We start from the raw sequence: 57,671 nt of genomic DNA, 5'->3' as shown, positions 1-57,671 counted from the left end.
AAAAACAACTCCTGCAAGGAATAGCAGTAAACGATTAGAAAATTTCATTTCAATACCCCCTATATAGTATAGTTTTCTAATAAAACTATTATACTTATTTTTATAGAAAATGTCAATAAAATAAATAAACAATTTGGAAGTTTCAGTCTGACTTACAAAAAGAAAAGGAGTTTTCACTCCTTTTCACAGATTGAAGACAAAGTCCTTATAAAAGTGTCTTCTAAAGATTTTAACTTCAATTTGAAGCGAGGTTATCCTCGCTTTTTCTATTTATCAAACAATTCCTTATTTTCAATTAAGAGTTCTAGTGGAGATTTATCCCTTGCTTCAATAAAACCAGGTTCATATTGGTTATGAAGTGTTCTTTTCTGAGAAGTTGGATCAATATACAACTCATCTCCATCTTCTGTGTATAGTTGGTTGCCTCTTGTTAAGTAAAGTAAATCCTCTAAGTACTGTCCATCAGTTTCTAGAAAATCTTCGATGTATTTGACAGCTTTTAAAATCTCACTTACTTTATCAGAGTATTCATTAGATTCAAGAACACTCTTTTCTAACTCAATCTCTTTACTAGTTCCAAATAGTTGGGTTGGAGTTGCATTAAAATATTCTGCTATCTTATCCAAATTTGCAAAGGTAGGATAGCTTTTTTGTTTTTCGTAATCAGAGATGTCTGGAAAGATTGCTCATAAAAAAATGTGGGGCAAATGATGGGGCAAATCAGTTATAGACAAGCAAAAAAGCCTTATAAATCAAGGCTTTTTCCTGTTGATTTAGATGCCCCCTGCAGGGCTCGAACCTGCGACCCATAGATTAAGAGTCTACTGCTCTACCAACTGAGCTAAGGAGGCAAAAAAAAGCTGTATTGGTGCCGAAACTTCACGGTTTGTATTGAACCCGCGCAATTAAGCAGGTGGGCAACTTGCTCTAACTGAAGCTGCTTCCGCGTGATACGGCCTGCATGCTGTTAGAAGTCCTTTGTTTCCCTAATAATACAAAAAATAGTCGGTCAACACTTAAGTGTGAAGTCGTACACCACAGCGTTTCTATATGTATATGATACCATATTTCAAAAAAATTTCAAGGGAAAATCTCAATTTTTTGGAACCGATATCACCTTTTCTTGAGTTGATCAATCTTCTCTTTTGTCGCCCCTAGGGCTCGCTCGTATTTGCCATTTTCATTGGGAGTGAAATAAGAGACCCCCTTAAGCTTGTCTGGTAGGTAGTCCTGTTGGACCCAATTGCCAGGATAATTGTGAGGGTACTTGTAGTCTTGGGCATTTCCCAGTTCCTTGCTTCCAGCATAATGACCATCGCGGAGGTGGCGAGGGATAGGAAGATTGCCCGATTTCCGGAGATCAGACAAGGCCTTATCCATGGCGACGTAGGCCGAGTTGGACTTAGGCGAAAGTGCCAGGTCAATGACGATGTTGGCGATGAGGATGCGGGCTTCGGGAAAGCCGATGCGCTCCGCTGCCTGAAGGGCTGTCACCGTATGGATCTGTGCATCTGGATTGGCCAGGCCGATATCTTCGTAGGCAATGACCGTCAAGCGACGGGCTAAGCTAGGGAGATCGCCCGCTTCAATCAAGCGTGCGGCGTAGTGGAGACTAGCATCGACATCGGATCCGCGGATGGACTTTTGCAGAGCAGAGAGGACATCGTAGTGGCCGTCTCCATCCTTGTCCATGGTGATATAGCTGCGCTGGAGGCTGTTTTCCATGATGTCGAGACTGATGTGGCGAACGCCATCCTCCCCTTCCTTGGTAGAGAGAACAGCCAAATCGAGAGAATTATAGGCAGAACGCAGGTCTCCATTGGTCGAAGTGGCGATGAAATCCAAGGCTTCCTCATCGAGGGTAACAGGGAAGTCAAAGCCCCGCTCAGGGTCGCTCAGTGCCAACTGGATCGCCTCTTTGACCTGTTCATTGGTCAAGGGTTCCAGCTCAAAGATCTGCACCCTACTGCGAATGGCAGGCGTGACAGAAAAGAAAGGATTTTCAGTCGTCGCTCCAATCATAATGACCAGTCCACTTTCCAAGAGAGGCAAGAGGAAGTCTTGTTTCGTCTTGTCAAGACGATGAATCTCGTCTAGTAGCAGTACAAGGCCACCTGAGAATTTAGCTTCCTCAGCGATTTCTTGGAGGCGTTTTTTACTATCAACAGTTGCATTGAAGGTCCGAAAAGCATACTTGGTCGTTCCAGCGATGGCTGAAGCGATACTGGTTTTTCCGATGCCTGGAGGTCCGTAGAGTATCATAGAGGATAGGCGATTGGCTTCCACCATACGGCGGATAATCTTGCCTGGTCCAACCAGATGCTCCTGACCGATGACCTGGTCGATGGTTTTGGGGCGCATGCGAAGCGCGAGATTGTCTGGCATAGCAGTCCTTTCTAACATGGATTTTCTGATACGAATGTGGTAAGATGGTAGTATCTATTTTAGCATATTTCCGAGTATTCGGGGCGATTGAAGAGTCGTATAGAAAGAGGACAACATGGCAACATACGGATTTTTAGATGTTTTACAAGAAGAGTTGGACAAGAACTTTCCTTTTGACTATGAGATTAGCTGGGACAAACGCAATCATGCAGTTGAAGTGAGTTTTCTGCTAGAGGCGCAAAATCCTGCAGGAGTGGAGATGCTAGATGAAGACGGAGAGGTTTCGTCAGATGATATCCTTTTTGAAGAAGCGATGCTTTTTTATAACCCTGCCAAGTCAACAGTTAATGCAGAAGACTATCTCACAGTCATCCCTTATCTGCCGAAGAAAGGTTTTTCTCGTGAATTTTTAGCTTATTTTGCACTATTCCTCAAAGATACTGCAGAGGTTGGACTAGATGCCCTCATGGACTTTTTGGAAGACCCAGAAGCAGAAGAATTCGTCATGGAATGGAACCAAGAAGTCTTTGAAGAAGGGAAAGCAGGCTTGGAAGAGGGAGAATTTTATCCTTATCCGAGATATTAGGAGTCTAGCATGGAAATAGAACTTACTGATTTCCAAGGTTGCAAGATTGCTCTATTTTGCGGAGATAAGCTACTGACCATCTTGCGTGATGACAAGGAAAATATCCCTTGGCCCAATATGTGGGAGTTGCCGGGTGGTGGTCGTGAAGGGGACGAAAGCCCATTTGAATGCGCGGCGCGTGAAGTTTATGAGGAACTAGGCATTCACTTGACCGAAGATTGCCTGCTCTGGAGTAAGGTCTATCCCAGCATGCTCTATGAAGGCAGACAGTCAGTATTTATGGTCGGGCAACTAAGTCAAGAACAGTTTGACAGTATCACCTTTGGAGATGAAGGGCAGGGCTATAAATTGATGAACATTGAGGAATTTTTGACATCCAGTCAAGTAGTTCCGCAGTTGCAGGGTAGATTGAGGGATTATTTGGAGGAAGTAAGGTAGATGCCAAATCGTAGTAAGAATATCAATATGTTTCTCATGGATGGAGAAGTTACTGGGATAATTAAATGTACCTTGTCGAATTGGACAGGGGTGATTTATAAAATTCCTCGAATTCAATTGGCAGATTTAAAATCACGTGATGAAATGAAGCAAAGCGGCATTTATTTCCTATTTGGTCGTAATGAGGATAAGCAAAAGGATGTTACCTACATCGGGCAGGCGACGAATCGCAAAAATGGTGAAGGTGTCCTTTTACGTGTTCAGGAACATACTCGTGACAACCATGCAGATTATTTTAATGATGTGATCATTTTGACGACGCAAAATAATTCCTTTGGTCCTACAGAAATTAGTTACTTGGAAAATAAATTTACACAACTAGCAAAGGACGCGGGGCGCTTCATTGTAAAAAATGGGAATGAGCCCAATTCTGGGAATGTAACAGAAGAAAAGCAATCTGAGTTGGATGAGGTTGTAGAAAATACTTTGATGATTGTAGGAACCTTAGGGTACCGAGTGTTTGTTCCTATGACCAAGAAAACGGATCAGAATGTTTCTGATGAAAACTTAACTCATCTCCATTTGAAGCGAAAAACCAAGAAATCAAATCGAATGATTGAAGCCATCTGTGAACAGACTTCGGAAGGTTTTGTTGTTTTAGAAGGTAGTCAAGTGGATGTGGTCGATTCACCCGCAATACCTGCAAGTCTAAAAGAATTGCGTAAGGAATTAATCAAATCAAATGTGATTAAAGATGGTGTTTTACAAGAAAAACAACTGTTCTCCAGTCCATCTTATGCAGCTGCTTTTGTGCTAGGAATGAATACGAATGGACGAACGGATTGGAAAAATAAGGACGGCAAGACTTTAAAAGAATTAGAAGAAACAATGGATTGTTAAGGAGAACCAGATGGAAACATGGCAAGAGTTAAAAGTTACAGTGAAGCGTGAAGGCGAGGAGTTAGTTTCCAATCTCTTGATTGAGTTAGGTGCCCAAGGGGTAGCAATTGAAGATAGCATGGACTATGTGGGGAATGTGGACCGCTTTGGTGAGATTTTTCCTGATGTCGAGCAACAAGAAGAAATCGTGGTGACAGCCTACTATCCGGATACGCTTGATGTAGCAGAGGTTGAAGCGGACTTGCAGGCTCGCTTAGCAGAATTGACGGATTTTATGGATCTAGGAGAGGTCAAGATGGGCACGACTGCCTTGGCTGAGGAAGACTGGGCCGACAACTGGAAGAAATACTATGAACCAGCTCGTATCACTCATGACTTGACCATCGTGCCATCATGGACAGACTATGAGGCAACTGCTGGCGAGAAGATTATCAAGCTAGATCCTGGTATGGCCTTTGGAACTGGAACCCACCCTACGACCAAGATGAGTCTTTTTGCCTTGGAGCAGGTTCTTCGTGGTGGTGAGACAGTGCTAGATGTGGGGACAGGCTCAGGTGTCCTTTCTATTGCCAGCTCGCTTCTAGGTGCCAAGGAAATCTTTGCCTATGACCTAGATGATGTTGCGGTTCGCGTCGCTCAGGAAAATATTGAGCTCAACCCGGGTATGGAAAACATCCATGTAGCTCCAGGTGATTTGCTTAAGGGTGTGGAGATTGAGGCAGACGTCATCGTGGCCAATATTTTGGCGGATATCCTCATTCATCTGACAGACGATGCTTATCGCTTGGTCAAGGATGAAGGTTACCTGATCATGAGTGGCATTATCAGGGACAAGTGGGACATGGTCCGTGAGTCAGCAGAAGCAGCTGGATTTTTCCTTGAAACTCATATGATTCAAGGGGAATGGAATGCCTGTGTCTTCAAGAAAACCAAGGATATTTCTGGTGTGATTGGAGGCTAGCATGCAACAGTATTTTGTCAAGGGGAGTGCAATCTCTCCTGTCACCATTGAGGACAAGGAAACTAGCAAGCACATGTTTCAGGTCATGCGCCTGAAGGAAAATGATGAGGTTACTTTGGTCTTTGATGATGGTATTAAGTACTTGGCGCGCGTGATAAATGTAGAGGCGCGTCAATTGGAGTTGGTTAAAGAATTAGCTGACAATGTAGAACTACCAGTTCAAGTGACCATTGCATCTGGTTTTCCCAAGGGAGATAAGCTAGAGTTTATCACTCAAAAGGTGACGGAACTGGGTGCTAGTCAGATTTGGGGCTTCCCCGCGGACTGGTCAGTCGCCAAATGGGACGGCAAAAAATTGGGTAAAAAGGTTGAAAAACTAGAAAAAATCGCCCTTGGAGCGGCCGAGCAAAGCAAGCGGAATTTGGTACCGAGCATTACCCTTTTTGAAAAAAAGGCAGACTTTTTAGCTCAGTTCGACCAGTTTGATTGTATCGTGGTAGCTTACGAAGAGTCAGCTAAAGAAGGAGAATCAGCAGCACTTATACAAGCAGTTGCTGGACTAGAAAAAGGAGCTAAACTGCTCTTTATCTTTGGTCCAGAAGGTGGTCTTTCACCCGCAGAAATTGAGTCTTTTGAAGCTAAAGGAGCAGCCTTGGCAGGACTTGGACCTCGCATCCTACGAGCAGAAACAGCGCCACTTTACGCCTTATCTGCCATAAGTGTTTTGCTTGAATTGGAAAAATAAGAGACTATGAAAAAATCACCTAGAAAAGGTGATTTTTTATGCTCTTGAAATGGCGCGTGAAAGAGTCAATAAACGTATCCTTGGCGGCAATGGAAACTTTGATTTTTTGATGATTTCGCAGAAAAAATGGATATCCAAACTGTTCCTAATCTTGTGTTCTATTAAAACAGGGCAAATCACACTATTTAGAGCAGAGAGTATTCCTAGTCTTGATGAAAGATTAGTTTAACTAACACAAAATGACTCTGGAAATTGGAATCATAGAGATGATAAAAGAGGTTGGATTATTTTCCAACCTCTTTTTTTTTTTATCTTAATGGAATTGCATACCACCATCGACGATAATGGTTTGACCTGTAATGTAGTTTGAATCTGGTCCAGCAAGGAAGCTAACCGCTGCAGCGACATCTTCTGGCTCAGATAGGCGTTTCAATGTAATATCTTTTGCGAATGTTTGCATACCCCATTCGTCGTCTTTTCCTGCATTTTTTCCAACTTCGTGAGCGATATCATACATCATTGGTGTTTTAACGATACCTGGAGCATAAGCGTTAACAGTGATGCCTGAGTCAGCCAAATCACGCGCCAATGTTTGAGTAATGCCACGCACAGCGAATTTTGTACCGCCGTATACAGTCAAGTTTGGATTTCCGACAACACCTGCTTGAGAAGTAGCGTTGATGATTTTACCACCGTGACCAAGTGCTTTGAATTGAGCTTGAGCAGCTTGTGCTCCCCAAATCACACCACCGACGTTAATAGCAAATGTGCGAGCGAATTGTTCCTCTGTAATTGTATCCAGAGGTGTAGTCGGAGCGACACCAGCGTTGTTTACCACAACGTTCAAGTCTCCGAAATGGTCTACAACTTTTTGGAAAGCTGCAGCAACCTCTGCTTGTTTAGACACATCTGCTACAACAGCTAAAGCATTCTCTGCTGACAACTCAGCAACTGCTTTTTCAGCTGTTTCAGCATTGTAGTCTAATACTCCAACCTTAAAACCATCTTGGACCAAGCGTTTTGCGATTGCAAAACCGATTCCTTGACCTGCACCTGTAACAACAGCTACTTTAGACATATGATTCCTCCTTTGGTATCCGTGATACCATTCAAACGTTCATAAAAGAACAGCAAAGGGTTATAAGTGAGTTGTGATAGACTCTAAAAGAAGTCCTATCGCTTTTTAGTATACAACTTTGTGAAATTTGTGTCAAACAAAGACTGATTTTTTAGAAAAATGATTATTTTTCAAAACCAAAATGATTGAAAATTTTCCTTTGTGAGATTTAGAGTTAGAAAAATAAAACTATCGCGTAAAGGGGAAAAGCGCACAATATTTTCCAAGCACATTTCTTGAAACCCTTTCCTCCTTCTGATAGACTAATACATAGTTTGAAAAAAGGAGACTTAATATGAAAAAATTTGTTGCTGAATTGATCGGTACTTTTATGCTTGTGTTCATCGGAACAGGAGCTGTTGTTTTTGGAAATGGTGTTGAAGGTCTTGGACACCTTGGAATTGCTCTTGCCTTTGGTTTGGCAATCGTAGTTGCAGCTTTCTCAATCGGAACTGTTTCAGGTGCTCACTTGAACCCAGCTGTTTCTATTGCCATGTTTGTGAACAAACGTTTGTCATCTTCAGAACTTGTAAACTACATCCTTGGTCAAGTAGTTGGTGCTTTCCTTGCATCAGGATCTGTGTTCTTCCTCTTGGCAAATTCAGGAATGTCAACTGCAAGTCTTGGTGAAAATGCCTTGGCAAATGGTGTAACTGTCTTTGGTGGTTTCTTGTTTGAAACAATCGCAACTTTCTTGTTTGTTTTGGTGATTATGACTGTAACTTCAGCAAGCAAAGGAAATGGCGCAATCGCTGGTTTGGTGATCGGTTTATCATTGACAGCTTTGATTCTAGCTGGCTTGAACATCACTGGACTTTCAGTAAACCCAGCTCGTAGCTTGGCTCCTGCTGTATTGGTAGGTGGCGCAGCTCTTCAACAAGTTTGGATTTTCATCCTTGCACCAATCGTTGGTGGAGTTCTTGCAGCCCTTGTTGCTAAAAACTTCCTTGGAACTGAAGAATAATTGAAACTTAAAAAGCCTTGCTTCTCATCTTGAGGAACAGGGCTTTTTCGTATGATACTCTTCGAAAATCTCTTCAAACCACGTCAGCTCTATCTGCAACCTCAAAACAGTGTTTTGAGCTGACTTCGTCAGTCTTATCCACAACCTCAAAGCAGTGCTTTGAGCAACCTGCGGCTAGCTTCCTAGTATGCTCTTTGATTTTCATTGAGTATGAGTTTAACGGTTGTCAATTTTCTCTGGATAGAGGTCATGTTGGAAGAGGCGTTGTTCTGCCAATCCTTCATACTTGGTTCCAGGTCTACCGTAGTTGTAGTAGGGGTCGATTGAAATGCCACCGCGAGGTGTAAATTTTCCCCAGACTTCTAAATAGCGAGGGTCTAGCAAGTTGACCAAGTCTTTCCCGATAGTGTTGATACAGTTTTCGTGAAAATCTCCATGGTTTCGGTAGCTAAAGAGGTAGAGTTTGAGGGATTTTGACTCGACACAGAGCTTGTCAGGAATGTAGGAAATATAAATAGTTGCAAAGTCTGGCTGAGCAGTGATGGGACAAAGTGAGGTAAATTCAGGGCAGTTGAACTTGATGAAATAGTCATTTTCCACATGACGATTGTCAAAGGATTCGAGGACTTCGGGTTGATATTCGAAAATGTAGTTGGTTTCTTTGTTGCCGAGGAGGCTGAGGTTTTTCATTTCTTCTTGTTGTGACATGATTTTTTCTTTCTAATCTTAAACACCACGTTGGTTGTCGTAGAGGAGGGTATGAAGTTGAGGAAGGACGCGGACATTGCCCCAGCTATCGTCAGCAGCGACACGTTCCCAGAGTTCTTTGAGGCGGTCCAGTTGGTCTTGGACAATATTGCCTCTAGCCTTGGGCTCAGGATTTCCCGCCGATAAGAAGAGGACATCTGGTTGGTAGCGTTCTTGAATACCTTTGGCAAAGGCTAGATCTGCATCATCAAAGACAGGGATTTTAAAGGTTACTTTGTCTGGGTCTAGTTGGGAAACGATAAAGTCCAAGGTCTCAAAGTTGACTTCCATCTTGGAGGAAGGAGGCTTAGGACTCAGAGTGACTTGGTCGATATCTTTTAACCAATGTTGCCAGCGGGATCCCTGGGTCTCAACAGCCAGAGTGACCCCACGTTCCTTGAGCTTGGTGACAAGTTGAGCCATATTGGCTGCTAGGATAGCAGGATTCCCCCCAGATAGGGTGACATAGTCGTAGCTTCCTAGTTTGTCTAACTCAGCGATTACTTCATCAGCTGTCATACGAGTTGGTTTTTCAGAACCGTCCCAAGTAAAGGCGGAATCGCACCAGTCGCAGTGGTAGTCGCAACCAGCAGTGCGGACAAACATGGTTTTCTGGCCAATAGCACGACCTTCACCTTGAAAGGTAGGCCCAAAAATTTCTAGAACTGGTAGTTTGAGGACACGTTCCTTAGTCATCTAACCACTCCCGTCTAAACTCTGCAAAGGCAGTCGGAGTTTCATAGAGACGAACATATTCCAAACGGAGACCGCGCTCGTCTGGCAACTCTTGGCTCATGGTTTGGAAAATCCAGTAAACCATATTTTCAGCAGTTGTATTCATGTAGGGCAGGGTTTCATTGAGATAGCGATGATCCAAGTGGGGCTCTAAGTAGTCCTTGTAGATAGCTTTGATGTCTCCGAAATCGTAGGTCATACCTCTATCATCTAAAAATCCACTAACAGCGATTTGCAGATGATAGGTGTGACCGTGTAGGGATTTGCACTTTCCTTCATAGTGAAAGAGGTGGTGGGCAGCATCGAAGGTAAATTCTTTTGAGACTAAGGTTCTGTGAGGATTGTAGACAAGAGATTCCCCAGTTTCTTGTTTGATTTCTTTTGGGGCAAAAAACATCAGGCCTCTCCTTTCTGAGAGAGATAAACCTCTAAACCATGTTGGCGTAGATGGCAGGCAGGACAATCTCCACAACCAGTACCGATAATCCCATTGTAGCAGGTCAAGGTCTTCTCACGAACGTAGTCAAAGGCACCAAGTTGGTCAGCTAATTCCCAAGTTTCAGCCTTGTCTAGCCACATGAGAGGCGTTTGGATCACAAAGTCGTAATCCATAGCAAGGTTGAGCGTGACATTGAGTGATTTGACAAAGACATCCCGACAGTCAGGATAACCTGAGAAGTCTGTTTCGCACACTCCTGTCACGATATCCGTAATTCCACGCTGCTTGGCAAGGACTGCCGCAAAGGACAGAAAGAGATGATTGCGACCGTCAACGAAAGTATTAGGAACCTCTCCTTCTTTTTGCTCAATTTCTAAATCTGAAGTCAAGGCATTTTCAGTAATTTGTCCTAGCAGAGACATATCTAGGATATGATGACGAATTCCTTGTTCCTCAGCGATTTCTTTGGCCACTTGAATTTCTAAATGGTGGCGTTGACCGTAGGCAAAGGTAACGGCTTCGACCCTTTCATAGTGTTGCTTGGCCCAGAAAAGGCAGGTTGTTGAATCTTGACCGCCACTAAAGACGACCAAGGCTGATTGACGTTTCATAGTACTCCTTCCAAAATGGGAAATGTTCAGAGCACGCAAAAAGCTCCCCAGAGGGAGCTAAAAAATACCAAGTAGAGGTTTTTTTTAGCGATGGCATGTCCCAAACATCGTAATATTCTAGTTACAGTCTAGCATATTTTTTGAAAAATGGCAAAGGGCAAGAAAAAAGAGACCAAATGAATGCACTTGGTCTCTCCTTTGATTAGCTTAATTCAGCAACGATGGCTTTGATTTGTTCAGCTGTGTGGACACCTGCCACTTGTTTAACAACTTGTCCATCTTTCTTGAAGAGAAGAGTAGGGATAGACATGATGCCGAATGAACGAGCTGTATTCGGATTTTCATCAACGTCCATTTTAACGATCTTCAAGACATCTTCTGAAAGTTCTTCAGACAATTTATCCAAGATTGGACCTTGCATACGACATGGGCCACACCAAGTTGCCCAGAAGTCTACCAAGACCAATCCGTCTTTAGTTTCTTGTTCGAATGTTGCATCTGTAATTGCTTTTGCCATAGTATTTCTCCTTTTTAATTATATTGGCTTAAATCTTGTTTCATGAGATAGAAGAAAACATCTCCATAAGTCCCATGGTAGTCCAAATCATGCCCCTTGTAGGTTACTTTTTGGACAGGGTAGTAGTCTGCGACACCAATCAGGCAGGCATGTTGAGAACGTTCAAATTCTTCGTATGACTCGAAGGTCATGGTTCTCTCTTGCTTGCTGGCATCTAGATAAGTGATTTCAATCATAGGATTCTCCTTTGCTAAATTATGTTTTCATTTTACTCCTCAGAAAAAGGAATGTCAAGAAAATTGATTGCGCACGCAACTTTTTTTGAAAATCTGATTAAGAAATGAAATCAAGACTAGTTTCCAGTCTTTCTTCGACGGCTTTTTGCAGGTAAGCTAGGGTTGTTTGTCCCTCGTCAGTCAGGCAGATAAAACTAGCTCGCTTGTCTTGTTCGCAACATCTCCGACTAAGCAAACCACAGTTTTTAGCTTCTAGTCGTGCTACCATTCGAGAAACAGCGCTTGGACTCAGATGAAGTTTGTCCGGTAGGTCAATCTGTCTCAAAGATTTTTCTTGAGCCTGATTTAAAAAGTGCAAGAGATAGAATTCCTTGAGAGTCAGACTCTGTTGGCTCTGCTCAGCGATTGTTTGCTCTAAAATAGCTTCCAGCTCTACTTGTTGGCGGTTGAAGTCAAACCATTTTTCTAAGTAAGTCATGACAACCTCCTTTCTTATATGGTAGTTATAAATAGAATTGTACATCTAAGATGCTTGCGCACGCAATTAGTATACAACTTTTTCGATTCGATAGCAAGAAGTGTGTTTCTTGTGTATTTCCTTGAAATTTTCAGAAAAAAGAGTAAACTGGTATGCAGAAAATCTATTTTTGGAGTATACGATGAAGTTATATGTTCAGTTAATGATTCTCTTTGTGATTTCTCTAATCGGTGAAGGAATCTCCAGTTTTTTTCATTTGCCCATACCGGGAAGTATCATCGGCCTGATTATTCTTTTTCTAGCCTTGCAATTCAAGTGGTTACGTATCCGGCATGTCAACATGGTTGGGAATTTTCTCCTAGCGAATATGACTATCCTCTTTCTACCTCCTGCAGTTGGAATTATGGAGAAATTTGATGTGATTGCCCCCTATTTATTGCCTATTGTTTTAATTGTCTTTTTTGCAGCAGTTATCAATATTATCTTGATTGCGCTTGTAGTTCAGTTTATCAAAAAGCGTTATGAAGGTGATTACGAAGAAAGAGGTGCCAAATGAGCGAATTTGTATCCAATCCACTTTTTGGGATAGCCTTGTCCATTTTGGCTTATCTTGGAGGCATGATTATCTTTAGGCGGTATCCTCATCCTCTGACCACTCCCTTGCTGCTAGCAACTTTATTTATCATTGTTTTTCTAAAACTGACTGGTATTTCTTATGATGCCTATTATCAAGGTGGGGTCTACCTCAATAACTTGATCGTTCCCTCAACAGTGGCTCTAGGAATTCCTCTTTATAAGAGTTTTCACCTCATGAAACACCATGTTAGAAGTATTCTACTCAGTAGTTTCCTTGCTGTTGTTGTAAATACAGTTTTTACAGCTTTAGTTGCAAAATTTTTCGGCATGGATTTTTTCTTGGCGATTTCGCTTTTCCCAAAGTCTGTAACGACGGCCATGGCAGTTGGAATTACGGATAAGCTACAAGGGATAGCGACGATCACCTTGGTAGTTGTGGTAGCAACTGGCATTTTGACCAGCGTTATAGGACCAACACTGTTGAAATGGCTAAAAATAGACGACCCAGTAGCTGTTGGTCTTGCTCTTGGAGGAACTGGTCACGCAGTTGGGACTGGGACAGCTTTTCGCTATGGAGCTGTTGCGGGGGCTATGGGTGGCCTGGCTATCGGTGTCACCGGTATTCTCTACGTATTTGTCAGTCCCATCGTAGCAGGTTTGATATTGAGTTAAAAAATAAGAATGTTATATTTCTTTGTGTAAAAAGAAGCCCCTAGCTTTATTTGCTAGGGGCTTCATTCATTATTGTAAGTTTACTTTGTTCTTTAAAATATAGTAGGTTCCGAGATAGAAGCCGACGCTAAGGATTAAGTCCTTGAAAATTTCAAAGGATAATACCCAATTGTAGTCGAAATCGATGCGAAGATTTAGGGTGATAAAACCAAGGACTATTTGGATAGCGATGTAGGCGACAACCGCAAGAGCTGTACGGTATTCATTAAAGAGTTGGCCGATAGAGATAGACAAGTAGATACAAAGAATACCTGCAAGAGTGTTAAAAATATAGGAAATCAAGGCTAACCAGAAATTATCTGTATAATTTTTTAGCATATACTCGGCAAAACTAGATAGGAAGGCGTCTGGTTGAATCATGGAAATGATAATATAAAGGCTAAAAAGGAAGACCACTGTACTTGCCAAAGACCAAACAAAGGCACCAAGAAGTTTAGCGGAGAGGATCTGGTGTTCAGATACTGGCAGGGTGAGTGTTAGATAGCCACGACGATCATAAACACTTCCCTTAAATCGTTGAATAATCAAAATCAAGGTTGAGATACTCAAAGTAATAACCAGACCCCCAAAAACCAGAGATAGAAACACTAACATGACAACGCCCTTATCTTGATAATAGGTGCTTGAGAGGCTACTGCCCTGAATACCGATGATGACAGATAAGGATAGTACAGCTGCATAGAGGGCTAAAAACCATTTGTTGACATTTTTAAATTCATAACGAACTAAATTCCAAAACATAATAATCTCCTTTAACTAGGCTTTGAATTCGTGACGGAAGAGCTGGTCAATTGATTCACCCGACTCGTAACGAATATCATCCACATTCCCTTGACGGACGACTTTTCCGTCCTTGAGGAAAATAATCTCATCCAAGATAGGCTCGATATCCGAAATCAAGTGAGTTGAAATCAAGACAGTCGAAGTTGGAGAGTAGTTGTTGATGATGGTGTTCAAGATGTAGTCACGAGCTGCGGGATCGACACCACCGATTGGTTCGTCAAGGACGTATAGACGAGCGTCACGACTCATGACCAGGATCAACTGAACTTTTTCTTTGTTCCCTTTTGAGAGTTTCTTGAAACGGCTATTCTCGTCGATACCAAGGTCACGAAGAAGACCTTGAGCACGTTCCAGATTAAAATCTTTATAGAAGGTCTTGAAAAAGGTAAGAGCTTCTTTGACCTTCATCTGTTCGTTGAGATAGGTCGTATCAGGTAGATAAGAAACGATAGCCTTAGTTGCTGGGCTTGGTTCCATGCCATTGATGAGGATACGTCCTTGCTCTGGTTGGAGTAAACCGTTGATTAGTTTAATCAGGGTTGTTTTTCCGGAACCGTTTGGGCCAAGGAGACCCACAATCTTTCCTGCCGGGATTTCAAGGGAAACATTTTGAAGAGCAGGGCTTGCTCCATAGAATTTTGAAACATTTTCAAACGTTAACAAGGTCATAGTCTAAACTCCTTCAATATAATCTCTCAAAACAGTTGGTAGTTCTTCTTTTTCATAGCCAAATTCTACCATACCTGTTACAAACTGCTGCAGTTGTTCTTCAGATAGTTGCTTCCGGGATTGGAGGATTAGGTCCAAATCCTCGGTGACAAAACGTCCTGCAGTCCTCTTGGTGTATACGAAGCCTTCTCTTTCTAGGTCTGATAGGGCACGTTGGATGGTATTTGGATTGACGCCAGCCACACTAGCCAGTTCTCTGACAGTTGGCAGTTGTTGGTTGGGTTCTAGTTTATGAGAAACGATTTGCAGTTTAATCTTATCCATTATCTGCAAATAAATGGGTTTGTTGTTATCAAATGTCCAGGACATCACGGTCTCCTTTCAACAATTTCCTTTTGTGTCACTTAAATAATACAACTAAACAAAAAACTTGTCAAGCTAAAAGGAGAATTATTTTGGGAATTGCTTAAAAAATGGTATAATGAAAAGAAAACGACAAGGAGGGGAAGGCATGCGTTGTCCAAAATGTGGCGCTACAAAATCAAGTGTTATCGATAGCCGTCAGGCTGAAGAAGGAAATACGATTAGAAGAAGACGTGAGTGCGAAGAGTGTCAACATCGTTTCACAACCTATGAACGAGTTGAAGAGAGAACACTGGTAGTTGTCAAAAAAGATGGAACTCGAGAACAATTCTCAAGAGATAAAATCTTTAATGGAATTATTCGTTCAGCTCAAAAACGTCCGGTGTCTAGTGATGAGATTGGTATGGTGGTCAATCGTATCGAGCAAAAACTCCTCAGTCGCAATGATAATGAAATTCAAAGTGAAGATATTGGTTCTCTTGTTATGGAAGAGTTGGCTGAACTAGACGAAATCACCTACGTTCGTTTTGCTAGTGTTTATCGTAGCTTTAAAGATGTGAGCGAGCTCGAAAATCTTCTCAAACAAATTACGCAATCTTCAAAGAAGAAAAAGGAAAAATAAATGAAGCCTAATGATCGTTTTTCTTTTCTAAAGAATAATCGGGTGTCGCAAGATCCCACAACTTTGGTGCAGTGCTACCTCCCGATTATCGGTCAGGATGCGCTGAGTCTTTACCTTTATACCTTAGCTTTTTGGGATGGTGGACAAAAAGAACACCTGTTTGCAGCTATCCTCAATCATCTCAATTTTGGAATGGACAGGCTGTTAAAGGCTTTTAAAATCTTATCAGCCTTCAATTTGGTTACCCTCTATCAAAAGGGTGACTGCTATGAACTTGCTATTCATCCAACGCTTTCTAGCTCAGATTTCTTGCGTCATACGGTTTATCGTACCTTATTGGAGAAAAAAATCGGTGAGCCAGCAGTTTCTGATTTACGCCAAGAGCAGGCAGGCGGAGAGCCTTTGACTGTTTCTTTGAGTCAAGCCTTTCCAGAGATAGAAGAATTGGCTAGTCATGACGAGATGTCAGTAAAAGCTGATTTTAAAAATGATTTTGATTTGGAGCATTTTCGTCAGCTCATGGCGAGAGATAATCTCCGTTTCCAAGATGAACAGTCAGATGTTTTAGAGTTATTTAAAATTGCTGATGAGAAAAAATGGACCTGGTTTGAAACCTATCAATTGGCTAAGGTGACAGCAGTTTCACAAGTTATTTCTGTCAAGCGTATGCGTGAAAAATTAGCACAAGAGTCTGTTGCATCGGACTTTAGTCCCCAAGAAGCGACCATTATCCGAGAAGCTAAAAGTAAAACGGCCCTGCAATTTTTAGCGGGTATCAAACAAACCCGAAATGCTGGAATTATCCAAGCCGAACGCGATTTGCTAAAACAGATGGCGGATTTGGGACTGCTTGATGAAGTCATCAATGTCGTTATACTCTTGACCTTCAATAAGGTTGATTCGGCCAATCTCAATGAAAAATATGCCATGAAAGTGGCTAATGATTACTCTTATAACAAGATTCGTTCTGCTGAAGAAGCTGTGCTTCGAATCAGAGAGAAGAATCAAAAGGGGCAAGAACAAAAATCAGCGAAGCCAAGCCAAGCCAAAAGCAATGTCCCAAAATGGAGTAATCCAGAATATAAAAATGAAACCAGCAAAGAAACTCGCTTGGAGTTAGAACGTAAGAAAAAAGAAATGTTAGACCGATTAGGAAAAGGAGGAGACTAGATGGAAAGTGTAGGAGATGTGCTTAAAGATCATCCCAGCCGTTTTCAATACCAGGACCTGGTCCAGCAGATTGTAAAAGATCCGGATGTTGCGGCTTTTATCCAGAAGGAATCTCTCAGTCAAGAGGAATTGAATCGTAGTATCTCTAAGTTTAACCAATACATCACCGAGCGAGATAAGTTCCTTCGTGGAGATACCGACTATATCGCGCGTGGCTATAAGCCAATTCTAGTTATGAATCATGGTTACGCAGATGTATCCTATGAGGAAACTCCGGAACTGATTGCGGCTGAGAAAGAAGCAGCTATCAAGAACCGTCTCAAACTGATTAATCTTCCAGCCAGTCTTAAAAAAGCTAGTTTGGCTCAAGTTGATTTGGATGATTTGGGACGTTTGCCAGTTTTTGAAAAGCTCTTTACCTTTGTTGAGCAATATCCAGAAGTCCGTAAAGGTCTCTATCTCTATGGAGACTTTGGAGTTGGAAAGAGCTTTATGGTGGCTGCCCTAGCCCATGATTTGTCAGAAAAACGTGGGGTTTCATCAACTCTTCTTCACTATCCTAGCTTTGTCATTGATGTCAAAAATGCTATCGGTGATGGGAATGTTAAGAATTTGGTGGATGAAATCAAGCAAGCTGAAGTCTTGATTTTGGATGATATTGGTGCAGAGCAATCAACGCCTTGGGTGCGTGATGAAGTCTTGCAAGTCATTCTCCAATATCGTATGCAGGAAGATTTGCCAACCTTCTTTACCTCAAATTTCAATTTTGAAGATTTGGAAAAACATTTTGCTAAAGGCAAGAACGGAAACGATGAAACATGGGAAGCTAGACGCGTTATGGAGCGTATCCGTTATTTAGCAGAAGAAACACGACTAGAAGGAGAGAATCGCCGATGAGTGAAACAATCACCTTAATGAAATCTCATACCTCGGTTCGCAGATTTAAAGAAGAAGCGATCCCTCAAGAGGACTTGAATGAGATTTTATCAGCTGCCCAAATGGCTTCTTCTTGGAAAAATTTCCAATCTTATTCTGTGATTCTAGTCAGAAGTCAAGAAAAGAAAGATGCTCTTTTTGAGCTGGTTCCTCAGGAAGCGATTCGTCAGTCTGCCGCCTTCCTCCTCTTTGTAGGAGATTTAAACCGTGCAGAAAAAGGGGCTCGTCTCCATACCGATACTTTCCAACCTCAAGGGGTGGAAGGACTCCTCATTACTTCTGTAGACGCAGCCTTGGCTGGACAGAATACCTTGCTTGCGGCAGAAAGCCTTGGCTATGGTGGAGTAATCATCGGTTTGGTGCGTTACAAATCTGTTGAATTAGCAGAATTGTTCAAGCTTCCTGACTATACCTACCCAGTTTTTGGGATTGCACTTGGTGTGCCGAACCAAAAACATGATGTAAAACCAAGATTGCCACTAGAGAATGTTGTTTTTGAGGAAGAATATCAAGAACAAACAACTGAGGCTATTGAAGCCTATGACCGTGTGCAGACTGAATATGCCGGAGCTCGTGCGACTACCACTTGGAGTCAACGTCTTGCAGAGCAATTCGGTCAGCCTGAACCAAGCTCAACTAGAGAAAATCTTGAACAAAAGAACTTATTATAGAAAGTGAGAAAACATGGCCTTACCAACTGTTGCCATCGTAGGACGTCCCAATGTTGGGAAATCAACCCTGTTTAATCGTATTGCAGGGGAACGCATCTCAATCGTAGAAGATGTCGAAGGAGTGACACGGGACCGTATCTATGCTACTGGTGAATGGCTTAACCGTTCTTTCAGTATGATTGATACTGGAGGGATTGATGATGTTGATGCTCCATTTATGGAACAAATCAAGCACCAGGCAGAGATTGCTATGGAAGAAGCTGATGTCATCGTTTTTGTGGTTTCCGGTAAAGAAGGAATTACGGATGCAGATGAATACGTAGCCCGTAAACTCTATAAAACTCATAAACCTGTTATCCTCGCGGTCAACAAGGTTGATAATCCAGAGATGCGAAATGATATCTATGATTTCTATGCTCTTGGATTGGGAGAACCATTGCCAATTTCATCTGTGCACGGGATTGGTACAGGGGATGTACTAGATGCCATCGTCGAAAATCTTCCACATGAAGTCGAAGATGAAAATCCAGATGTCATTAAATTCAGCTTGATTGGTCGCCCGAATGTCGGAAAATCTAGCTTGATCAATGCCATTTTGGGAGAAGACCGCGTGATTGCCAGTCCTGTTGCTGGTACAACTCGTGATGCCATTGATACACATTTTACAGATGCGGATGGCCAAGAGTTTACCATGATTGATACGGCTGGTATGCGTAAGTCTGGTAAAGTCTATGAAAACACAGAGAAATACTCAGTCATGCGTGCCATGCGTGCTATTGACCGTTCAGATGTAGTCTTGATGGTCCTCAATGCTGAAGAAGGTATCCGTGAGTACGACAAGCGTATCGCTGGATTTGCCCACGAAGCTGGTAAAGGGATGATTATCGTGGTCAATAAGTGGGATACCCTTGAAAAAGATAACCACACCATGAAAAACTGGGAAGAGGATATCCGTGAGCAGTTCCAATACTTGCCTTACGCACCGATTATCTTTGTATCAGCTTTGACCAAGCAACGTCTCCATAAACTGCCAGAGATGATCAAACAAATTAGTGAAAGTCAAAACACTCGTATCCCATCGGCTGTCTTGAATGATGTCATTATGGACGCTATTGCCATCAATCCAACACCGACTGATAAAGGGAAACGCCTCAAGATCTTCTATGCGACACAAGTGGCAACCAAACCACCGACCTTTGTGATCTTTGTCAACGAAGAAGAACTTATGCACTTCTCTTACTTGCGTTTCTTGGAAAATCAAATCCGCAAAGCCTTTGTCTTTGAAGGGACACCAATCCATTTGATCGCAAGAAAACGGAAATAAAAAAATAAAAAGAAGAAGGTTCTCGGACCTTCTTTTTTGGGAACAACATCAAGAGACTAGAACTAAATTTGTCATCAAATTAACATCATTTTCCTGGTCCTTGTCATGGATTTGTAATGAAAACGTACTTTCTTTGTAAGGTTCAAAATGCTATAATGCTCTAAACAATTTTCCTTGCATAAGGAGGTTATTATGAAAAAAGATAGATTGTTAAAGAATCGATTCGTGGTGCATTTACTTGGATTGCTGATGGTATTTCTCTTCTTGTCAGCATTCACAGCACCTGAAAAACCAGACTATGGTATCTATGATCCAAATCATTATTTGACAGAGGAAGTAGTTACTCAGATTCGTGATTTGAATGAAGCCAATAGTCAAAAGGCAGAAAAGCTTCAAATAGGGGTCTATATCGTAGACAGTCTGGAAGGAGAAAGCATTGAAACGGTGGCTAATGAAACTGCCAGGGCTTGGAAGATTGGCTATTCAGGAGATAATTTTGGAAGTCTCATTGTAGTAGCCGTTCAAGACCGTAAATCAAGAATTGAAACCAGTAATAACACCGCCATTAGAATAACGGACTATCAAACCAAGCAGATCTTGGCAGCCAGTCGTACAGATTTTAAAACTGGTGACTATAGTAAAGGAATTCTAGCGATTGCCAAAGGCTTGGACAATCAGTTTTATAGAGGAAGTGGAACATTTCCATCTGATGATTCCTCTGAAATAAAACGTTATTCTGATAGCATCAGTGGGAAGAAATCGAGTCGCAATAGTAGCTCGTCTAGTCATCGTAAGAACAGTGACCCTATGGACAATGTGTTCGGAGTCGGGATAATCATTTATTTCATTGTCGTATTTATAGCCATTATTAGAGGAGGCGGCGGTGGCCGAGGAGGAGATTCCTCTGACGGAGGATGGTGGTTTAGTGACTCATCTGACTCAGGTTCATCTTGGTCCGACTCAGGATCAGACTCCTCTAGTAGCTGGGACGGTGGCGGCTTCGATGGCGGTGGTTCATCCGATGATTGGTAATGATCGTGTAAAAATTAAGGAATTAAGTAGGTTTAGATATGAAAAATAAAGGAATTATTTATGTGTTGAGCATTTTGCTGGCTATTATCTTGCTTGGCGGTTGCTCAGTAGTAGGCACTTATAACGGACTTGTCTCCGAACAAACCAAGGTAGAACAAGCGCAAGCAGATGTAGCAACAGCTCTTCAACGTCGTTCTGACTTGATTGGAAATTTGGTAGAGTCTGTAAAAGGTCAGATGAACCATGAGACAGAAGTCTTTACCCAAATTGCAGAAGCTCGTGCTAAAATTGGGAATGGCTCCGTAACTTCAAAAGAAAATCAAGAGGCTCAAGGAGAGTTGAGTTCCGCTATTTCACGATTGATCTCGCTAACAGAAAATTATCCAGAGCTCAAGAGCAATCAAAATGTGGAACAACTCATGACGGAGTTGGCTGGAAGTGAAAACCGTATTTTTGTAGCCCGTAAGGATTATAACCAAGCTGCAACAGAATACAATCAAAAATTAAGAAGCTTCCCAACAGTTCTTTTTGCTAACATGATGAACTTTAAAGAGGCAGAAACCTTTAAAGAAAGCGAAGAAGCCAAGACAGCTCCAAAGGTTGATTTTAGTACTTCTACAACTAAAGAATAGGCTTGAAATTTCTAAAAGAAAATCAATGATTAGCAATAGTTTGAACATTTACAAAAAAAGGCTCTAAATGAGCCTTTTTTAGCTTGTATAAACACGGATTCTTTCTTGAAAAAGCTGGGCAAATATGCTACAATAAAAAGAACATTCTAAAATATTCAGAATTTAAAGTAAGGAAAAAAATGGCAAATTTATTAAAAACAATCATCGAAAATGATAAAGGGGAACTTCGCCGCTTAGAAAAGATGGCTGATAAAGTCCTCAAATACGAAGATGAAATGGCTGCTTTGACAGACGAGCAGTTGCAAGCTAAGACAGAAGAATTTAAGCAACGTTATCAAAATGGTGAAACGCTTGATCAACTCTTGTACGAAGCCTTTGCGGTTGTACGTGAGGGAGCTAAGCGTGTTCTTGGACTTTTCCCATACAAGGTTCAGGTTATGGGTGGTATCGTTCTTCACCACGGTGACGTTCCAGAAATGCGTACAGGGGAAGGGAAAACCTTGACAGCGACAATGCCTGTTTACCTAAACGCTCTTTCAGGTAAAGGTGTACACGTAGTTACCGTCAACGAATACCTTACAGAACGTGACGCGACTGAGATGGGTGAGTTGTACTCATGGCTTGGTTTGTCAGTAGGGATCAACTTGGCTGCGAAATCTCCAATGGAGAAAAAAGAAGCTTATCTCTGTGATATTACTTACTCAACAAACTCAGAAATTGGTTTCGACTATCTTCGTGATAACATGGTGGTTCGTGCGGAGAACATGGTTCAACGCCCACTTAACTATGCCTTGGTCGATGAGGTTGACTCTATCTTGATCGACGAAGCTCGTACACCATTGATCGTTTCAGGAGCTAATGCAGTTGAAACAAGTCAACTCTACCACATGGCTGACCATTTTGTGAAGTCTTTGGATAAAGATGACTACATCATTGATATTCAGTCTAAGACAATCGGTTTGTCTGACTCAGGTATTGACAAGGCTGAAAGCTACTTCAAACTAGAAAACCTTTATGATATCGAAAATGTGGCTTTGACTCACTTTATCGACAACGCCCTTCGTGCCAACTACATCATGATTCTTGATATTGACTATGTGGTCAGCGAAGAACAAGAAATTTTGATTGTCGACCAATTTACAGGTCGTACTATGGAAGGTCGTCGATACTCTGACGGATTGCACCAAGCGATTGAAGCTAAAGAAGGTGTGCCAATCCAAGATGAAACTAAGACATCAGCATCGATTACCTACCAAAACCTTTTCCGTATGTATAAAAAATTGGCAGGTATGACAGGTACTGGTAAAACAGAAGAAGAAGAATTCCGCGAAATCTACAACATCCGTGTTATTCCAATTCCTACAAACCGTCCGATCCAACGTATCGACCATTCAGACCTTCTTTACGCTAGCCTCGATGCAAAATTCAAGGCTGTAGTAGAAGATGTTAAGGCTCGTTACCAAAAAGGTCAACCAGTCTTGGTAGGTACTGTTGCCGTTGAAACCAGTGATTTTCTTTCTAAGAAATTGGTTGAAGCAGGCGTGCCTCACGAAGTATTGAATGCTAAAAACCACTACAGAGAAGCACAAATCATTATGAATGCTGGTCAACGTGGTGCGGTGACTATCGCAACAAACATGGCCGGTCGTGGTACCGATATTAAACTTGGTGAAGGTGTTCGTGAGCTTGGTGGACTTTGTGTTATCGGTACAGAGCGTCATGAAAGCCGTCGTATAGATAACCAGCTTCGTGGACGTTCAGGCCGTCAAGGTGACCCAGGTGAGTCACAATTCTACTTGTCGCTCGAAGATGATTTGATGAAACGTTTTGGTTCAGAACGTTTGAAAGGTGTCTTTGAACGTCTTAATATGTCTGACGAAGCCATCGAATCTCGTATGTTGACACGTCAGGTCGAAGCAGCGCAAAAACGTGTTGAAGGAAATAACTACGATACTCGTAAACAAGTCCTCCAATATGATGACGTTATGCGTGAACAACGTGAGATTATCTACGCACAACGTTATGAAGTTATCACTGCAGAACGTGACTTGGCTCCTGAAATTCATGCTATGATTCGCCGTACGATTGGACGAATTGTCGATGGCCATGCTCGTTCTAAACAAGATGAAAAGCTTGAAGCAATCTTGAACTTTGCCAAGTACAATTTGCTTCCAGAAGATTCAATTTCACTTTCAGACCTAGAAGGTTTATCAGACCAAGCTATCAAGGATGAATTATACCAACGTGCATTGAAAGTCTACGATAGCCAAGTTGCTAAACTTCGTGACGAAGAAGCAGTGAAAGAATTCCAGAAAGTCTTGATTCTACGTGTTGTAGATAACAAGTGGACTGACCATATCGATGCCCTTGATCAGTTGAGAAATGCTGTTGGTCTTCGTGGTTATGCCCAAAACAACCCTGTCGTGGAATATCAAGCGGAAGGCTTCCGTATGTTTAATGATATGATTGGTTCGATTGAGTTTGATGTGACTCGCTTGATGATGAAAGCACAAATTCATGAACAAGAACGACCACAGACCGAACATCATATTAGTACGACAGCAACTCGAAATATTGCTGCTCAACAGACAAATCTTCCAGCTGATTTGGACCTCAGCCAAGTAAAACGTAATGACTTGTGCCCATGTGGATCTGGTAAGAAATTTAAAAACTGTCACGGTAAACGACGTTAAGAACGACTAATTTTCAGGCGGATGCCTAGTGAAAAGTGAATTTTCGCTTGGCGTCCGTTTGCTTTATAAGGAGATGAATAATGGTATTTACAGCAAAAAGCCCTAAAATTAATATTGATGAAGTTCGTAGTTTGTCTAAACTAGAAGGACAAGTACTTGCGAACAAACTCCAACGTGATCAAGAGCTTGAAGCGATTATTCGTGGGGAAGACCAACGCATCTTGTTGGTGATTGGTCCGTGTTCGTCTGATAATGAAGAGGCGGTTCTTGAGTATGCTAAGCGTTTGTCAAAACTGCAAGAAGAAGTCAAAGACCGCGTCTTTATGGTCATGCGTGTCTACACTGCTAAACCACGTACTAACGGTGACGGATATAAGGGATTGATTCACCAGCCAAATGCCAAAGAAGCGCCTAGCCTCATCAATGGGATCAAGGCGGTTCGTCATCTGCACTACCGTGTTATTTCTGAAACAGGAATGACAACAGCAGATGAAATGTTGTACCCAGAGAACCTTCCTTTAGTAGATGATTTGATTTCTTATATGGCAGTTGGAGCCCGTTCAGTCGAAGATCAACAACACCGTTTTGTAGCTAGTGGAGCAGATTTTGCGACAGGTTTTAAAAATCCAACCTCAGGAAATCTCAATGTCATGTTTAACGGTATTTATGCAGCTCAAAACAAGCAGAGTTTTCTTTTCCTAGGGAAAGAAGTCGAAACTACTGGAAATCCTCTATCGCATGCTATTCTCCGTGGAGCTCTTAACGAGTACGGGAAAAACATTCCTAACTACTACTACGATAATTTGATGGATACTATTGCTCAGTATGAAAAGATGGTACTTGAGAATCCATTCATCATTATTGATACCAACCATGATAACTCAGGGAAACAGTATATGGAGCAGATTCGTATCGTTCGCCAGACTTTAATTAACCGTGATTGGAATGAAAAGATTAAAAAATATGTCCGTGGTTTCATGATTGAGTCATATCTAGAAGATGGTCGTCAAAATGAACCAGAGGTCTTTGGAAAATCTATCACCGATCCATGTCTAGGATGGGAAAATACGGAAGCTCTTGTTCGCGAAATCTACCAAAGACTAGGAGAATAATATGGCATTTATCGAGAAAGGTCAAGAAATCGATATTGAAGCGATTAAGGCGGAAACACGGCTATCTGCAGAAACCTTGCAGCATAAGGAAAGCCGTGATCAAGAATTAGCAGATATCCTTTCAGGTAAGGATGATCGTATCCTTTTGGTCATTGGGCCTTGTTCGTCTGATAATGAAGAAGCAGTTCTAGAGTATGCCCGTCGTTTAGCAGACTTGCAGAAAAAAGTGGCGGATAAGATTTTCATGGTCATGCGTGTTTACACGGCCAAACCACGTACCAATGGAGATGGCTACAAGGGCTTGGTTCATCAGCCAGATACTTCTAAAGCTCCAAGCTTAATCAATGGTTTACAGGCTGTTCGTCAGCTTCATTATCGGGTGATTACAGAAACAGGATTGACTACAGCAGATGAAATGCTTTATCCAGCCAATCTCGTCTTGGTTGACGACTTGGTGAGTTATCATGCAGTGGGTGCGCGTTCAGTAGAAGACCAAGAACACCGTTTTGTAGCTTCAGGAATCGATGCACCAGTAGGGATGAAGAACCCAACATCTGGAAACCTATCTGTGATGTTTAATGCCATCTATGCTGCACAAAACAAACAAACCTTTCTCTTTCATGGTCAAGAAGTTGAAACTTCAGGAAATCCCTTGGCTCACGTCATCCTTCGTGGAGCTATGAATGAATATGGGAAAAATGAACCTAACTTCTACTATGAAACCCTCTTAAATGCCATCGGTCGTTATGAGTCTATGGGGCTCGAAAATCCCTTTATCATGATTGATACTAACCATGATAATTCAGGGAAACAGTATATGGAGCAAGTTCGCATTGTTCGCCAAACTCTTCTCAACCGTGACTGGAATGAAAAGATTAAGAAGACAATTCGAGGCTTCATGATCGAGTCTTACTTAGCAGATGGGCGCCAAAACCAGCCAGAAATCTTTGGACGTTCCATTACAGACCCATGTTTGGGCTGGGAAAATACAGTAGCTTTAGTAGAAGAAATCTATTCTACCTTAACAAAATAAGTGAAAAGGATGGAGTTGGGGGAATCTCAACTCCTTTTGATGAAAATGATAGTTGGACACGGAATCGATATTGAAGAATTAGCTTCTATACAAAATGCAGTTGAAAAAAGAGAAGGCTTTGCGCAGCGTGTCTTGACAGACAAGGAAATGGAGCGCTTTGCCAGTCTCAAAGGTCGCAGACAGATTGAGTATTTGGCTGGTCGTTGGTCAGCTAAAGAAGCTTTCTCAAAGGCTATGGGAACGGGAATTGGGAAGCTAGGCTTTCAGGATTTGGAAGTATTGAACGATGAAAAGGGAGCTCCCTACTTCAGCAAATCCCCATTTTCAGGAAATGTTTGGTTATCGATTAGCCATACAGAACAGTTTGTGACAGCTAGTGTTATTTTGGAGGAAAATCATGAAAACTAGTCCACATAGACCAACCAAGGCCCTTATTAATCTAGAAGCAATCCGCTACAATATCCAACAAATGGGAGCACACATTCCTAAAGGCACCCTCAAATGGGCGGTTGTGAAAGCCAATGCCTATGGACATGGAGCGATAGCTGTTGCAAGAGCTATCCAGGATGATGTAGATGGCTATTGTGTGTCAAATATTGATGAAGCCATCGAACTCCGTCAGGCAGGTATCGCTAAGAAAATTCTTATTTTAGGAGTATCTGAGGTCGAATCTTTTTCATTGGCTAAGGATTTTGATATTACCTTGACAGTGGCAGGATTGGAATGGATTAAGAATCTCCTTGATACTGAGTCAGACTTAGCTGGTTTAACCGTTCACCTTAAGATTGACTCAGGCATGGGACGAATTGGTTTTAGAAGTGCAAACGAGGTAGCAAAAGCTCAAGCTTTACTAAAGGGACATGGTGCTTCTGTCGAGGGAATCTTTACACACTTTGCTACTGCAGATGAAGAGTCGGATACCTACTTTAAGCAACAGCTAGAGTATTTCAAGGGAATCCTAGATGACTTGAAGGAAGTCCCAGAATTGGTTCATGCTAGTAACTCCGCAACTACTTTATGGCATGCGGAAACGATTTTTAATGCTGTTCGCATGGGGGATTCCATGTATGGTCTCAATCCAAGTGGACAAGTTTTGGAATTGCCTTATAAACTAAAACCAGCCTTAACCTTGGAGTCAGCCATCGTTCATGTCAAAAAAGTTCCAGCAGGGGCTTGTATGGGCTACGGAGCGACTTATCAGGCAGACAGTGAGCAAGTCATTGCCACTTTGCCAATCGGTTATGCAGATGGTTGGACACGAGACATGCAGAATTTCTCAGTTTTGGTTGATGGGCTATTGTGCCCCATCGTAGGGCGTGTATCCATGGACCAAATCACCATTCGCTTACCTAAGCTTTACCCATTGGGTACCAAGGTAACTTTGATTGGCTCAGACGGTGATAAAGAAATTACTGCAACAGATGTAGCAGTTTACCGTGGAACCATCAATTATGAGGTGGTTTGTCTCCTCAGTGATCGAGTTCCGAGAGAATATCATTAAAAGAAAGAACGAAGGAAAGGAGAGGAGCATGAATTTACATCAACCCTTGCATGTCTTGCCTGGCGTGGGACCAAAATCTGCAGAGAAATATACCAAACTAGGAATTGAAAACCTGCAAGATCTCTTGCTCTACTTTCCTTTCCGTTATGAAGATTTTAAGACCAAGCAGGTGCTAGAGCTAGAAGACGGTGAGAAGGCAGTCCTGTCTGGTCAGGTAGTGACACCAGCCAGTGTTCAGTATTATGGTTTTAAGCGCAATCGCCTACGTTTTAACCTCAAGCAGGGAGAGGTTGTGTTTGCGGTGAACTTCTTTAACCAACCCTACCTGGCAGACAAGATTGAACTAGGAGCAACCTTGGCTGTCTTTGGCAAGTGGGATCGTGCCAAGGCTAGTCTCACAGGAATGAAGGTTTTAGCCCAAGTCGAGGATGACCTCCAACCTGTCTATCGTCTCGCACAAGGTATCAGTCAAGCAGGACTTGTTAAGGTCATCAAGACCGCCTTTGATCAGGGACTGGACCTCTTGATAGAAGAAAACATCCCCCAGTCCCTGCTCGATAAATACAAACTCATGCCCCGTAGTCAGGCTGTTCGTTCCATGCATTTTCCCAAGGATTTGGCAGAATACAAACAGGCTCTCCGTCGAATCAAATTTGAGGAACTCTTCTATTTCCAAATGCAATTACAGACCCTCAAGTCTGAAAATAAGGTTGATGGAAGTGGTCTGGTCTTGAACTGGTCTCAGAAAAAATTAACTGCAGTAAAAGAAAAGTTACCCTTTGCTCTGACCCAAGCCCAAGAAAAAAGCCTGCAAGAAATCCTAACAGATATGAAGTCGGACCACCACATGAATCGACTCTTACAAGGGGATGTAGGAAGCGGGAAGACAGTGGTTGCAGGTCTTGCCATGTATGCTGCTGTAACGGCTGGTTACCAGGCCGCCCTCATGGTTCCAACAGAGATTCTTGCAGAGCAACATTTTGAAAGTCTAGAGAGTCTCTTTCCTGATTTGAAATTAGCTCTCTTGACAGGTTCATTGAAAGCTGCAGAAAAACGCAAGGTCTTGGAAAGCATTGCTAAGAGTCAAGTTGATGTAATCATTGGTACCCATGCTCTTATACAAGACGGCGTGGACTATGCTAAACTCGGCTTGATTATCATCGATGAGCAACACCGCTTTGGTGTAGGGCAAAGGCGTATTTTACGGGAAAAAGGTGAAAATCCAGATGTCCTCATGATGACGGCAACTCCCATACCACGGACCTTAGCCATTACTGCCTTTGGGGATATGGATGTTTCTATTATTGACCAGATGCCAGCAGGGCGTAAACCGATCGTAACTCGTTGGATCAAGCATGAGCAATTACCACAGGTCTTGATTTGGTTGGAGGGTGAGATTCAGAAAGGCTCCCAAGTCTATGTTATCTCTCCTTTGATTGAAGAATCTGAAGCCTTGGATCTTAAAAATGCTATTGCTCTATCAGAGGAGTTAACAACTCATTTTGAAGGAAAAGCAAAAGTTGCTCTCTTACATGGGAAGATGAAGAGTGATGAAAAAGACCAGATTATGCAGGATTTCAAAGAGAGAAAGACAGATATCCTGGTCTCTACAACGGTTATCGAGGTCGGTGTCAATGTGCCAAATGCGACAGTCATGATTATCATGGATGCTGACCGTTTCGGACTTAGTCAGCTCCATCAGCTCAGAGGTCGTGTCGGTCGTGGAGACAAGCAGTCCTATGCAGTTCTAGTGGCCAATCCAAAAACTGACTCTGGGAAAGACCGCATGCGTATCATGACGGAAACGACCAATGGTTTTGTCCTTGCAGAAGAAGATTTGAAAATGCGGGGTTCTGGTGAAATTTTTGGGACCAAACAGTCGGGTCTACCAGAGTTCCATGTAGCTGATATCATCGAAGACTTCCCAATCCTTGAGGAAGCTAGAAAGGTAGCTAGCTATATCAGCTCCCTCCCAAATTGGAGAGAGGATCCAGAGTGGCACATGATTGCCTTACATCTCGAGAAGAAAGAATATCTGGATTAAGCTTTTTATAAGATAATGTTAAGTTTGCTTTTAGGGTGAGTATCTATACTAGAGTCATCAAAAAGAAACGAGGACTCTCTCATGACTATTAAAGTAAATTACCAAAAGACATTTCAAAAGGAAACTCAACCTTCTCCTAAATACTAAGAAAAGAGCGAAATCGCTCTTTTTTATTTTTTTAAAACTACTTTCAGAGGGATTCTTGCTGGGGTCGGACATTAAATCCACTTTCCGTTTCCCTTTCTTTCTTGCATTGCTTCCTCATATGTGCTACAGTTATGATAACGGTTACAAAATAAAGGAGAGTTCTATGAGAAATCCAGCATTAGTAGAAGAAATGAAAACATATAAAGGAAGAGATGAAGTACCTCAGGATTTTGATGCTTTTTGGGATGGTGAGATTGACAAGGTTTCGGTCTTGCAAGACTACCAACTAGAGGAACGTGACTTTCATATTCCAAATGTTAAGTGCTATGAGTTAACCTTTAAAGGTACACGTGATGGACTTGTTTATGCACGTGTAGTCTTACCAAAATCAGAAGAGAAAGTACCAGTCATTTTCCATTTCCATGGTTATATGGGACGTTGCTGGGATTGGACAGATATGCTAGCCTTTACCGTCGCTGGTTATGGGGTTGTATCTATGGATGTTCGTGGGCAATCTGGTTACTCACAAGACGGCTTGCGTTCGCCTCTCGGAAATACAGTTAAGGGTCAAATCATCCGTGGTGCAGTAGAAGGAAAAGAGCAACTCTTCTATAAGGATGTTTATCTTGATATTTATCAATTGATTGAGATTGTAGCCAGTCTCCCTCAAGTAGATGAGGGGCAATTGGCTAGTTATGGAGCTTCGCAAGGAGGAGCCTTGGCTCTAGTGGCTGCTGGTCTCAATCCACGTATCAAGCGAACAGTGGCTATCTATCCATTCTTGTCAGACTTTAGACGAGTGCTAGAAATTGGGAATACCAGCGAAGCTTATGATGAGCTTTTTCGTTACTTTAAGTTTCATGATCCTTTCCATGAGACAGAAGAACAAATCATGGAGACGCTTGGTTATATCGATGTGAAAAACCTTGCCCATCGCATTAAAGGTGAGGTGAGAATGATTACAGGGCTTGATGACGATGTCTGCTATCCAATCACCCAGTTCGCTATTTACAATCGTTTGAATTGTGAAAAGAGCTATCGTCTCATGCCAGAATATGCACATGAAGCTATGAATGTCCATGTTAACGACCAGGTCTACAATTGGTTGTGTGGTAGTGAGATTCCCTTTACCTATGTAGGTCATTAAAAAATGAAAAAGAGCCCTGCTAAAACAGGGCTCTCTTTGTTGAGGAGTACAGAAAGTAGTTTCAAAAAACTTGAAACATAAAAATATATCTGAAAGTAAATTCTATTATAGTTTATTAAGGCTATTATTTAGAATATTTATTATATAATAGGTGTAACATCAAGTCGAAAGGAGTAAAATGGTTGCTTACTGGAAGGAAGTAAATAAAGGCAGCCACATTTCAGATGAAAAGAATGGGAAAAACCCATCAACAATACAGTTTCTTTCTTGCTCAAAGTCCTAGGGGCTAAAATTTTTAAGCAAAAAAGAAAGCGCTTTATTTTCGTGGATAATGGAAGGAAATATATGACACAGAGAGATTTTGAACGGAAACAACGTTTTGGAATTAGAAAGTTTACAGTAGGAGCTGCATCAGTAGTCATTGGGGCAGTTGTTTTTGGTGCGTCACCAGTTTTAGCTCAAGAAGCTCCAGCAACCAGTGGTGAAACAGCTGGACAAGCTTTGCCAGAATTGCCAAAAGAAGTAGAATCAGGAAATCTGGCTAACATAGATAAGGAACTTGCTGATAAGTTGGCAGCGGCGACGGACAAAGGAACAGAAGTTAACCGTGAGGAGCTACAAGCAAATCCAGGTTCTGAAAAACCAACAGAAACTGAAAAACCAACAGAAACTGAAACTCCAGTAGCTGAAACTGATAAGACAGAAGAAACTGAGAAACAAGAAGCTATCGCTCGTGATTATTACTCAAGAGAATTGGAAAATGTCAACACTGTCGTAGAAAAAAATGACGTTACAACCAATGCAGAAAATAATCAGAGAGATGATCTTACAAGTGACTTAGAGAAACTAAAGAAACTTCAAGATGCAACAGTGCATATGGAGTTCAAACCAGATGCATCGGCACCACGTTTTTACAATCTTTTCTCTGTATCAAGTGATACCAAGGAAAATGAGTACTTCACCATGTCAGTCTTTGATAATACAGCCCTTATCGAAGGTCGTGATGCAAATGGTGCGCAATTCTATGATAAATACACCGATGCGCCATTAAAGATTCGCCCAGGTCAGTGGAATTCAGTTACCTTTACTGTGGAAAAACCAACAACTGAAGTCCCTACTGGAAGAGTTCGTCTATATGTAAATGGTGTCTTGTCTAGAACAAGTCTAAAATCTGGGAAATTCATCAAAGATATGCCAGATGTTAACCACGTTCAAATCGGAGCAACCAAACGAGGAAGCAAGACAGTTTGGGGCTCAAATCTACAAGTTCGTAATCTAACAGTCTACGACCGTGCCTTAACACAAGATGAAGTTCGAACACGAAGTCAATTATTTGAAAGAGGAGACTTGAAGCAAGAACTTCCAGAAGGGGCTGAAATTTCTAAAAAAACAGATGTCTTTACAGCGGGTAAGAATGGGCAGTCAAATCCAGATGGTATTAATAGCTATCGTATTCCAGCCCTCCTTAAGACTGACAAGGGAACTTTGATTGCTGGTGCTGACGAACGTCGCTTACACCACTCTGACTGGGGTGATATCGGTATGGTCGTTAAACGAAGTGAAGACAAGGGCCAAACATGGGGCGATCGCATCACTCTTACGAATCTACGTGACAATCCAAAAGCCAAGGATCCAAACATTGGTTCACCAGTAAACATCGATATGGTTCTGGTCCAAGATACGGAAACTAAACGAATCTTCTCAGTTTACGATATGTTCCCAGAAGGTAAAGGAATCTTCGGAATGTCTTCTGAAAGAGAAGTTGCCTATAAGGAAATTGATGGAAAAACGTATCAAATTCTATACCGTGAAGGAGAAAATGGAGCCTATACGATTCGTGAAAATGGTGTTGTCTACACACCAGATGGTCAGGCAACGGATTACCGTGTTGTTGTAAATCCTGTCAAACCTGCTTATAGTGATAAAGGCGATCTTTATCAAGGTGAGCAGCTACTAGGAAATATCTACTTTACAAGCAATAAAACTTCTCCATTTAGAATTGCTAAAGACAGCTACTTATGGATGTCTTACAGTGATGATGATGGTAAGACTTGGTCTGCGCCACAAGATATTACTCCAATGGTTAAAGCTGATTGGATGAAATTCTTAGGTGTGGGACCTGGAGTGGGAATTACCCTCCAGAATGGACCTCATAAAGGTCGGATTGTTGTCCCTGTCTATACGACAAACAGAACTAACCACCTCAACGGTTCTCAATCATCTCGCATCATCTATTCAGATGACCATGGTAAGACTTGGCATATGGGTGGCGGTGTCAATGACAATCGTACACTTCATGATGGCACAGTAGTTGATTCAAGCAACATGAACAATTACTACGCTCAAAATACGGAAGCTTCTGTTGTTCAATTGAATAATGGTCAGTTAAAACTCTTTATGCGTGGTTTGACTGGTGATTTGCAAGTTGCGACAAGTAATGATGGTGGTATTACATGGGACAACTATGTAGCACGCTATGATGTACCCGATGTTTATGTTCAAATGGCGGCGACTCATACGGTTCAAGATGGTAAGGAGTATATCCTTCTAGCAAATGCTAATGGACCAGGTCGTAAGAATGGCCATATTCGAGTGGCTCGAGTAGAAGAAGATGGCGAGTTGACTTGGTTGCACCATCATTTGATTCAAGAAGGTGAGTACGCTTATAACTCACTTCAACAAATTGGACCAAAAGAATTTGGTCTCTTGTATGAACACCATGAAGCTGGTGGCAATCCATATACTCTATCCTTCAAGAAATTCAACTGGGATTATCTAACTAAAGAGAGACTTGCTTCTAAAGAAGTTAAAGTTACATCGGCTATGGAAAAATGGCCAGGCATTATTGCTATGGAATTTGATTCAGAAGTCTTGGTAAATCAAGCTCCAACTCTCAAACTAGCTAATGGTAAGACTGCAACCTTCATGACTCAGTATGATACTAAGACTCTCCTATTTACAATAGCTCCTGAAGATATCGGTCAAAAAGTTACAGCTATTGAAGCGGGTGCAATTGAAAGTATGCATAACTTGCCAGTATCTGTGGTAGGTACTAAACTTACGAATGGTTTTAATGGTGACGAACCAGCAATCCATGAAGTCCCAGAATTTACAGGTGGTGTCAATGGTGACGAAGCAGCTGTGGCTGAGCTCCCTGAGTACACTGAAGCTATTGGAACAGCAGGTGATGAACCAGCAATCCATGAAGTCCCAGAATTTAGAGGTGGTGTCAATGGTGACGAAGCAGCTGTAACAGAACTTCCTGAGTACACTGAACCTATTGGAACAGTAGGTGACGAAGCAGCACCAACAGTAGAAGTCCCAGAATTCGAAGGTGATGTAAATGGTGAAGCATCATCTGAATCTGAGCTTCCTGAACACTCTGTTCCTAGTGCAACAGTAGGTGATGAGGCGGCACCAACAGTAGAAGTCCCAGAATTCGAAGGTGGTGTCAATGCAGTCGAAGCTGCAGTTCATGAGCTTCCAGAATTCACAGGCGGAGTAAACGCAGTTGAAGCGCTCAAGAATGAGCTTCCAGAATTCACAGGCGGAGTAAACGCGGTTGAAGCTCTCAAGAATGAGCTTCCAGAATTCACAGGCGGAGTAAACGCAGTTGAAGCACTCAAGAATGAGCTTCCAGAATTCACAGGCGGAGTAAACGCAGTTGAAGCGCTCAAGAATGAGCTTCCAGAATTCACAGGCGGAGTAAATGCAGTCGAAGCAGCCAAAAACGAACTTTCGGAATATAAGGTTGAAGAAAAACCGCTTGTCACTTTAGTAGCACAGCAAGACAAGACATATCAAGCTCCAGCAGCTCAACCACAACAACCAACTCTCCCTGCAACAGGAAGTGAGGTTTCAACTCCTCTAGTATCTGTGGGAATGGTTGGAATGCTTCTCGGCTTGTTTGGAATGGCTAAGAAAAAAGAAGATTAATGGTAACATTGAATCTAAAAAGTCTCTATAAAAAAAGTTTAGACTTATATTAGAAGGGTCTGTAACGTTCATTCGTTACAGGCTCTTTATTTGTAGAAAGCGAAGATCCTAGTAGAAATAAGCGGACGGAAGGCGATTATAATTCGGGTTTTTCTCTCTGAAACTACTTTCAGGAGATTCTGTTTCATAAAATTGTTTTGAAACTTCAATCTATTCTAGTACAAGTTATTGAAAGCGCTTTAAAAATGATATATAATAGGCTCATAAGAAAAAAGAAAAGGAGGAAAGTGGATGCCACAGATCAGTAAAGAAGCTTTGATTGAGCAGATTAAAGATGGAATCATCGTTTCTTGTCAGGCACTTCCTCACGAACCGCTTTATACAGAAGCGGGAGGTGTAATGCCCTTGCTAGTCAAAGCGGCTGAGCAAGGTGGAGCAGTCGGTATCCGAGCAAATAGTGTTCGGGATATTAAGGAAATCAAAGAGGTCACAAATCTTCCGATTATCGGAATTATCAAACGTGATTATCCACCACAGGAACCATTCATCACAGCTACTATGAAAGAAGTTGATGAACTAGCAGCTCTAGATATTGAGGTAATCGCTCTAGATTGTACCAAGAGAGAACGCCATGATGGCCTAGAGATTCAAGAATTTATCCGTCAAGTCAAAGAAAAATATCCAAACCAACTCTTGATGGCTGACACAAGTACCTTTGAAGAAGGACTAACAGCAGTTGAGGCGGGAATCGACTTTGTCGGAACAACTTTGTCAGGCTACACATCTTATAGTCCAAAAGTGGATGGTCCAGATTTTGAACTCATCAAGAAACTATGCGATGCAGGTGTAGACGTCATCGCAGAAGGAAAAATTCATACACCAGAACAGGCTAAGCAAATCCTAGGTTACGGAGTGCGAGGCATCGTAGTTGGTGGCGCTATTACTAGACCAAAAGAGATCACGGAACGATTTGTTGCAGGTCTCAAATAAGATAATTAAAACACGAGGAGAGTGGTTGATTCGTAAAACAAAATGTAAACGTATACAAAGTTGTCAATACTCATTATCCGTTTCGGATACGCACATCATCATTTAGGAGAATACTAATGAAATTTAGAAAACTAGCTTGTACAGTACTTGCGGGTGCTGCTGTTCTATCTCTTGCTGCTTGTGGCAAATCAGACGCTAAAAAAGACGCTGCAAGTGATGCAGGAAAAACTGAAATCACTTGGTGGGCTTTCCCAGTCTTCACCCAAGAAAAATCTGGTGACGGTGTTGGAACTTATGAAAAATCTATCATCGAAGCTTTCGAAAAAGCAAACCCAGATATCAAAGTTAAACTAGAAACAATCGACTTCAAATCTGGTCCAGAAAAAATCACGACAGCTATTGAAGCTGGAACTGCTCCAGATGTACTTTTCGATGCACCAGGTCGTATCATTAATTACGGTAAAAATGGTAAATTAGCTGAGTTGAATGACCTCTTTACAGATGAATTTGTTAAAGATGTTAACAATGAAAACATCATTCAAGCAAGTAAAGCTGGCGATAAAGCATACATGTATCCAATCAGTTCTGCACCATTCTACATGGCTATGAACAAGAAAATGTTGGAAGATGCTGGTGTAGCTAACCTTGTTAAAGAAGGTTGGACAACAGATGATTTTGAAAAAGTCTTGAAAGCACTTAAAGACAAAGGATACACTCCAGGTTCATTGTTCAGTTCTGGTCAAGGGGGAGACCAAGGAACACGTGCCTTCATCGCTAACCTTTACGGCGGTTCTGTAACAGACAAAGAAGTTACTAAATACACAACTGACGATCCTAAGTTCGTCAAAGGTCTTGAAAAAGCAACTAGCTGGATTAAAGATGGTCTGTTGAACAACGGTTCACAATTTGACGGTGGAGCAGACATCCAAAACTTTGCAAACGGTCAAACATCATACACAATCCTTTGGGCACCAGCTCAAAACGGTATCCAAGCTAAACTCTTGGAAGCAAGTAAAGTTGAAGTGGTAGAAGTTCCATTCCCATCTGATTCAGGCAAACCAGCTCTTGAGTACCTTGTAAACGGATTTGCAGTATTTAACAACAAAGATGAAAAGAAAGTTGCTGCTGCTAAGAAATTCATCCAATTCATCGCTGATGATAAAGAATGGGGTCCTAAAGACGTAGTTCGTACAGGTGCCTTCCCAGTTCGTACTTCATTTGGAAAACTTTACGACGACAAACGTATGGAAACAATCAGTGGTTGGACTCAATACTACTCTCCATACTACAACACAATCGACGGATTTGCTGAAATGAGAACTCTATGGTTCCCAATGTTGCAATCAGTGTCTAACGGTGACGAACAACCTGCTGCAGCTTTGAAGACATTCACTGAAAAAGCGAATGAAACAATCAAAAAAGCAGCTAAACAATAAGCCCTAAATAAAAAGTAAAATCACCCCCTTTTCCCTGTGCACATCTGTGTACGAAAAGGGGGAGTTTTGTTTAAAAAATGTAAGGAACTGACAGGTCAAAATTAAAATGAAGTTCTTACATAGGCTTTTCTTGGAAAAAATTTCATTTTGATTTTACATCAATGTCAGACGACAATCAAAAAAACAAAAACTATTTGAAAGTGAGGTGCCAACTGTGAAAGTCAATAAAATTCGCATGAGAGAAACAATTGTTTCTTATGCTTTCTTAGCACCAGTATTAATCTTCTTTACCGTCTTTGTCCTAGCTCCAATGATCATGGGATTCATCACTAGTTTCTTTAACTACTCGATGACTAGCTTTGAGTTTGTGGGACTTGACAACTACATCCGCATGTTTAAAGACCCTGTCTTTACAAAATCTTTGATTAATACCGTAATCTTAGTTATCGGATCTGTACCAGTCGTTGTACTATTCTCACTATTTGTGGCATCACAAACTTACCAACAAAATGCAGTTGCTAGATCCTTCTATCGTTTCGTATTCTTCCTTCCTGTTGTAACAGGTAGTGTTGCCGTAACGGTTGTATGGAAATGGATTTATGATCCTCTATCAGGTATTTTGAATTTCGTGCTTAAGTCAAGCCATATCATTAGCCAAAACATTTCTTGGTTGGGTGACAAAAACTGGGCTTTGATGGCGATTATGATTATTCTTTTGACAACATCAGTTGGTCAACCAATCATCCTCTACATCGCTGCAATGGGTAATATTGACAACTCTCTTGTTGAAGCGGCACGTGTCGACGGAGCTACTGAGTTACAAGTTTTCTGGAAGATTAAATGGCCAAGCCTCCTTCCAACAACTCTTTATATCGCAATCATTACAACAATCAACTCATTCCAGTGTTTCGCTTTGATTCAGCTTTTGACTTCCGGTGGTCCAAACTACTCAACAAGTACACTCATGTACTACCTTTACGAAAAAGCCTTCCAATTGACTGAGTATGGTTATGCCAATACTATTGGTGTATTCTTGGCAGTTATGATCGCAATTGTCAGCTTTGTTCAATTTAAAGTACTTGGAAACGACGTAGAATATTAATAGAAAGGAGACAGCTATGCAATCTACACAAAAGAAACCTTTAACAGCCTTCACTGTTATTTCAACCATCTTCTTGCTTTTATTGACTGTACTCTTTATCTTTCCATTCTACTGGATTTTGACAGGTGCATTCAAATCACAACCAGATACCATTATGATTCCACCACAATGGTTCCCTAAAGCTCCAACAATGGAGAACTTCCAACAATTGATGGTGCAAAACCCAGCCTTGCAATGGATGTGGAACTCAGTCTTCATTTCATTGGTAACTATGTTCTTGGTTTGTGCAACTTCATCCCTAGCAGGTTATGTATTGGCTAAGAAACGCTTCTATGGACAACGCATTCTATTCGCTATCTTTATCGCTGCCATGGCTCTTCCAAAACAAGTTGTCCTTGTACCATTGGTACGTATCGTCAACTTCATGGGAATCCATGACACTCTTTGGGCGGTTATCTTGCCTTTGATCGGATGGCCATTTGGGGTCTTCCTCATGAAACAGTTCAGTGAAAACATTCCAACAGAATTGCTCGAATCTGCTAAAATCGATGGATGTGGTGAGATTCGTACTTTCTGGAGCGTAGCCTTCCCTATTGTGAAACCAGGATTTGCAGCTCTTGCAATCTTTACCTTCATCAATACATGGAATGACTACTTCATGCAGTTGGTTATGTTGACATCTCGTAACAACTTGACCATCTCACTAGGGGTTGCAACCATGCAGGCTGAAATGGCAACCAACTATGGATTAATCATGGCAGGGGCTGCTCTTGCAGCGGTGCCAATCGTAACAGTCTTCCTTGTCTTCCAAAAATCCTTCACTCAAGGGATTACTATGGGAGCCGTTAAAGGTTAATACTCTGCGAAAATTGAATATAGTACAATCTGTTTATCAGAATGCAGAAGTATAGTTGATAGACTAAGAGAATACAGGATATATAAGTGTCGACAAAATGGAGAGGAGTTGGTTACTTCATGAAGTTTTGTTAGACACTTATAAACTTACTGGCTAGACATTTTGTGTCTGAAGATAACAATCAGGTAAAGGAAATTACTATGATTTTTGATGATTTAAAAAACATTAGCTTTTACAAGGGAATTCACCCAAATCTCGATAAGGCCATCGATTATCTCTATGAGCATCGTAAAGATACTTTTGAATTAGGTAAATACGACATTGATGGAGATAAGGTCTTCTTAGTTGTACAAGAAAATGTTCTCAACAAAGAAGAAAATGATCGCTTTGAGCATCATAAAAACTATGCAGACTTGCATTTGTTAGTTGAAGGACATGAATATTCTAGCTACGGTTCTCGTATCAAAGATGAGGCTGTAGCCTTTGATGAAGCTAGCGATATTGGCTTTGTTCATTGTCACGAACAATACCCACTCTTGTTGGGATATCATAATTTTGCAGTTTTCTTCCCAGGAGAACCTCATCAGCCTAACGCTTATGCAGGTATGGAAGATAAAGTTCGCAAATATTTATTTAAAATTTTAATCGATTAGTCAGTTAGGAGGAGAAACAATGGCACATAAAGGATCTGGATTGATAAAAGCGGCATTCGATACGGATAACTTTCTGATGCGTTTTTGCGAGAAAGTTTTAGATATCGTGACGGTTAACCTACTCTTTGTTGTGTCTTGTTTGCCTATTGTGACTATTGGAGTAGCTAAAATCAGTCTTTATCAGACAATCTTTGAAGTGAAGCGCAGCCGTCGTATTCCTGTTTTCAAAATCTATATTAGAGCCTTCAAGCAAAATTTGAAATTAGGTTTTCAGTTAGGTTTGCTGGAATTAGGAATCTTTTTGATCAGTGTGGTTGACTTATCACTATTTTGGAGTCAAACTGGTGTTGCCTTTCAGCTCATTAAAGCTATTTGCTTGGGAATTCTGATATTTTTAACACTAGTTATGTTGGCTAGCTATCCAATTGCTGCACGCTATGAATTAACTTGGAAAGAAGTGCTCCAAAAGGGCTTACTTTTGGTAAGTTTTAATTTCGTTTGGTTCTTCTTGATGCTTGCAATTATTTTGTTAATCATGATGCTTCTCTATCTATCAGGCTTCACTCTAGTGCTTGGTGGTTCAGCATTTCTACTCTTTGGCTTCGGTCTTCTTGCCTTTTGCCAAGCTGGATTAATGGAAAAATTGTTTGCTAAATATCAGGCAGATTGAAAACGACATGAAACTACTTTCAAACAAGAAAAGCTATGGGAGATGAATAGAAATTAAAATCTAAGTGGCTGAGATGTATTGAAAGCGCTTTTTACAAGGTGTATACTAAAATAGTAAAAAATCATCTGCTCAAAGCAGAAAAAAGAAATCTTAGGAGAAATCTATGTCAGATTTAAAAAAATATGAAGGTGTCATTCCTGCCTTCTACGCATGTTATGATGATGCGGGTGAAGTTAGCCCAGAACGTACTCGTGCCTTGGTACAATACTTTATTGATAAAGGTGTTCAAGGACTTTACGTTAATGGTTCTTCAGGTGAGTGTATCTACCAAAGTGTAGAAGACCGTAAATTGATCTTAGAAGAAGTTATGGCAGTTGCCAAAGGTAAATTGACCATCATTGCTCACGTAGCTTGTAACAATACAAAAGATAGTATTGAACTGGCTCGTCATGCAGAAAGTTTGGGAGTAGATGCTATCGCAACAATCCCACCAATTTACTTCCGTTTGCCTGAGTACTCAGTAGCAAAATACTGGAACGATATCAGTGCTGCTGCACCAAATACAGACTATGTTATCTACAACATTCCTCAATTGGCTGGTGTTGCTTTGACTCCAAGTCTTTACACAGAAATGTTGAAAAACCCACGTGTTATCGGTGTTAAGAACTCTTCAATGCCAGTTCAAGATATCCAAACTTTTGTTAGCCTTGGTGGCGATGACCATATCGTCTTTAACGGACCAGACGAGCAGTTCCTAGGCGGACGTCTCATGGGAGCAAAAGCTGGTATCGGTGGTACTTATGGTGCTATGCCAGAACTCTTCTTGAAACTTAACCAATTGATTGCGGATAAGGACCTAGAAACAGCGCGTGAATTGCAATACGCTATCAACGCTATCATCGGTAAATTGACTGCAGCTCATGGGAATATGTACTGTGTGATCAAAGAAGTCTTGAAAATCAATGAAGGACTTAACATCGGATCAGTTCGTTCTCCGCTTACACCAGTGACCGAAGAAGATCGTCCAGTTGTAGAAGCTGCTGCGGCATTGATTCGTGAAACTAAGGAGCGTTTCCTCTAATCAATAGGAGGTTTTATGACTAATTACGTTGCAATTGATATTGGTGGAACTAATATCAAATATGGTTTGATTAATCAGGATGGACAGCTTGTAGAGTCTAACGAAGTAGCGACTGAGGCTCACAAGGGTGGTCCACACATCTTACAGAAAACAAAAGATATCGTAGCTAGCTATCTAGAAAAAGGACCAGTGTCAGGTGTAGCCATTTCCTCGGCGGGAATGGTTGATCCTGATAAGGGTGAGATTTTCTACGCTGGTCCACAGATTCCAAATTATGCCGGAACCCAATTTAAAAAGGAAATTGAAGAAAGCTTTAACATTCCTTGTGAAATTGAAAATGATGTTAACTGTGCAGGGCTTGCTGAAGCTGTCTCTGGTTCAGGAAAGGGTGCAAGTATTACCCTTTGCTTGACGATTGGGACTGGTATCGGTGGTTGCTTGATCATAGATGGACAAGTTTTCCATGGCTTTAGTAATTCTGCCTGTGAGGTTGGTTATCTGCATATGCAGGATGGAGCTTTCCAGGATTTAGCGTCTACGACAGCTCTTGTTAAGTATGTAGCAGATGCGCATGGAGATGAAGTGGAACAGTGGAACGGTCGCAGAATTTTCAAAGAAGCTACCGAAGGCAATAAACTCTGTATGGAGGGGATTGACCGCATGGTGGAATACCTTGGTAAGGGTCTCGCAAATATTTGTTATGTTGCCAATCCAGAAGTTGTCATCCTTGGTGGTGGTATCATGGGGCAAGAAGCAATTTTGAAACCAAAAATCCGTAAGGCTTTGAAAGATTCACTTGTTCCAAGCTTGGCAGACAAGACTCGACTTGAATTTGCCCACCATCAAAATACTGCTGGCATGCTCGGTGCTTATTATCATTTCAGAACCAAACAGTCCTAAATTGGCTTTGCCAATTTAGGTTTTTTTGGCAGGAAAAAAGTTAGGTAAAATTTTAATAAAACTTTGGAAGCCCTTGCATTTCTTGGGATAATATAGTATATTTATTATACTGAGAAATCTCGAAAAAGCGGTTGTAAAATCAAGTCATTTTTTTATTCAGAAAAAAATGTAAGCGATTTCTAAAAAATGAATTTAAACAGAAGATAAGAGTGGGAGGAAGAAGAGTTTTAAAGTAGCACTGAGAAATAAAATTGTCGCCAGCAGAAACTGGGCTCTTGCAGTAGCTGACTGCTTTTGTTCATTAGGAGAATTTGATGAAACAGTATTTTTTAGAAAAAAGTCGTATATTCAGTATTCGTAAACTAACGGTTGGTGTAGCCTCTGTGGCAGTTGGACTGGCTTTTTTTGCATCTGGAAATGTTGCCGCTAACGAAGTTGTGACAGAGCCAAAACTGGAAGTAGAAGGTCAAGCCAAAGAACTAATCGATGTCGATAAAGAAAAAGCTGAAGCAGTTAAGGAAACTAAAGAAGTAGTGAATCCTGTAAAAGAAGAAGTTGCTGAACAAGCAGCTCCTGCTACAGAAAAAGTAACAGAAGAAACTAAAACTACTGAAGAGGCTGGAGATTTACTTCCAGTAGAAATTCCTGACCGTGCCTATCCTGATACGCCAGTGAAAAAAATGGATACTTCAGCCATTGTTTCAGAGAAAGAAAGTCCACAAGTAGAGACTAAGAGCATTTTGAAACCTACAGAAGTGGCTCCGTCTGAAGGCGAAAAAGAAAATAGAGCCATTATCAATGGTGGCCAAGACCTTAAGCATATCAATTATGAGGGGCAACCAGCTACATCGGCTACCATGATTTACACAATCTACAGTTCACCTCTAGCAGACGGTGGAACTCAGCGTTACCTTAATTCAGGTTCAGGTATCTTTGTGGCTCCAAATATCATGCTGACAGTCGCTCACAATTTCTTGAAGAAGGATGCTGAAACCAATGCTGGTAATATCTTAGGTGGTGATACTGCTAAGTTCTACTACAATGTTGGTTCTAATACTCCAAAAGAAAGATCATTGCCAACTTCAGGAAAAACTGTTTTGTTCCAAGAAAGGGATATTCATTTCTGGAATAAAGAAAAGTTTGGTGAAGGGTACAAAAATGACCTAGCCTTGGTTGTGGCTCCAGTTCCAGTACAGATTGCAAGTCCCAATAAGGCTGCAACCTTTACTCCTTTAGCAGAGCATCGGGAATACAAAGCTGGAGAACCTGTTAGTACGATTGGTTATCCTACAGATTCAACTTCTCCAGAATTGAAGGAACCAATTGTGCCAGGTCAATTGTATAAGGCAGACGGTGTCGTTAGAGATACTGAAAAGTATGACGATAAGGGAACAGTAGGTGTTACCTATCGTTTGACTTCTGTTTCTGGTCTTTCTGGTGGTGGAATTATTAACGGTGATGGTAAGGTCATTGGAATCCACCAACGTGGTACTGTTGATAATGCGAACATTGCTGAAAAAGATCGCTTTGGAGGAGGTCTAGTCTTGTCTCCAGAACAATTAGCATGGGCTAAAGGAATCATTGATAAATACGGTGTTAAAGGCTGGTATCAAGGCGATAACGGTAGCCGTTATTATTTCACTCCAGAGGGAGAAATGTTAAGAAATAAGACAGCAGTTATCGGTGAAAACAAATATTCATTCGATGAGAGTGGTGTAGCAACTCTCCTTGAAGGCGTTGACTATGGCCGTGTAGTTATCGAGCATGTGGACCAAAATGATAACCCAGTCAAAGAAAACGATACCTTTGTAGATAAGGCAGAAGTTGGTGCTCAATTCAACTATAACTATAAAACAGAAATTGAAAAGACTGACTTCTTCAAGAAGAATAAAGAAAAATATGAGATTGTATCGATTGATGGCAAAGCTGTCAATAAACAGCTAAAAGATGCTTGGGAAGATGATTATAGTGTTGTGAGCAAGGCTCCTGCAGGAACTCGTGTCATTAAAGTAGTCTATAAAGTTAACAAAGGTTCCTTTGAGGTTCACTATCGCTTAAAAGACTCTGATAAAGAGTTGACAACTGCAGATGTGGATAATAACGAAGGTAAGGAATACGATGTTTCCTTTGTTCATAGATTCCAAGCTAAAGAAATTGCAGGTTATCGTGCAGTAAATGCAAGTCAAGAAGCGACTATCAAGCATAAAGGGGTGAATGAAGTTATTTTTGAATACGAAAAGATTGAAGATCCAAAACCAGCAACTCCTGTAACTCCAGTGGTTGATCCAAAAGATGAAGAAACAGAAATTGCTGCTTACGGTCCACTTCCAAGCAAGGCTCAATTGGACTACCACAAGGAAGAATTGGCTGCCTTCATCCACTATGGTATGAATACTTATACCAACTCTGAGTGGGGGAACGGTAGAGAAAATCCTCAGTACTTCAATCCAACTAACCTTGATACAGATCAGTGGATTAAGACTTTGAAGGATGCTGGATTCAAACGAACAATCATGGTTGTAAAACACCATGACGGATTTGTAATTTATCCATCTAAATATACAGACCATACGGTCGCTGCTAGTCCGTGGAAAGATGGTAAGGGAGACCTTCTCGAAGAGATCTCTAAATCAGCAACTAAGTATGACATGAATATGGGTGTTTACCTATCACCATGGGATGCCAACCATCCTAAATATCATGTTGCAACTGAGAAAGAGTACAACGAATACTACCTCAACCAACTCAAGGAAATCCTTGGCAATCCTAAATACGGAAACAAAGGTAAATTCATCGAAGTTTGGATGGACGGTGCGCGTGGTAGCGGAGCTCAAAAAGTAACGTATACCTTTGATGAGTGGTTCAAGTACATCAAGGAAGCTGAAGGAGATATCGCTATCTTCTCTGCTCAACCAACAAGTGTCCGTTGGATCGGTAATGAACGTGGTATCGCCGGAGATCCAGTTTGGCATAAGGTCAAGAAAGCTAAAATCACTGACGATGTGAAGAATGAATATCTCAACCATGGGGATCCAGAAGGAGATATGTACTCTGTCGGTGAAGCAGACGTTTCTATCCGTTCAGGTTGGTTCTACCATGACAATCAACAGCCAAAATCAATCAAAGATTTGATGGATATTTACTTCAAATCTGTTGGTCGTGGAACGCCACTTCTACTCAATATTCCACCAAATAAAGAAGGTAGATTCGCAGATGCAGATGTAGCTCGCTTGAAAGAATTCCGAGCAACCTTGGACCAAATGTATGCGACTGACTTCGCTAAGGGTGCAATAGTTACTGCAAGCTCTACTCGTAAGAATCACTTGTATCAAGCAAGCCACCTAACAGATGGTAAGGATGATACGAGCTGGGCACTCGCAAATGATGCTAAGACAGGTGAATTTACTGTCGATCTTGGACAAAAGAGACGCTTTGACGTAGTCGAACTCAAAGAAGATATCGCTAAGGGTCAACGTATCTCTGGCTTCAAGGTTGAAGTTGAACTTAATGGACGTTGGGTACCATACGGTGAAGGTTCGACTGTTGGCTATCGTCGTCTTATCCAAGGTCAACCAGTAGAGGCACAAAAGATTCGTGTAACCATTACTGGTGCACAAGCGACTCCAATTTTGACAAACTTCTCTGTTTATAAGACACCAAGCAGTATCGAGAAGACAGATGGTTACCCTCTAGGACTAGATTACCATTCAAATACAACTGCTGATAAAGAGAATACAACTTGGTATGATGAATCTGAAGGCGTCCGCGGAACATCTATGTGGACTAACCAAAAAGATGCTAGTGTAACCTACCGTTTCACTGGAACAAAAGCATATGTAGTGTCTACAGTTGATCCAAACCACGGTGAAATGTCCGTTTACGTGGATGGTCAAAAGGTTGCAGACGTACAAACCAAAAATGCAGCTCGCAAGCGTAGTCAGATGGTCTATGAAACAGATGACTTGGCTCCAGGTGAACATACTATCAAGCTTGTCAATAAGACTGGCGAGCCTATTGCAACGGAAGGTATCTACACGCTCAACAATGCTGGTAAAGGTATGTTTGAGATGAAAGAAACGACCTATGAAGTTCAAAAAGGTCAACCGGTTACTGTAACCATTAAACGTGTTGGTGGTAGCAAAGGAACAGCAACAGTCCATGTTGTAACAGAACCAGGAACAGGGGTTCATGGTAAAGTGTACAAGGACACAACTGCTGACCTGACTTTCCAAGATGGTGAAACTGAGAAAACAATCACGATTCCAACGATCGACTTTACAGAGCAAGCTGATTCAATCTTTGACTTCAAAGTGAAAATGACTAGCGTTTCTGACAATGCCCTTCTTGGTTTTGCTTCAGAAGCTACTATTCGAGTGATGAAGGCAGAATTGCTCATAAAAGACCAAACAAGCTATGACGATCAGGCAACTCAGCTTGACTATAGTCCAGGTTGGAACCATGAAACGAACTCAGCTGATAAATACCAAAATACAGAATCATGGGCGTCATTTGGACGTTTGACAGAAGAGCAGAAGAAAAATGCCAGCGTAACAGCCTACTTCTACGGAACAGGTCTTGAGATCAAAGGATATGTGGATCCAGGACATGGTATCTACAAGGTGACGTTAGACGGTAGAAAAGTCGAGTATCAAGATGGCCTAGGTAATGCTTCTGAGTACAACGGTAAGAAGTACTTCAGTGGTACAGCTACTACTCGTCAAGGTGGTCAGACTCTTGTTCGTTTGACTGGACTCGAAGAAGGTTGGCATGCTGTAACCTTGCAATTGGATCCAAAACGTAATGATACTACGAGAAATATTGGTATCCAAGTTGACCAGTTCATCACTCATGGTGAAGGTAGTGCTCTTTATACCAAAGCAGAGTTAATCCAAGCCATGAAGAACTGGAAGGATGAGTTGGTTAAGTTTGACCAGACAAGCTTGAAGAATACTCCAGAGGCACGTCAAGCCTTCAAGTCAAACTTGGATAAATTATCTGAGCAACTTTCAGCAAGTGAAGCCAATGCACAAGAAGTTCTGAAGACAGTAGCAGCTTTGCAAACGATCCTTGATAAGGAAGAAAATTATGGCACAGATGATACGCCAACACCAGAACAGCCAGAAGAACCAAACTATGACAAGGCTATGGCAAGTCTGACCGAAGCGATTGAAAGAAAAACAGCTGAACTTGGTGATGACAAGGAAGCTAAGAAGAAGTTAGTTGCATTAACAGAGCAAGCCTTGACAGCCATCCAAGAAGCCAAGACTCAGGATGCAGTAGATAAGGCCTTGCAAGCAGCTTTGGCATCTATCAACAGTCTTCAAGCAACTCCGAAAGAGGAGCCGGCTCCAGAAGAACCAAAACAGCCAGAAGAGCCTAACTATGACAAGGCTATGGCAAGTCTGACCGAAGCGATTGAAAGAAAAACAGCTGAGCTCGGTGATGACAAGGAAGCTAAGAAGAAGCTAGTTGCATTAACAGAGCAAGCCTTGACAGCTATCCAAGAATCTAAGACTCAGGATGCGGTAGATAAGGCCTTGCAAGCAGCTCTGGCATCTATCAACAGTCTTCAAGCAACTCCAAAAGAGGAACCATCAAAACCAGAAGAACCAGCACAGCCAGAGGAGCCAAGCAAACCAGTAGAGCCTAAGCTTGACTACGATAAAGCTATGGCAAGCTTGTCCGAAGCCATTAAAAGTAAAACAGCTGAGTTGGGTGATGACAAGGAAGCTAAGAAGAAACTAGTTGAACTAGCAGAACAAGCCTTAGCTGCTATTGAAGAAGCCAAAACTCAGGATGCAGTAGATAAGGCCTTGCAAGACGCTTTGACATCTATCAACAATCTTCAGGCGACACCAAAAGAGGAACCAGCTCCAGAAGAGCCAAGTAAACCAGAAGAGCCAAGCAAACCAGAAGAACCAGCACAGCCAGAGGAACCAAGTAAGCCAGAAGAGGAAGTGAAACATTCAAATCTTCCAGCTGAAGGTGTTAAAGAATTGAGTGTAACTCAACCAAGCCTTGAAGTAACGACAGAGCCGATTGCCTTCAATACGATTCGTCGTGAAAATTCTCTTCTACCTAAAGGTAAGGAACAAGTCGTTTCTGAAGGAAAAGACGGACAAATAAGGACCTATGTAGAAGTTGACGGTAGCGATCGTAAGGTTGTTAAGGTTGAACGTGAGGAAGCTCAAGACCGCATCGTTGAAGTCGGTACTCAAGAAGGAACTGCTATGCCGACAGAAGGCGTTATGAATTTGGACTTTAATCTACCAAATCTAAAAGTAGAGAAAGAACCAATCGCCTTCAAGACTGTTCGCCGTGAGAATGCTGATTTAGCTAAAGGTAAGGAACAAGTCGTTTCTGAAGGAAAAGACGGACAAGTAACGACTTATGTAGAAGTCGATGGTGACAACCGTAAGGTTCTTAAGGTTGAACGTGAGGAAGCCCAAGACCGCATCGTCGAAGTTGGAACCAAGGAAGAAAGTCCATCAACTGATAGCACATTGAAGGTCTTGAAAGATTCATCAACAAACTTGAAACTGATTGCTCGAGAAGGGGACCTCAATGGTGGTTCTGTTCTAGAGGTCGATAAGGTTGCTAACCAAGTCTTGGAAGGTCGCCGTTTCGATGCTTATCAAATTCAATTGAAGAATGAGAAAGGCGAACTTGTTCAATTGAAAGGTGCAGCCCTTGTTCAAGTCGCTGTGGCGTCTGATGTAGCCAATGTCTATGCTATGAATGCAAATCAAGAATTGCAAGAAGTGAAGTTTGAACAGAAAGGTTCAGCACTTGAATTTGTAGCTCCACACCTAGGTGTCTATGCAGTAGTGTACAAGGATGCAGCTCAACCAAGTGCACCAACAACTGTAGAAACTCCTGCACCACAGCCTATGGGAGAAGATAAGCCATTAGCAGAGGCTAAGGGAACTGTAGCAGATTCTACAAGCAAACAGTTGCCGGCAACAGGAGAAGAAGTAAGTTCAGCTCTCTTGCCTGCCCTCACTCTTGTTTCAGGAATGATGCTATTCTTCTTCAAAAAAGAGATGAAGGATTAGCAGAGACTAAATCAAAGAAAGTGTTTTAAAACACTAAAAAAGGGAGTCCCATAGTGGACTCCCTTTTGTTGATAAAGTTATTCCAAACAGAAAAACCTGAATGGTTTTCAATTTCAGGGTTTTCTATTTCTTGTGTTTCTGCGATAACCATTTAATCGATTATTTTCCCAGTAGCTATTAAAGATTTTTTCTTTACTTTCGCGATCAATCTCTAGGAAATAAGCGTAGAGTAAATCAATGATAATCAGCATTGGAAGCTGAGCAGAGATTCGTTGGATATAAGAGGCCTGGCTTTGGCTTGCGACTAATACTGTTTCTGTAAATGCTTGGGTATCCTTATTCGGTGCACTCGTAAATAGAACTGTCTTAGCTCCCATATCCTGGGCATCTAATAAACTATCGATGATGGACGGTGTTGTTCCTGAGAGGGAAAAACCAAAGACCAGACATTTTTCATCAATGATACTAGTCGTCCAGGCAAAGCCGTCTGGATCTGTTAAGGCTTCACAGACGACACCCAATCTCATAAAACGTAGCTTCATCTCACGTGCGACTAGACCAGAACTCCCAGTTCCGAAAAAATACACGCGTTCGGATTGCTCAATCATCTGAGCTACACGTTCCAACTGCTCATCGTCAATCAATCCTTGAGAAATTTCTTGCAGATTTGCATAACTTCTGAGAACTCGTTGAGTCAAAGGATTCATATCCTGTTGAGGAGCAGAAAGAGTGTCTTTTTGTTGTTGGTATTTGAAGATGAACTCTCGATAGCCCTTAAAACCACATTTTTTGGCAAAACGAGTGAGTGCTGCCTGGGAAATATGAAGTTTTTGAGTGACTTGTTGAGAGGATAAGTCATCATTTATGGTATCTGCCTGTAGAAAATAGCGGGCAATTTCTTGCTCTAAATCGGTCATCTCTTCAAAGTGAAGGTCGATAATCGTAGAGATATCTTGCTTATTCATGGAACTCCTTTTATAGCTATTTGTCAAAAATTACTTTGGCAAATCTAACAAATAAAATAGCACTTACCTCCATTATATCATAGAAAATACTTTTTGGACCAAAAAGGAAAAGTCTTTTCTTTTTCCATAATTTTCGGATTAAATTATGGTACAATGAAGAGTGTGATTTTGATTAGAAATGAGATTGATGTGTATGAGAAAATTCAATAGCCACTCGATACCGACACGGCTTAATTTGTTATTTGCAATCGTCATTTTGCTCTTTTTAACAATTATTGGCCGTTTTCTTTATATGCAAGTTCTTCATAAGGATTTTTATGAAAACAAACTCGCTTCTGCTAGCCAAACTCGAGTAACCATGGGTTCCGCTCGTGGAGAAATTTATGATGCAACAGGGAAACCTTTAGTCCAAAACACCGTTAAGCAAGTTGTTTCCTTTACACGAAGCAATAAGATGACTGCGGCTGATTTGAAGGATATTTCTAAAAAATTGTTGACCTATGTCACAGTCACCTCTCCAGAGTTGACGGACCGTCAAATGGCTGATTACTACTTGGCTGATGCTGAAGTTTATAAGAAGACAGTTGAAGCTCTTCCAAAAGATAAACGATATGATTCAGATGGCAATCAACTTTCCGAATCTGAACTCTATAACAACGCTGCTGAGAGTATTACTTCCAGTCAATTAGACTACTCAGAGGATGAAAAGAAGGCCATCTATCTCTTTAGCCAGCTCAATTCAGTTGGAAATTTTGCTACAGGAAATATTCAAACAGATCCTTTGAGCGATACACAGGTAGCTGTGATTGCTTCTGCATCTAAGGAATTACCAGGTATTTCCATCTCTACTTCATGGGACCGAAAAGTCTTAGAAACCTCTCTTTCATCAATAGTTGGAAGTGTTTCTAGTGAAAAATCTGGTCTTCCAGCAGAAGAAGTGGACGCTTATTTGAAAAAAGGTTACTCACTCAATGACCGTGTTGGGACTTCCTATCTTGAAAAACAATACGAAGAAGTCTTGCAAGGGAAACGGACCGTCAAGGAAATCCATTTGGACAAGCATGGAGACATGGAGAGCGTAGAGAATATAGAAGAAGGTAGCAAGGGAAAAAACATCAAATTAACCATTGATTTGGCCTTCCAAGATAGCGTAGACAGCCTCTTAAAGAGTTATTTTAATTCTGAACTTGCAAATGGTGGTGCTAAATACTCAGAAGGTGTTTATGCGGTAGCCCTTAATCCTAAGACAGGTGCTGTATTGGCAATGTCAGGAATTAAACACAATCTAGAAACAGGAGACTTGACACCAGACTCACTAGGAACAGTGACCAATGTTTTTGTACCAGGGTCTGTCGTTAAGGCGGCAACCATCAGTTCTGGTTGGGAAAATGGGGTCTTGTCAGGCAACCAAACCTTGACAGACCAACCAATCGTCTTCCAAGGTTCTGCTCCTATCAATTCGTGGTATACCCCTTATTACGGTTCCTTCCCGGTTACAGCCGTTGAGGCTCTAGAATATTCATCAAATGCCTACATGGTTCAAACTGCGCTAGGAATGATGGGTCAGACCTATCAACCAAATATGACAGTCAAAACCAACCAACTTGAGTCTGCTATGGGTAAACTTCGTGCTACCTTTGGAGAGTATGGACTAGGAGTTTCTACTGAGATTGACTTGCCAGATGAATCGACAGGATTTATCCCCCAAAAATTTGACTTGGCTAATTATTTAACTAATGCTTTTGGCCAGTTTGACAACTACACACCGATGCAATTAGCCCAGTACGTTGCAACGATTGCTAACAATGGCGTTCGTCTAGCTCCACATATTGTCGAGGGAATATACGACAACAATGATAAGGGTGGCCTTGGGGAATTAATCCAAGCAATAGATACCAAGGAAATCAACAAGGTCAATATTTCTGAATCAGATATGGCAATCTTGCACCAAGGATTTTACCAAGTATCGCATGGAACTAGTCCCCTTACGACAGGACGGGCGTTTTTAGATGGCGCCACTGTTTCTATCAGTGGTAAGACCGGTACAGCTGAAAGCTATGTAGCTGGTGGTCAAGAAGCTAATAATACCAATGCTGTGGCCTATGCTCCAACAGAAAATCCTCAAATTGCAGTTGCAGTAGTCTTTCCTCATAATACCAATTTAACCAAAAATGTTGGGCCAGCAATTGCTCGCGACATTATCAATCTATACAACCAACACCATCCAATGAATTAGAAAGGAAGCCATGCTTTACCCAACACCTATAGCTAAGCTGATTGACAGTTATTCTAAACTTCCAGGTATCGGGATTAAGACAGCTACCCGACTGGCCTTTTATACCATTGGGATGTCGGATGACGATGTCAATGAATTTGCAAAAAATCTTCTTGCAGCCAAGCGAGAATTGACCTATTGCTCTATTTGTGGACGCTTGACAGATGATGACCCTTGTTCTATCTGTACCGATCCTAGCCGTGACCAGTCTACGATTCTGGTTCTGGAGGATAGCCGAGATGTTGCTGCTATGGAAAATATCCAGGAATATCACGGACTTTACCATGTTTTACACGGTTTGATTTCCCCTATGAATGGGATTAGTCCCGACGATATCAATCTGAAAAGTCTCATGACTCGCCTCATGGATAGCGAAGTTTCAGAGGTTATCGTAGCCACCAATGCAACAGCAGATGGTGAGGCGACCTCCATGTATATCTCTCGACTACTTAAACCCGCGGGGATTAAGGTTACTCGTCTAGCAAGAGGTCTAGCAGTCGGAGCTGATATCGAATATGCGGACGAAGTAACGCTCCTAAGAGCTATTGAAAATCGTACCGAACTTTAGTCTGTAAGGATATCGAACAGGCAATTAGTTAGCAGATAAGACTTTAAGAAATCAAGAGACTGGATTTATTTTTAATCCAGTCTCTTTTGTGCTATTCAAGTTTAAAAAAATAAACAAATGTGATATACTAAAAAGCGAGTATTCTAGTAGAAATAGGACAATCATATGAAACAAACAATTATTCTATTATATGGTGGACGCAGTGCAGAGCGTGAAGTGTCTGTATTGTCAGCTGAGAGTGTCATGCGTGCGGTTAACTATGACCGTTTTGAAGTCAAAACTTTCTTTATCAGCCAGTCTGGTGATTTTATCAAAACCCAAGAATTTACCCAAACTCCTGGCCAAGATGAACGTCTCATGACCAATGAAACGATTGATTGGGACAAGAAAATTGCTCCAAGTGCCATCTACGAAGAAGGTGCAGTTGTTTTTCCAGTTCTTCATGGACCTATGGGAGAAGACGGTTCCGTTCAAGGTTTCCTAGAAGTCTTGAAAATGCCTTATGTCGGTTGCAACATCTTGTCTTCAAGCCTTGCTATGGACAAAATCACGACTAAACGTGTCTTGGAATCTGCTGGGATTGCCCAAGTCCCTTATGTAGCCATCGTTGAAGGGGATGACTTGGCTTCTAAGATTGCAGAAGTTGAAGAAAAATTAACCTATCCAGTCTTTACTAAACCATCCAATATGGGTTCTAGTGTTGGTATTTCTAAGTCTGAAAATAAAGAGGAACTCCATCAAGCTCTCGAACTCGCCTTTAAATATGATAGCCGTGTCTTGGTAGAGCAAGGCGTCAATGCGCGTGAAATCGAAGTTGGGCTTTTAGGAAACTATGATGTCAAGAGCACTCTACCTGGTGAAGTTGTCAAGGACGTAGCCTTCTATGACTATGAAGCCAAATACATCGATAACAAGATTACGATGGATATTCCAGCTAAGATTAGTGATGATGTAGTAGCAGTCATGCGTAAAAATGCAGAAGCTGCCTTCCGTGCTATTGGCGGGCTTGGTCTCTCACGTTGTGATTTCTTCTATACAGATAAGGGAGAAGTTTTCCTAAATGAGCTCAATACCATGCCAGGATTTACCCAGTGGTCTATGTATCCCTTGCTCTGGGACAATATGGGGATTAGCTATCCAGAACTAATCGAGCGTTTGGTGGAGCTTGCTAAAGAAAGCTTTAACAAGCGTGAAGCGCACCTGTTGTAAAGATAGCTATAAGGGCGGGGCAAGACTCCCTGCCCCTTTTTAAAGGAGTAAACATGAAACTTACGATTCACGAAGTTGCGCGTGTTGTCGGTGCAAAAAATGATGTGACAAGCTATGCGGACAGTCCACTAGTTAAGGCAGAGTTTGATAGTCGTTTGATTGGACCTGGTGATCTATTTGTGCCACTCAAGGGGGCGCGTGATGGTCATGACTTTATCGAGACAGCATTTGAAAACGGCGCTGCTGTAACCCTGTCAGAGAAGGAAGTGGTAGATCATCCTTACATTTTAGTAGAGGATGTTTTGACAGCCTTTCAAGCTCTTGCAGCCTATTACCTTCAAAAGACAGGAGTAGATGTCTTTGCTGTTACAGGTTCAAATGGGAAGACAACGACCAAGGATATGTTGGCTCATTTGCTTTCTACAAGCTACAAAACCTACAAAACGCAAGGAAATTACAATAACGAGATTGGACTACCTTATACAGTTCTCCATATGCCGGATGATACTGAGAAGTTAGTCTTGGAAATGGGACAGGATCACTTGGGAGATATTCATCTTTTGTCTGAACTGGCTCATCCGAAAACAGCTATTGTGACTCTGGTCGGAGAAGCACATTTGGCCTTCTTCAAGGACCGTTCTGAGATTGCCAAAGGTAAATTACAGATTGCTGATGGAATGGAGAAAGGTAGCTTACTTTTGGCGCCAGCTGATCCCATTGTAGAGGATTATCTACCTGCTGACCAAAAAGTAGTTCGTTTTGGTCCGGGTGCAGAACTCGAAATTACAGACTTAATTGAGCGCAAGGATAGCTTGACTTTCAAGGCTAATTTCTTGGAGAAATCCTTTGATTTACCAGTAACAGGTAAGTACAATGCGACTAATGCTATGATTGCTTCTTATGTTGCCCTGCAAGAAGGAGTGACTGAGGAGCAGATTGCTCAAGCCTTCCAGGATCTAGAATTGACCCGCAATCGTACCGAGTGGAAAAAGGCTGCCAATGGAGCAGACATCTTATCAGATGTTTACAATGCCAACCCAACAGCCATGAAGTTGATTTTAGAAACTTTCTCTGCTATCCCAGCTAATGAAGGTGGTAAGAAAATCGCAGTTCTGGCGGACATGAAAGAACTTGGAGACCAGTCTGTTCAACTTCATAATCAAATGATTTTGAGCCTGTCACCAGATGTCCTTGATACCGTTATTTTCTACGGTGAAGATATCGCTGCCCTAGCCCAATTAGCCAGTCAAATGTTCCCCATCGGCCATGTTTACTACTTCAAGAAAACAGCTGAGGAAGACCAATTTGAAGCCATGGTCAAGCAGGTCAAGGAAAGTCTTGGTGCACATGACCAGATTCTGCTTAAAGGTTCGAATTCTATGAATCTAGCTAAGCTAGTAGAAAGTTTAGAAAATGAGTGCAACTGATTTTGCTAAGAATATACAGAGGATGTTGGCTATCACTGATACTGGTTTGACCTATACAAAGGACCCCTTTGACCGTGAACGTTATGAGGATTTACGTCAGATTTTATGGAGCCTATTACAGGATCAAACAGAGCTCAATCAAGAGGAATTGACTGCGATCTTAAAACCAACAGCTAGCTATGCAACTCCCTTGATGGATGTGCGAGCTTGGATTGTTCAAGACCAGAAGATTTGTTTGGTTAGAGGACAAGGAGAGGATACTTGGGCCTTACCTGGTGGCTTTGGTGAGGTAGGCTATTCTCCCAAGGAAAATATCCGAAAAGAAGTTCAGGAAGAAACAGGATTTACGGCAGAAGTAGGCTCTTTATTGGCAGTTTTTGATACCAACCGCTTTCAACTTCAGAACAAGCAGTATGCAAAGTTCGTCTTTGACTGTCAGTTATTAGATGGACAATTTCAAGAAAATCAAGAAGTTGCTGAATTAGGATTTTTTGACATTTCGGCTCTCCCTCCCTTATCTGAAAAAAGAATAACCAAGGAACAAATGGATATTCTATGGCAGGTTTATCAGGGTGAGCGGGAACAATATATTGATTAGAAGCTTTGCTTTATCTTAAGGCCGATAGCTTCTTTGGAACACAAAATTATAAGAAATAAATGTAAGCTAGGATCTATAGAGACAAGTAAGAGAATGGCTTATATGGAAATGAGGAAAATTATATGAATGTTTGGGATGCTTTATTTACCACCCAGGCGACGGAGCCACCCCAATTTGGATTTACTTGGTACGCAAGTACATTTGCCTTACTGTTTTTGACAATTTATCTTGCTTATCGCTATCGTGATAATAAGGTTTGTCAACGATTCTTCCAGATTATACAGGCAATACAGTTAATCTCGCTATACAGCTGGTATTGGATTAATCAGTTCCCGCTGTCAGAAAGCTTGCCTTTTTATCATTGCCGATTAGCCATGTTTGTAGTTCTCTTGCTTCCAGGTGTTTCAAAAACCAAACAATATTTTGCTTTGCTTGGAACCTTCGGGACGATTGCAGCCTTTGTTTATCCAATCCCAGACGCTTACTCTTTCCCACACATCGTTATTTTGTCCTTTATTTTCGGACATCTAGCCCTTCTTGGAAATTCCTTGATTTATCTTTTAAACAACTACGATGCACGTCTCTTGGATTTTAAAGGTATTCTTATACTGACCTCTTTACTCAATGGTTTGATTTTTATAGTCAATTTATTGACGGGTGGAGATTACGGTTTTATGACAAAACCACCATTGGTGGGAGATCATGGTCTTGTGGTTAATTATATCATTGTCACTCTATTTTTGACTTGTGCTATTTTCCTCTTCTCTAAAGGTTTTCAAGTCATCACTCAGGAGAAGGCAGAAAGAAGATTAAAAATCTGGCAGAAATAAAAAATATTTTCCCAACCGCTTGACTTTTATCTGAGAGTTTTGATACAATAGTAGGCGGTATTGTTTACCCCATT

53 protein-coding genes and 1 tRNA gene (1 of these 54 only partly in view) are annotated in these 57,671 nt (G+C 41.5%); 38 read left to right on the top strand and 16 right to left on the bottom strand.

What is annotated here, in order from left to right:
• The 4 genes from KBU52_RS06555 to KBU52_RS06540 all read right to left on the bottom strand — a co-directional run.
• On the bottom strand, positions 1–48 hold the beginning of the coding sequence (locus KBU52_RS06555; protein WP_023022109.1) for an HdeD family acid-resistance protein. The gene continues 468 nt to the left of window position 1, outside the view; only the first 48 of its 516 coding nucleotides appear in the window; the start codon lies at positions 46–48; the stop codon falls past the left edge of the window.
• 218 nt (positions 49–266) lie between these two features.
• Positions 267–683, bottom strand: coding sequence for a helix-turn-helix domain-containing protein (locus KBU52_RS06550; protein ID WP_225305933.1), 417 nt, complete (start codon positions 681–683; stop codon positions 267–269).
• 95 nt (positions 684–778) lie between these two features.
• A tRNA-Lys gene (locus KBU52_RS06545) sits at positions 779–851 on the bottom strand.
• A 262-nt stretch (positions 852–1,113) separates the two neighbouring features.
• On the bottom strand, positions 1,114–2,385 hold the full coding sequence (locus KBU52_RS06540; RefSeq protein ID WP_254724846.1) for a replication-associated recombination protein A: 1,272 nt from the start codon (positions 2,383–2,385) through the stop codon (positions 1,114–1,116).
• A gap of 115 nt (positions 2,386–2,500) precedes the next feature.
• Between KBU52_RS06540 and KBU52_RS06535 the strand changes: the two genes are divergently transcribed.
• Genes KBU52_RS06535 through KBU52_RS06515 form a run of 5 tightly spaced genes read left to right on the top strand, consistent with a single transcriptional unit; the run spans position 2,501 to position 6,015 of the window.
• Positions 2,501–2,971 carry a DUF3013 family protein gene (locus tag KBU52_RS06535; protein WP_254724845.1) on the top strand — a complete coding sequence of 157 codons (471 nt, stop codon included), beginning with the start codon at positions 2,501–2,503 and terminating at the stop codon, positions 2,969–2,971.
• A gap of 9 nt (positions 2,972–2,980) precedes the next feature.
• Positions 2,981–3,409 carry an NUDIX hydrolase gene (locus KBU52_RS06530; RefSeq protein WP_254724844.1) on the top strand — a complete coding sequence of 143 codons (429 nt, stop codon included), beginning with the start codon at positions 2,981–2,983 and terminating at the stop codon, positions 3,407–3,409.
• Positions 3,410–4,309 carry a GIY-YIG nuclease family protein gene (locus KBU52_RS06525; RefSeq protein WP_254724843.1) on the top strand — a complete coding sequence of 300 codons (900 nt, stop codon included), beginning with the start codon at positions 3,410–3,412 and terminating at the stop codon, positions 4,307–4,309.
• A 10-nt stretch (positions 4,310–4,319) separates the two neighbouring features.
• A complete protein-coding gene (prmA, locus tag KBU52_RS06520) occupies positions 4,320–5,270 on the top strand; it encodes a 50S ribosomal protein L11 methyltransferase (protein WP_254724842.1) in 951 nt (316 codons plus the stop codon).
• A gap of 1 nt (position 5,271) precedes the next feature.
• Positions 5,272–6,015, top strand: coding sequence for a 16S rRNA (uracil(1498)-N(3))-methyltransferase (locus KBU52_RS06515; protein ID WP_254724841.1), 744 nt, complete (start codon positions 5,272–5,274; stop codon positions 6,013–6,015).
• A gap of 313 nt (positions 6,016–6,328) precedes the next feature.
• Here KBU52_RS06515 and KBU52_RS06510 read toward each other — a convergent pair whose 3' ends face one another.
• Positions 6,329–7,093, bottom strand: coding sequence for a (S)-acetoin forming diacetyl reductase (locus tag KBU52_RS06510; protein WP_254724840.1), 765 nt, complete (start codon positions 7,091–7,093; stop codon positions 6,329–6,331).
• 334 nt (positions 7,094–7,427) lie between these two features.
• On the opposite strand from KBU52_RS06510, the gene KBU52_RS06505 reads away from it, so the two are divergent.
• Positions 7,428–8,096, top strand: a complete 669-nt coding sequence (locus tag KBU52_RS06505) for an MIP/aquaporin family protein (protein ID WP_004250764.1) — start codon at positions 7,428–7,430, stop codon at positions 8,094–8,096.
• 216 nt (positions 8,097–8,312) lie between these two features.
• Here KBU52_RS06505 and queF read toward each other — a convergent pair whose 3' ends face one another.
• The 7 genes from queF to KBU52_RS06470 form a co-directional block, all read right to left on the bottom strand.
• Entirely contained in the window at positions 8,313–8,804 is a 492-nt protein-coding gene (gene queF, locus KBU52_RS06500) for a preQ(1) synthase (RefSeq protein WP_000082589.1), read from the bottom strand.
• Between the two features lie 18 nt (positions 8,805–8,822).
• Entirely contained in the window at positions 8,823–9,539 is a 717-nt protein-coding gene (gene queE, locus KBU52_RS06495) for a 7-carboxy-7-deazaguanine synthase QueE (RefSeq protein WP_254724839.1), read from the bottom strand.
• Positions 9,532–9,975 (bottom strand): 6-carboxytetrahydropterin synthase QueD, encoded by a 444-nt coding sequence (gene queD / locus KBU52_RS06490; RefSeq protein ID WP_000464566.1) that lies wholly within the window; start codon positions 9,973–9,975, stop codon positions 9,532–9,534. Before queD ends, queE begins: the two co-directional genes overlap by 8 nt.
• Positions 9,975–10,628 (bottom strand): 7-cyano-7-deazaguanine synthase QueC, encoded by a 654-nt coding sequence (gene queC, locus KBU52_RS06485; RefSeq protein ID WP_004250769.1) that lies wholly within the window; start codon positions 10,626–10,628, stop codon positions 9,975–9,977. Before queC ends, queD begins: the two co-directional genes overlap by 1 nt.
• Positions 10,629–10,830: 202 nt before the next feature.
• A complete protein-coding gene (gene trxA, locus KBU52_RS06480; protein ID WP_001029584.1) occupies positions 10,831–11,145 on the bottom strand; it encodes a thioredoxin in 315 nt (104 codons plus the stop codon).
• A 14-nt stretch (positions 11,146–11,159) separates the two neighbouring features.
• A complete protein-coding gene (locus tag KBU52_RS06475) occupies positions 11,160–11,381 on the bottom strand; it encodes a DUF4649 family protein (RefSeq protein ID WP_004250771.1) in 222 nt (73 codons plus the stop codon).
• A 97-nt stretch (positions 11,382–11,478) separates the two neighbouring features.
• Positions 11,479–11,859 (bottom strand): MarR family winged helix-turn-helix transcriptional regulator, encoded by a 381-nt coding sequence (locus KBU52_RS06470; RefSeq protein WP_254724838.1) that lies wholly within the window; start codon positions 11,857–11,859, stop codon positions 11,479–11,481.
• A gap of 181 nt (positions 11,860–12,040) precedes the next feature.
• Between KBU52_RS06470 and KBU52_RS06465 the strand changes: the two genes are divergently transcribed.
• Both KBU52_RS06465 and KBU52_RS06460 read left to right on the top strand, forming a co-directional pair.
• Positions 12,041–12,415: a CidA/LrgA family protein gene (locus KBU52_RS06465; RefSeq protein WP_000781321.1), complete on the top strand. Its 375-nt coding sequence runs from the start codon at positions 12,041–12,043 to the stop codon at positions 12,413–12,415.
• The gene (locus KBU52_RS06460) at positions 12,412–13,107 is read left to right on the top strand and encodes an LrgB family protein (RefSeq protein WP_254724837.1); all 696 of its coding nucleotides are present in this window, start codon (positions 12,412–12,414) and stop codon (positions 13,105–13,107) included. The genes KBU52_RS06465 and KBU52_RS06460 overlap by 4 nt, the downstream gene beginning before the upstream one ends.
• A 69-nt stretch (positions 13,108–13,176) precedes the next feature.
• Here the strand turns inward: KBU52_RS06460 and KBU52_RS06455 are convergent, their stop codons facing one another.
• Genes KBU52_RS06455 through KBU52_RS06445 form a run of 3 tightly spaced genes read right to left on the bottom strand, consistent with a single transcriptional unit; the run spans position 13,177 to position 14,988 of the window.
• The gene (locus KBU52_RS06455; protein ID WP_254724836.1) at positions 13,177–13,908 is read right to left on the bottom strand and encodes a hypothetical protein; all 732 of its coding nucleotides are present in this window, start codon (positions 13,906–13,908) and stop codon (positions 13,177–13,179) included.
• A 15-nt stretch (positions 13,909–13,923) separates the two neighbouring features.
• Entirely contained in the window at positions 13,924–14,619 is a 696-nt protein-coding gene (locus tag KBU52_RS06450) for an ABC transporter ATP-binding protein (RefSeq protein WP_004250779.1), read from the bottom strand.
• A 3-nt stretch (positions 14,620–14,622) separates the two neighbouring features.
• Positions 14,623–14,988 carry a GntR family transcriptional regulator gene (locus KBU52_RS06445; protein ID WP_004250781.1) on the bottom strand — a complete coding sequence of 122 codons (366 nt, stop codon included), beginning with the start codon at positions 14,986–14,988 and terminating at the stop codon, positions 14,623–14,625.
• A gap of 142 nt (positions 14,989–15,130) precedes the next feature.
• Here KBU52_RS06445 and nrdR point away from each other — a divergent pair, with 142 nt between their 5' ends.
• The 24 genes from nrdR (at position 15,131) to KBU52_RS06325 (ending at position 49,725) form a co-directional block, all read left to right on the top strand.
• Positions 15,131–15,604 (top strand): transcriptional regulator NrdR, encoded by a 474-nt coding sequence (nrdR, locus tag KBU52_RS06440; protein WP_004250782.1) that lies wholly within the window; start codon positions 15,131–15,133, stop codon positions 15,602–15,604.
• Entirely contained in the window at positions 15,605–16,774 is a 1,170-nt protein-coding gene (locus KBU52_RS06435) for a DNA helicase (RefSeq protein ID WP_254724835.1), read from the top strand.
• Positions 16,775–17,671 (top strand): primosomal protein DnaI, encoded by an 897-nt coding sequence (gene dnaI, locus KBU52_RS06430; RefSeq protein ID WP_006153038.1) that lies wholly within the window; start codon positions 16,775–16,777, stop codon positions 17,669–17,671.
• Positions 17,668–18,381 carry a nitroreductase family protein gene (locus tag KBU52_RS06425; protein WP_006153056.1) on the top strand — a complete coding sequence of 238 codons (714 nt, stop codon included), beginning with the start codon at positions 17,668–17,670 and terminating at the stop codon, positions 18,379–18,381. Before dnaI ends, KBU52_RS06425 begins: the two co-directional genes overlap by 4 nt.
• A gap of 13 nt (positions 18,382–18,394) precedes the next feature.
• Complete coding sequence (der, locus tag KBU52_RS06420; RefSeq protein WP_004250788.1) at positions 18,395–19,705, top strand: ribosome biogenesis GTPase Der; 1,311 nt, start codon at positions 18,395–18,397, stop codon at positions 19,703–19,705.
• 192 nt (positions 19,706–19,897) lie between these two features.
• Complete coding sequence (locus KBU52_RS06415) at positions 19,898–20,737, top strand: YgcG family protein (RefSeq protein WP_254724834.1); 840 nt, start codon at positions 19,898–19,900, stop codon at positions 20,735–20,737.
• Positions 20,738–20,775: 38 nt separating this feature from the next.
• Complete coding sequence (locus KBU52_RS06410; RefSeq protein WP_006152901.1) at positions 20,776–21,369, top strand: LemA family protein; 594 nt, start codon at positions 20,776–20,778, stop codon at positions 21,367–21,369.
• 179 nt (positions 21,370–21,548) lie between these two features.
• On the top strand, positions 21,549–24,062 hold the full coding sequence (secA, locus tag KBU52_RS06405) for a preprotein translocase subunit SecA (protein WP_006152797.1): 2,514 nt from the start codon (positions 21,549–21,551) through the stop codon (positions 24,060–24,062).
• Between the two features lie 80 nt (positions 24,063–24,142).
• Entirely contained in the window at positions 24,143–25,174 is a 1,032-nt protein-coding gene (locus KBU52_RS06400; protein WP_006152856.1) for a 3-deoxy-7-phosphoheptulonate synthase, read from the top strand.
• A gap of 1 nt (position 25,175) precedes the next feature.
• Positions 25,176–26,207, top strand: coding sequence for a 3-deoxy-7-phosphoheptulonate synthase (locus KBU52_RS06395; RefSeq protein ID WP_254724833.1), 1,032 nt, complete (start codon positions 25,176–25,178; stop codon positions 26,205–26,207).
• Between the two features lie 45 nt (positions 26,208–26,252).
• Positions 26,253–26,615, top strand: coding sequence for a holo-ACP synthase (gene acpS, locus KBU52_RS06390; RefSeq protein ID WP_036759080.1), 363 nt, complete (start codon positions 26,253–26,255; stop codon positions 26,613–26,615).
• Complete coding sequence (gene alr, locus KBU52_RS06385; RefSeq protein WP_254724832.1) at positions 26,605–27,708, top strand: alanine racemase; 1,104 nt, start codon at positions 26,605–26,607, stop codon at positions 27,706–27,708. Before acpS ends, alr begins: the two co-directional genes overlap by 11 nt.
• Positions 27,659–29,752, top strand: a complete 2,094-nt coding sequence (gene recG / locus KBU52_RS06380; protein WP_301796889.1) for an ATP-dependent DNA helicase RecG — start codon at positions 27,659–27,661, stop codon at positions 29,750–29,752. Before alr ends, recG begins: the two co-directional genes overlap by 50 nt.
• 310 nt (positions 29,753–30,062) lie before the next feature.
• Entirely contained in the window at positions 30,063–31,046 is a 984-nt protein-coding gene (locus KBU52_RS06375) for an acetylxylan esterase (RefSeq protein ID WP_254724830.1), read from the top strand.
• Positions 31,047–31,391: 345 nt separating this feature from the next.
• Entirely contained in the window at positions 31,392–34,982 is a 3,591-nt protein-coding gene (locus tag KBU52_RS06370; protein WP_254724829.1) for an SIALI-17 repeat-containing surface protein, read from the top strand.
• 291 nt (positions 34,983–35,273) lie between these two features.
• On the top strand, positions 35,274–35,972 hold the full coding sequence (locus KBU52_RS06365; RefSeq protein WP_223334651.1) for an N-acetylmannosamine-6-phosphate 2-epimerase: 699 nt from the start codon (positions 35,274–35,276) through the stop codon (positions 35,970–35,972).
• A 116-nt stretch (positions 35,973–36,088) separates the two neighbouring features.
• Positions 36,089–37,408: an ABC transporter substrate-binding protein gene (locus KBU52_RS06360; protein ID WP_006149425.1), complete on the top strand. Its 1,320-nt coding sequence runs from the start codon at positions 36,089–36,091 to the stop codon at positions 37,406–37,408.
• Between the two features lie 235 nt (positions 37,409–37,643).
• Positions 37,644–38,510, top strand: coding sequence for a carbohydrate ABC transporter permease (locus KBU52_RS06355; protein WP_053092415.1), 867 nt, complete (start codon positions 37,644–37,646; stop codon positions 38,508–38,510).
• Between the two features lie 16 nt (positions 38,511–38,526).
• Complete coding sequence (locus KBU52_RS06350; RefSeq protein ID WP_004250812.1) at positions 38,527–39,366, top strand: carbohydrate ABC transporter permease; 840 nt, start codon at positions 38,527–38,529, stop codon at positions 39,364–39,366.
• 200 nt (positions 39,367–39,566) lie between these two features.
• On the top strand, positions 39,567–40,019 hold the full coding sequence (locus tag KBU52_RS06345; RefSeq protein WP_254724828.1) for a YhcH/YjgK/YiaL family protein: 453 nt from the start codon (positions 39,567–39,569) through the stop codon (positions 40,017–40,019).
• 19 nt (positions 40,020–40,038) lie between these two features.
• Complete coding sequence (locus KBU52_RS06340) at positions 40,039–40,689, top strand: YesL family protein (protein WP_254724827.1); 651 nt, start codon at positions 40,039–40,041, stop codon at positions 40,687–40,689.
• A 163-nt stretch (positions 40,690–40,852) separates the two neighbouring features.
• Positions 40,853–41,770 carry a dihydrodipicolinate synthase family protein gene (locus KBU52_RS06335; RefSeq protein WP_049548138.1) on the top strand — a complete coding sequence of 306 codons (918 nt, stop codon included), beginning with the start codon at positions 40,853–40,855 and terminating at the stop codon, positions 41,768–41,770.
• A gap of 15 nt (positions 41,771–41,785) precedes the next feature.
• Positions 41,786–42,670 (top strand): ROK family protein, encoded by an 885-nt coding sequence (locus tag KBU52_RS06330; RefSeq protein WP_254724826.1) that lies wholly within the window; start codon positions 41,786–41,788, stop codon positions 42,668–42,670.
• Positions 42,671–42,984: 314 nt separating this feature from the next.
• Positions 42,985–49,725 (top strand): alpha-L-fucosidase, encoded by a 6,741-nt coding sequence (locus tag KBU52_RS06325; RefSeq protein WP_254724825.1) that lies wholly within the window; start codon positions 42,985–42,987, stop codon positions 49,723–49,725.
• A 113-nt stretch (positions 49,726–49,838) separates the two neighbouring features.
• Here KBU52_RS06325 and KBU52_RS06320 read toward each other — a convergent pair whose 3' ends face one another.
• Positions 49,839–50,690, bottom strand: a complete 852-nt coding sequence (locus KBU52_RS06320; protein ID WP_254724824.1) for a MurR/RpiR family transcriptional regulator — start codon at positions 50,688–50,690, stop codon at positions 49,839–49,841.
• A gap of 193 nt (positions 50,691–50,883) precedes the next feature.
• Between KBU52_RS06320 and pbp2b the strand changes: the two genes are divergently transcribed.
• The 6 genes from pbp2b to KBU52_RS06290 all read left to right on the top strand — a co-directional run bounded on the left by pbp2b (position 50,884) and on the right by KBU52_RS06290 (position 57,597).
• On the top strand, positions 50,884–52,926 hold the full coding sequence (gene pbp2b, locus KBU52_RS06315) for a penicillin-binding protein PBP2B (protein WP_301796888.1): 2,043 nt from the start codon (positions 50,884–50,886) through the stop codon (positions 52,924–52,926).
• A gap of 10 nt (positions 52,927–52,936) precedes the next feature.
• Positions 52,937–53,533 carry a recombination mediator RecR gene (gene recR, locus KBU52_RS06310; RefSeq protein WP_000966747.1) on the top strand — a complete coding sequence of 199 codons (597 nt, stop codon included), beginning with the start codon at positions 52,937–52,939 and terminating at the stop codon, positions 53,531–53,533.
• 165 nt (positions 53,534–53,698) lie between these two features.
• Positions 53,699–54,742, top strand: coding sequence for a D-alanine--D-alanine ligase (locus KBU52_RS06305; RefSeq protein ID WP_070460371.1), 1,044 nt, complete (start codon positions 53,699–53,701; stop codon positions 54,740–54,742).
• Positions 54,743–54,795: 53 nt separating this feature from the next.
• Positions 54,796–56,169, top strand: a complete 1,374-nt coding sequence (murF, locus tag KBU52_RS06300; protein ID WP_254724822.1) for a UDP-N-acetylmuramoyl-tripeptide--D-alanyl-D-alanine ligase — start codon at positions 54,796–54,798, stop codon at positions 56,167–56,169.
• Positions 56,156–56,767 (top strand): NUDIX hydrolase N-terminal domain-containing protein, encoded by a 612-nt coding sequence (locus KBU52_RS06295; protein WP_254724821.1) that lies wholly within the window; start codon positions 56,156–56,158, stop codon positions 56,765–56,767. The genes murF and KBU52_RS06295 overlap by 14 nt, the downstream gene beginning before the upstream one ends.
• A 122-nt stretch (positions 56,768–56,889) precedes the next feature.
• Positions 56,890–57,597: a TIGR02206 family membrane protein gene (locus KBU52_RS06290; protein ID WP_006149437.1), complete on the top strand. Its 708-nt coding sequence runs from the start codon at positions 56,890–56,892 to the stop codon at positions 57,595–57,597.
• Positions 57,598–57,671 lie beyond the last annotated feature (74 nt).

Source organism: Streptococcus sp. 9.1(2021) (assembly GCF_030466425.1).
GTDB classification, from domain to species: Bacteria; Bacillota; Bacilli; order Lactobacillales; family Streptococcaceae; genus Streptococcus; species Streptococcus wuxiensis.
This window is presented reverse-complemented; position numbering and strand designations above follow the sequence as displayed.

Coding starts and splice junctions, on each gene's coding strand:
- KBU52_RS06540 (WP_254724846.1), bottom strand. CDS start 2,385: ATGCCAGACAATCTCGCGCTTCGCATGCGCCCCAAAACCATCGACCAG.
- KBU52_RS06535 (WP_254724845.1), top strand. CDS start 2,501: ATGGCAACATACGGATTTTTAGATGTTTTACAAGAAGAGTTGGACAAG.
- KBU52_RS06530 (WP_254724844.1), top strand. CDS start 2,981: ATGGAAATAGAACTTACTGATTTCCAAGGTTGCAAGATTGCTCTATTT.
- KBU52_RS06525 (WP_254724843.1), top strand. CDS start 3,410: ATGCCAAATCGTAGTAAGAATATCAATATGTTTCTCATGGATGGAGAA.
- prmA (WP_254724842.1), top strand. CDS start 4,320: ATGGAAACATGGCAAGAGTTAAAAGTTACAGTGAAGCGTGAAGGCGAG.
- KBU52_RS06515 (WP_254724841.1), top strand. CDS start 5,272: ATGCAACAGTATTTTGTCAAGGGGAGTGCAATCTCTCCTGTCACCATT.
- KBU52_RS06510 (WP_254724840.1), bottom strand. CDS start 7,093: ATGTCTAAAGTAGCTGTTGTTACAGGTGCAGGTCAAGGAATCGGTTTT.
- KBU52_RS06505 (WP_004250764.1), top strand. CDS start 7,428: ATGAAAAAATTTGTTGCTGAATTGATCGGTACTTTTATGCTTGTGTTC.
- queF (WP_000082589.1), bottom strand. CDS start 8,804: ATGTCACAACAAGAAGAAATGAAAAACCTCAGCCTCCTCGGCAACAAA.
- queE (WP_254724839.1), bottom strand. CDS start 9,539: ATGACTAAGGAACGTGTCCTCAAACTACCAGTTCTAGAAATTTTTGGG.
- queD (WP_000464566.1), bottom strand. CDS start 9,975: ATGTTTTTTGCCCCAAAAGAAATCAAACAAGAAACTGGGGAATCTCTT.
- queC (WP_004250769.1), bottom strand. CDS start 10,628: ATGAAACGTCAATCAGCCTTGGTCGTCTTTAGTGGCGGTCAAGATTCA.
- trxA (WP_001029584.1), bottom strand. CDS start 11,145: ATGGCAAAAGCAATTACAGATGCAACATTCGAACAAGAAACTAAAGAC.
- KBU52_RS06475 (WP_004250771.1), bottom strand. CDS start 11,381: ATGATTGAAATCACTTATCTAGATGCCAGCAAGCAAGAGAGAACCATG.
- KBU52_RS06470 (WP_254724838.1), bottom strand. CDS start 11,859: ATGACTTACTTAGAAAAATGGTTTGACTTCAACCGCCAACAAGTAGAG.
- KBU52_RS06465 (WP_000781321.1), top strand. CDS start 12,041: ATGAAGTTATATGTTCAGTTAATGATTCTCTTTGTGATTTCTCTAATC.
- KBU52_RS06460 (WP_254724837.1), top strand. CDS start 12,412: ATGAGCGAATTTGTATCCAATCCACTTTTTGGGATAGCCTTGTCCATT.
- KBU52_RS06455 (WP_254724836.1), bottom strand. CDS start 13,908: ATGTTTTGGAATTTAGTTCGTTATGAATTTAAAAATGTCAACAAATGG.
- KBU52_RS06450 (WP_004250779.1), bottom strand. CDS start 14,619: ATGACCTTGTTAACGTTTGAAAATGTTTCAAAATTCTATGGAGCAAGC.
- KBU52_RS06445 (WP_004250781.1), bottom strand. CDS start 14,988: ATGTCCTGGACATTTGATAACAACAAACCCATTTATTTGCAGATAATG.
- nrdR (WP_004250782.1), top strand. CDS start 15,131: ATGCGTTGTCCAAAATGTGGCGCTACAAAATCAAGTGTTATCGATAGC.
- KBU52_RS06435 (WP_254724835.1), top strand. CDS start 15,605: ATGAAGCCTAATGATCGTTTTTCTTTTCTAAAGAATAATCGGGTGTCG.
- dnaI (WP_006153038.1), top strand. CDS start 16,775: ATGGAAAGTGTAGGAGATGTGCTTAAAGATCATCCCAGCCGTTTTCAA.
- KBU52_RS06425 (WP_006153056.1), top strand. CDS start 17,668: ATGAGTGAAACAATCACCTTAATGAAATCTCATACCTCGGTTCGCAGA.
- der (WP_004250788.1), top strand. CDS start 18,395: ATGGCCTTACCAACTGTTGCCATCGTAGGACGTCCCAATGTTGGGAAA.
- KBU52_RS06415 (WP_254724834.1), top strand. CDS start 19,898: ATGAAAAAAGATAGATTGTTAAAGAATCGATTCGTGGTGCATTTACTT.
- KBU52_RS06410 (WP_006152901.1), top strand. CDS start 20,776: ATGAAAAATAAAGGAATTATTTATGTGTTGAGCATTTTGCTGGCTATT.
- secA (WP_006152797.1), top strand. CDS start 21,549: ATGGCAAATTTATTAAAAACAATCATCGAAAATGATAAAGGGGAACTT.
- KBU52_RS06400 (WP_006152856.1), top strand. CDS start 24,143: ATGGTATTTACAGCAAAAAGCCCTAAAATTAATATTGATGAAGTTCGT.
- KBU52_RS06395 (WP_254724833.1), top strand. CDS start 25,176: ATGGCATTTATCGAGAAAGGTCAAGAAATCGATATTGAAGCGATTAAG.
- acpS (WP_036759080.1), top strand. CDS start 26,253: ATGATAGTTGGACACGGAATCGATATTGAAGAATTAGCTTCTATACAA.
- alr (WP_254724832.1), top strand. CDS start 26,605: ATGAAAACTAGTCCACATAGACCAACCAAGGCCCTTATTAATCTAGAA.
- recG (WP_301796889.1), top strand. CDS start 27,659: ATGAGGTGGTTTGTCTCCTCAGTGATCGAGTTCCGAGAGAATATCATT.
- KBU52_RS06375 (WP_254724830.1), top strand. CDS start 30,063: ATGAGAAATCCAGCATTAGTAGAAGAAATGAAAACATATAAAGGAAGA.
- KBU52_RS06370 (WP_254724829.1), top strand. CDS start 31,392: ATGACACAGAGAGATTTTGAACGGAAACAACGTTTTGGAATTAGAAAG.
- KBU52_RS06365 (WP_223334651.1), top strand. CDS start 35,274: ATGCCACAGATCAGTAAAGAAGCTTTGATTGAGCAGATTAAAGATGGA.
- KBU52_RS06360 (WP_006149425.1), top strand. CDS start 36,089: ATGAAATTTAGAAAACTAGCTTGTACAGTACTTGCGGGTGCTGCTGTT.
- KBU52_RS06355 (WP_053092415.1), top strand. CDS start 37,644: ATGAGAGAAACAATTGTTTCTTATGCTTTCTTAGCACCAGTATTAATC.
- KBU52_RS06350 (WP_004250812.1), top strand. CDS start 38,527: ATGCAATCTACACAAAAGAAACCTTTAACAGCCTTCACTGTTATTTCA.
- KBU52_RS06345 (WP_254724828.1), top strand. CDS start 39,567: ATGATTTTTGATGATTTAAAAAACATTAGCTTTTACAAGGGAATTCAC.
- KBU52_RS06340 (WP_254724827.1), top strand. CDS start 40,039: ATGGCACATAAAGGATCTGGATTGATAAAAGCGGCATTCGATACGGAT.
- KBU52_RS06335 (WP_049548138.1), top strand. CDS start 40,853: ATGTCAGATTTAAAAAAATATGAAGGTGTCATTCCTGCCTTCTACGCA.
- KBU52_RS06330 (WP_254724826.1), top strand. CDS start 41,786: ATGACTAATTACGTTGCAATTGATATTGGTGGAACTAATATCAAATAT.
- KBU52_RS06325 (WP_254724825.1), top strand. CDS start 42,985: ATGAAACAGTATTTTTTAGAAAAAAGTCGTATATTCAGTATTCGTAAA.
- KBU52_RS06320 (WP_254724824.1), bottom strand. CDS start 50,690: ATGAATAAGCAAGATATCTCTACGATTATCGACCTTCACTTTGAAGAG.
- pbp2b (WP_301796888.1), top strand. CDS start 50,884: ATGAGAAAATTCAATAGCCACTCGATACCGACACGGCTTAATTTGTTA.
- recR (WP_000966747.1), top strand. CDS start 52,937: ATGCTTTACCCAACACCTATAGCTAAGCTGATTGACAGTTATTCTAAA.
- KBU52_RS06305 (WP_070460371.1), top strand. CDS start 53,699: ATGAAACAAACAATTATTCTATTATATGGTGGACGCAGTGCAGAGCGT.
- murF (WP_254724822.1), top strand. CDS start 54,796: ATGAAACTTACGATTCACGAAGTTGCGCGTGTTGTCGGTGCAAAAAAT.
- KBU52_RS06295 (WP_254724821.1), top strand. CDS start 56,156: ATGAGTGCAACTGATTTTGCTAAGAATATACAGAGGATGTTGGCTATC.
- KBU52_RS06290 (WP_006149437.1), top strand. CDS start 56,890: ATGAATGTTTGGGATGCTTTATTTACCACCCAGGCGACGGAGCCACCC.